Below are 51,188 nucleotides of genomic sequence, written 5' to 3'. Positions count from 1 at the left end.
CGCGCCGTGGGCCGCGCCCGCGCCCGCGCCCGCGCCCGCGCACGCGCCTCGCGCTGAGCGCCCTGCGCGCCGTGGGCCGCGCCCGCGCCCGCGCCTCGCGCTGAGCGCCCTGCGCCCTGCGCCCCGCGCCGAGCACGCCGTGGGCCGCAGCCGCGCCCCGCGCTGAGTGCGTCGCGGTCGGCGGCCGCGCTGAGTGCGCCGCGTTCATCAGCCGTGCCGAGTGCGTCGCGGGCAGGAGCCGCGCGCCGGGTGCGTCGTGGGCAGGAGTCGCGTCGAGTGCGTCGCGGCGGGGGGCGGCTTCGCCCCCAGCGGATCCGCTGGGGGCGAAACGGCCTGGCGAACCGGCGCCGAGCCGCGAATCATCGGCCGATGAGAATCCTCGTACTCGGCGGCACCGTCTTCCTCGGCCGCGCCCTCGCCCGCCAGGCGCTCCAGGCCGGCCACGACGTCGTCTGCGCCGCCCGCGGCGAGTCCGGCGAGCCCGTCGAGGGCGCCGCCTTCGTCCGCGTCGACCGCGACCGCGCCGACGGGCTGGACGCCATCGAGGGCGCCTTCGACGCCGTCGTGGACGTCGCCCGCCACCCGCACCACGTCCGGCACGCCGTGGGGGCGCTCAGCGGGCGCGTGGCGCACTACACGCTGGTGTCGAGCTGCTCCGCGTACGCCGACAGCGTGACCCCGGGACAGACCGCCGCGACGGCACCGCTGCTGCCGCCGGACTTCGACGGGGACCCGGGGGCCGGCGCGGAGGAGTACGGGCGGTGCAAGGTGGCGTGCGAGCGCCTCGCGGCCGACGGGTTCGGCGCGGATCGCACGTTCCTCGTGCGCGCCGGGATGATCGTCGGGCCGGAGGATCCGACGTACCGGTTCGAGTACTGGGTCCGCCGGGCGCTGCGCGGAGGCGAGGTGCTCGCACCGGGCGGGCCGGACGAGGCGGTGCAGCTCGTGGACGTGCGCGACCTGGCCGACTGGATCATCGCCGCGGGCGGGAGCGGGCTGGCGGGGGCGCTCGACGGCATCGGGGCACCGATGCGCCGGGAGGAGTTCCACGCCGGCTTTGCCGAAGCGGCGGGCGTACCGCAGCAGCTCACCTGGGTCGCCCAGGACTTCCTGCTCGATCGCGAGGTGGCGCCCTGGAGCGGGCCGCGGTCGCTGCCGTTCTGGCTGCCCCTGCCGGAGTACGCGGGGTTCCTGAGCCGGGACGTGACCGCCTCGCTCGCGGCCGGCCTGCGCACCCGGCCGCTCGCCGAGACCGTCCGCGACACCATCGAGGCCATTCGTGACGCATCCCACATCGATGCGAAGAACGGATTGGGTATCGATGAAGAGGCACAGCTGTTGCGTGAATGGCACGAGCGGTGAGCCGGCGACCGGCCAGTGTTCATCGCGTCACGCTCGCCAAGGCCGGAAAAGGCTGTCGTGTCCCTGACCGTTGCCGATGAACAACCGTGCCCACGAGCGTCAAGCGCCCCCCGCGCTGGCGTTCCCAGGGAACTCACAGCGAATTCAGGCGTCTGACGGGCAGGTAGAGCACGTATCACTTGTTGCAACCGAAGCGAACCGGAGCAGTCTCCCGAGCGTCTAGGTAAGTGGTGCAACTCTCAGGGGTCGTCACCGAATCGCCCCTCGGGGCGGAATTCGGAAGGCGCTTTGACTGTTGTGTAGGGGGCATACCCGGGGGGGCACCCGTTTTAGCAGGGTGAAACGGGGAAGGCGAAGGATGGAGCGGGGAGGGGCCCGAAGGTGGAGAACGTGAAAGTGGAGATGCGACCCGATACAGGTGCCGAGGAGCGTGACCTGGTCGGCGTTTACCTGCATGAGATCTCCCGCACGCCGCTGCTCGACGCCGCTTCTGAGGTCGAGCTGTCCAAGGCGGTCGAGGCTGGGCTCTACGCCGAGCACCTGCTCGACAGCGACGAGATTCCCGACGGCGTGACCGCGGAGGAGCTGCACCGCCTCGTGGCCGACGGCGAGCGGGCGAAGGACCGGTTCATCCGAGCCAACCTACGCCTGGTGGTGTCGATCGCGCGGCGTTACGTGCGGTCCGGCATGCCGATGCTCGACCTGATCCAGGAGGGCAACACCGGCCTGGTCCGCGCCGTCGAGAAGTTCGACTACGTGCGTGGATACAAGTTCTCGACATATGCGACGTGGTGGATCCGCCAGGCGATCAGCCGGGCGATCGCGCAGCAGGAGCGCACGGTCCGGCTCCCGGTGCACCTCGTCGAGGACGTCAACCGCATGCGCAACGTCGCGCGGCAGCTCACCCGTGAGCTCGGCAACGACCCGGAGCCGGAGCAACTGGCGACCGCGCTCGGCGTGCCGGTCGAGCGGGTGCACGAGCTCATGCGCTGGTCGCAGGACACCGTGTCGCTCGACACCCCCGTGGGTGACGACGGCGACACCAACCTCGGCGACCTGGTCGCGGACTCCGACGCCCCGTCGCCGGAGGACGTGGTCCTGGCCGCGCTGGAGCGCCAGCGGATCGAGGGCCTGCTCAACCACCTGGACGACCGTTCGGCCGGCATCATGCGGGCCCGCTACGGCCTCGAGGACGGGCGCGAGCACTCGTTGACCGAGGTGGCGACGCGGTTCTCGCTCTCCCGCGAGCGCATTCGCCAGCTGGAGATTCAGGCGCTCGGCCGGCTGCGTGAGCTGGCCCGGGCGGAGGGCCTGCAGGCCGCCTAGCAAGCAGCTACATCCCCCAAGACGAGCAAGGCCCCGGGTCGGAGCGGACCCGGGGCTTTTTCGCGCCGTGAGACCGAGTCAGTGGCGCGGGAAGGCGCGGGAATCGGTCCGCGGCGAACGGTAACGGCTGCGCGAACGGCGGTGGCGGCGCGGACCAGGCAGCGGAGCAGTCCGGCGGGCCGTCGAATTTGGCGGCGGCGGCGCCAAGCGGTGAGCGGTCAGCTGCGGCGGCGGCGCGAACGGGTCAGCGGTGAGCGGCGGCGGCGGACCGAGCAGGTGAGTAGTCGCGGCGGCGGACATGGCTCAGGGCCGCGGAGCCGGGCAGGTCCGCGGCCCGTATGACAGCCATGAGGCGAGTGGCCCTAGAAGGGGTTGCCGCAGACCTTCCAGGAGCCACTCTCCTTGATCAGGTCGAAGCTGTGGCTGGACTTGCCGGCGTTCTGGTAGGTCAGGCTGGCGTCGATCTGGGCCGTCTCGTGGCCGTTGTTGTTGCTGTAGGAGCCGCCCCAGCTGATGTCGTGGGCGGTGATGGGGTCCTTCTTGACGTACGCCTCGAAGGTCTCCGGTCCGTAGTTCTGCTGCGCCGAGGAGCACAGCAGGTCGTAGGCGGCCTGGGTCTTGCCGGTCTCGAGCGCGGTCAGGAAGTCCCCGGTCGCGGCCTTGGGTGCTTTGGTGGAGCCGTTGACGACAAAGAAGAGCCCGGCGACGCCGCCTCCGCAGCAGAGCACGAAGAGGCCGATCCCGCCGAAAATAATGATCTTCCAGGTTTTACTCACGCGCCTCAGCGTATGAATCGAGATCAAGTCCTGATGTAAACCATTTGACGCAGGTCATGCCCGATGCGCGACGATTCGCGCGAACGGGAACGGCGTTATGGCGCGGTCGGCACGTACGCGCGGCCGTGGCAGGGGCCGGGGCCATGTCCGATGCGCGACAAGCCACGAGCCGCGAAACGAGGACCGCGGGCCGGGAGACGGGGCCGCGGGCCGGGAGACGGGGCCGCGGGCCGGGAGACGGGGCCGGGAAAACGGGAGCCGCGAGCCGGGAGCCGGGAGCCGGGAGCCGCGAAGGTTTCAGGCCCGCTGTGCGACGACGAAGAGGCGAGGGAACGGCAGGATCGTGCCGAAGGGCTCGCGCGGGTACAACTGCCGCATCTGCTCCTTGACCTCCGCCGTGAACTCCTCGAGGTCGTCCCCGGAGAGGGCGTCGAGGTAGGGCCGCAGGCCGGTGCCCTTGAACCACTCGAAGACCGGGTCGTCGCCGGGCAGCACGTGGTAGTAGGTCGTCTCCCACGCGTCCACGGTGAGGCCGGCCGCGGAAAGGAGCCGCACGTAGTCGGCCGCGCTCAGCACCGGCGACGCCGAGCGCGGACCCGTGGTGCCCGATGCGCCCGCCAGCAGCGGTGCCCAGCGCTCCCGTGCCGCCACCGCGGCCATGCCCGGGTCGAAGGAGAGCGGCACCTGGAAGGCGAGCGTGCCGCCGTCGTCGAGCGCCGCCGCCCACAGCGGCAGCAGCGTCCCGTGGTCGCCGACCCACTGCAGCGAGGCGTTGGCCACGATGACGTCGAGGGAGCCGCGCTGGGGCCGCCACTCGCCCGCGTCGGCGAGCTGGAAGGTCAGCTGGGCGGTCTGGTGCTCCGCGGCCGCCGCGATCATCGCCGGCGAGGAGTCGAGGCCCAGGATCGCCGCGTCCGGCCAGCGGGACGCGAGGGTGGCGGTCATCGTGCCGGGGCCGCAGCCGAGGTCGACGACGGCGACCGCGGACGTGGTGGGGATGCGCGCCACGAGCTCGCGGAAGGGGCGGGCGCGCTCGTCGGCGAAGCGCTCGTACTGCTGCGGGTCCCAGGTCGCCATGCCCCAATGATGAAGGGCCGCCCTTCGGTGAGAAGAGCGGCCCTTCGAACAAGCGACGAACTAGACCTTCGGCCGCCCGTACCCGTAGATGCTGTCGACGCCGATCGGCGCCTCCTTCACCACGTCGCCGGTGTGCGGGGCGTGCACGATGGTGCCGGGCTTGACGTAGATGCCGACGTGGCCGAGCCCGTTGTAGAAGACGAGGTCGCCGGGCAGCAGCTGGGAGCTGCTGATGTGGGCCACCTTGCTCCACTGGCTGGCCGCGTTGTGCGGCAGGCTCACGCCCGCGGCGCCCCACGCGCCCATGGTCAGGCCGGAGCAGTCCCAGCTGTTCGGACCGGCGGCGCCCCACTTGTAGGGCTCGCCGAGCTGGGCGTAGGCGAAGTTGACGACCTTCTGCCGGGTCGCGTCGTCGACGACGGGCGCCTTGGCGTTGGTCGTGCCGGGCGAGCTCACCTTGGTGCTGCCGGCGTTCTTGGCCTTCTTCTGCAGGTCCTCGAGCTTCTTGACGTCGCCCTCGATCTGCTTGCGCTGGTTTTCGAGATCGGCCTTCTGCGTGTTCTGCGCCGCGATCGTCTCGTCCAGCTTGGCCTTGTCGTTCTTGTAGTCCTCGATGCTCTTCTGCTGCTGGTGCGTGATCTGCTGCAGCATCGAGAGCTGGTCCATCAGCGAGCCCGACGTCGTCGCGTTGAGCACGATGTTGAGGTTGCGCATGTTGCCGTTGGTCTTGAACGCGGCGATCGCGATCTCCTGGACGGCGCCGTTGGTCGCCGCCACGCTGTCCTCGAGCGTCTTCGCCTTGCTCTGGGAGTCGGCCAGGTCGATGTTGATTTTGTTCCAGGCCTCGACCGTGGCCTCGAGGTCCTTGTTCGACTTGTCGAGCTGAGCCTCGATGTCGGCGAGCGACGGATCCGCGTGCGCGACCGTCGCGGGTGCGAGCACGGTGAGTGAGACGAACCCGATCAGCAGAGTCCGCAGCACCGACCGGCGGGCACGATGTCCAGTGGACAAGGAAAGACCCTTCTGCACCGACACCGCCTACCGGGTTAGCTGACGGGTTCGGGCGGGAAGAGATAGCGCCCTACCGCAGCATTGCGGATTCACCCCGAAGAACACGGGTCCCCGGTTCGCCGCGCGCGCCCGGGGGCGGGTGCGCGCGATGTCGATTCGGCGGCGCTTGCCCGGCGCCGTCCGGGTTGGACGGCGGACTGCCGAGCAGGCCAGAGCCTAACTTAACGTGATCATCTCGCAGGCGAAAGGCGTGCGTCCCGCTCGATATCTATTACCCCAAAAGTCCGTATTACCGCCGGTTGGCCGCCCGTGCCAGACCGTGACATTGGTGCCGGACGGTTACAGATTCGGGGCTTGATTCCTACGCGGAAGCGGGTTAAATACTCCTAACTTCTTACACCGCCGGTGCAAATAGTTCGGGGGTCCGCACGTGCTACGGGTCCAGAACCTCGAGGTCGTCTACGACGATGTGATGCTGGTGTTGCGGGGCGTGAGCCTCGCCGTCCCGGAGGGCCGGATCGTCGCCCTCCTCGGCGCGAACGGCGCCGGCAAGACCACGCTGCTGCGGGCGCTCTCCGGCCTGCTGGGCGTGCACGACGGGGCCGTGACGCGCGGCTCCGTCACCCTGGGCGACGCTCCCGTCCACCGTCTGCGCCCCGCCGCGGTCGTGCGGCGCGGGATCAGTCAGGTGATGGAGGGCCGGCGCACCTTCGCCGAGCTCACCGTGGAGGAGAACCTGCGGCTGGGCGCCCACACCCGCCGCCGCGGCGCGGCCGAGGCGATGGAGCGCATGTACGGGCTCTTCCCGGTGCTCAAGCAGCGGCGCGCGGCGGTGGCCGGCTACCTCTCCGGCGGTGAGCAGCAGATGCTCGCGATGGGCCGGGCGCTCATGTCCGACCCGAAGTACCTGCTGCTGGACGAGCCGAGCCTGGGCCTGGCCCCGCGCATGGTCGAGCAGGTGCGGGACCTGATCGTGGAGATCAACCGGGCCGGCACCGCCGTGCTGCTGGTCGAGCAGAACGCGACCATGGCGCTCTCCGTCGCCGAGCACGGATACGTGCTGGAGAACGGCAAGGTCGTGCTCGACAAGCCCGCCGCCGAGCTGCTCGCCGACGACGACATCCGCGAGTTCTACCTGGGATCGCACGCCGCCCACTCGTTCCGCGAGGTCAAGCACTACAAGCGCCGGAAGCGGTGGCTGTCGTGAGCGGTCCGGAGCGGAGCGGAGGGGCCGCTCACCATGGGCGCAGCGTTCTCGCGGCGGCACCGGAGCTTGCGGAGGTGACGTCGTGAGTGATGTGCTGACCTTCCAGGACGTGCAGCTGAGCTTCGCGGGCGTCAAGGCGATCAACGGGGTCGACTTCAGCGTCGGCGCCGACGAGCTCTTCGCGGTGATCGGCCCCAACGGCGCCGGCAAGACGTCCATCTTCAACGTGATCTCCGGGGTGTACCGCCCGCAACACGGCCGGGTCCTGCTGGGCGACACCGACATCACCGGCGCGCGCCCCGACCGCGTCGCCCGGCTCGGCGTCGCCCGCACGTTCCAGAACGTCGAGCTGTTCCGCCAGCTCACGGTCGTGGAGAACCTGATGCTCGGCCGGCACCACCACATGCGCTACGGCACCCTCGCCGCCGTCGCCTGGCTCGGCCGCGCCCGCCGCGAGGAGCTGGCCAACCGGGCCCGGGTCGAGGAGATCGTCGACTTCCTCGAGCTCGCGCCGTGGCGCCGGATGCCGGTGGGGCTGCTGCCGTACGGCGTGCAGAAGCGGGTGGAGCTGGGCCGCGCGCTCGCCATGGAGCCGCGGCTGCTGCTGCTCGACGAGCCGGTCGCCGGCATGAATCTCGAGGAGACCGAGGACATGGCGCGGTACATCCTCGACATCCGCGACGAGCTGGGCATCCCGATGATCCTCGTCGAGCACGACATGGGCCTGGTCATGGACCTCGCCGACCGGGTGCTGGTGGTCGACTTCGGCGTCCCGGTCGCGTGCGGCACGCCGAAAGAGGTCCAGCAGCACCCCGACGTCATCCGCGCCTACCTGGGGGAGGCGGCATGACCGGTCCGCAGCGTTGCGGAGGGGCCGGGCATCGGCTAGCGCAGATGGAAGGTCAGGCACCCGGCGAGCGAAGCGAGGAGGGGGCATGACCATCGCCGACCTGGTGCGGGATCGGGCGCGGCGGACGCCGGACGCGGTCGCGCTGCGGGAGAAGCACCGCGGCATCTGGCGCGAGATCACCTGGGGGCAGTACTGGGACACGGCCCAGTCGGTCGCCCACGCGCTGCGCGGGCTGGGCGTGGAGCCGGGCGACCGGGTCGCGATCCTGTCCGAGAACCGGCCCGAGTGGCTCTTCGCCGACGTCGCCACGGTGGCGCTGCGCGCGGCGACCGTCGGGCTCTACCCGACCAGCCCGGCCGGCGACGTCGGCTGGCTGCTGGCCCACTGCGGCGCGAAGGTGCTCATCGCCGAGGACCAGGAGCAGGTGGACAAGGCCCTGGCGGTGCTGGAGGACTGCCCCGGGCTGCTCAAGATCGTGTACCTCGATCCGAAGGGCATCCGCAACCGGTACACCAACGATCGCCTGCTCTTCTGGGGCGACCTGCTCGCCGGCGTCTCCCAGGAAGACCTGGAGCTCGCGGCCGAGCCCGGCGACCTGGCGACGCTCGTCTACACCTCCGGCACGACCGGGCGGCCCAAGGGCGCGATGCTCACCGTGTCCAATGTGGACTTCGCCGTCGGTGTGCTGCGCGGCGAGGGCGGGCTCACCGATCCGCCGCCCGGCCCCCGTGACCTGCTGCTGTCGTATCTGCCGCTGTGTCACGTGGCCGAGCGCGTCTTCACCGTGTGGCTCGGCGCGGCCACGGGCGTGGTCGTGCACTTCGGCGAGTCGATCGCGACCGTGCAGGCGGATCTGCGCGAGGTACAGCCGACGATCCTCTTCGGGGTCCCGCGCATCTGGGAGAAGATGCTCGCCGGCGTCACCACGCGCATCGCCGGAGCGTCGCGGCTCAAGCGCGCCAACGCCCGGCTGTGGCTGCGGGTCGCCGACGGCATCGGGGCCACCCTCGCCGCCAACGGCGGGCGGCACACCCCCGGCAGCCGGCTGCGCTACGCGCTGGGCTGGCTGTGCTGCTACCGCGCGCTGCGGGAGCGGATCGGGCTGCGGCACGTGCGGTACGCGGCCAGCGGCGCCGCCCCGGTCGCGCCCGAGGTGCTGCGGTTCTTCATGGGCATCGGGGTGCCGATGCACGAGGTGTACGGCATGACGGAGAACGCCGCCATCGCCACCGCCAACCGGCCCGGCCGCGTCCGCCTCGGCACCGTCGGCGAGCCCCAGCCCGGGGTCGAGGTCCGCATCGGCGACGGCGGCGAGATCCTGACCCGGCACGCGGGGACCTTCGCCGGCTACTACGCCGACCCGGACGCCACCGCCGCGGCGCTCACCCCCGACGGCTGGCTGCGCACCGGGGACATCGGGGCGCTCGACGGCACGCACCTGCGCATCACCGACCGCGCCAAGGACATCATCATCACCGCGGGCGGCAAGAACATCGCGCCCAGCGAGCTCGAGAATGCGCTCAAGGCCTCCCCGTACGTCAAGGAGGCCGTCGTCGTCGGGGACCGCCGGGCCTTCCTCACCGCGCTGGTCGGCATCGAGCTGGAGACCGTCGGCGAGTGGGCCCAGCGGCGGGGCCTGGCCTACACCACCTACCGCGACCTGTCCGGCAAGCCGGAGGTGCTGGCCCTCGTGCGCGGCATCGTCGACGAGGTCAACGCCGGCCGCGCACCGGTCGAGCAGCTCAAGACGTTCCGGCTGCTGCCCAAGGAGCTCGACCACGAAACCGGAGAGCTGACCGCCACGCAGAAGGTGCGCCGCGCCGCGGTCGCCGAGGCCTTCCGTGCCGAGGTCGACGAGATGTACCGGAGTCCGGCGTGAAGGATCTGCTCGAAAGCGTGCTGCGGGGCATCGGCACCGGCAGCGTGTACGCGCTGCTGGGCCTCGGCTTCGTGATCATCTACAAGGCGACGCGGGTGATCTCGTTCGCCCAGCCGTCGTTCATGCTCGCCGGGGCGGTGCTGGTGACGTACCTCGCCGGCCCGCTCGGCTTCTTCGCGGCCCTGGTCGCCGCGGCCGCGCTCACCGGCGGCCTGGCCCTGGGCGTCGAGCGGCTCGCGGTGCGCCCGATGATCGGCCGCCCCGTGTTCACCGTCGCCATCATCACGCTCGGCATCGACATCGCCGTGCGGGTCGTCGACAACGCCTTCATCGGCCTCGACGTGCGCCACGTCGGCGACCCGTGGGGGCTGAAGGTGTTCAAGCTGCCCGGCGGGATCGTCGTGGAGCAGCGGCACGTGGCGATGGTGCTCACGACCGCGGTGCTCATCGCGGCGCTGTTCGCCTTCTTCCGGTACACCCGCACCGGTCTGGCCATGCGGGCCGCCGCCTACGACCAGGAGGCCGCGCTCGCGCAGGGGGTCAGCGTCGGGTCGGTCTTCGCGATGTCGTGGGCGCTGGCCGGGGCCCTCGCGGCCGTGGCCGGCACCTTCGCCGCGGTCGGCGGCAGCGTCAGCGAGTCGCTGTGGCTGGTCGCGCTGACCGCGCTCCCCGTGATCATCCTCGGCGGGCTGGACTCGCTGCCCGGGGCGGTCATCGGCGGGGTCGTGGTCGGGGTGGTGCAGGAGGTCACTGCGGCCTACCAGGGCCACCTGCCGTGGCTCGGCGGCAACTTCTCCGTCGTCACGCCCTACGTCGTCATGCTGCTCGTCCTGCTGGTCCGCCCGTACGGGCTGTTCGGCACCCGGGAGGTCACGCGCGTATGAGAAAGCGTCCGCTGCTGCACACCGCGTACTCCCAGGACTTCGCGCTGTTCGGCACCGCCGTCCAACGCACGTTCGTGCTCGTGGGGCTGCTCGTCGCGCTGGCGATGCCGTTCCTGGTGCAGGACGACGTGCTGCAGCTGCTCGGCCTCGCGTGCGTCACGGCCCTCGGCGCGCTCGGCCTCAACATCGTCACCGGTCTCGCCGGGCAGGTGTCCCTCGGCCACGCGTTCTTCCTGGCCATCGGCGCCTACACGGCGGCCGCGCTGGCGGGTGATCCGGACGGGCGCACGATCGGCTTCGGGGTCACCGAGATCCTGGTCTGGCTGCCCGCTGCCGGCCTGGTCGCGGCGCTGGCCGGGATGCTGGTCGCGCCGCTGGCCACCCGGCTGCGCGGGCTCTACCTGGCCGTGGTCACGCTCGGGCTGGTCTTCATCGGCGGGCACGTCATCAACGGGTGGTCCGAGCTGACCGGCGGGCCCGGCGTGGGCCGCCAGCCGCCGGCCCCGTCGCTGCTGGGCCTCGACCTCAACACGTCGGACGCGTTCCTGACCAGGGACCAGAAGTTGTACCTGCTGATGCTGGTCCTGCTCCTGATCGGCGCCCTGGCCGCGCGCAACCTGGCCCGCTCGCGGGTGGGCCGGGCGCTGACCGCCATCCGGGACCGTGACATCGCGGCCGGTGTGATCGGGGTCAACCTGGCCCGCTACAAGACGGTCGCCTTCGGGGTGTCGTCGTTCTACGCCGGCTGCGCCGGTGCGCTGCTCTACGTCGGGGCGGGCTACTTCGACCCGACCTCGTTCGACCTGCTGCTCTCGGTGCAGTACATCGCCATGATCCTCATCGGCGGGGCCGGCACCGTGAGCGGCGCGATCCTGGGCGCCTTCCTGATCACGCTGCTGCCGCGGCTGACCCGGGAGATCCCGTCGCTCCTGCCGTTCATCAGCTCGTCCCCGGCCGAGTCGCCGAACGCCTACCAGCTCGAGACCGTCCTCTACGGCGTGCTGATCGTCGTGTTCCTGATCTTCGAGCCGCGGGGGCTGTTCGGCATCTGGATACGGCTTCGCAACTACTGGAAAGCCTGGCCCTTCTCGTACTAAGGAGCCCATGCATGAAGCGGTCGATCGCCCTCACCCTGGCCGCGGTGCTCGCCGCGGCCGGGCTCTCGGCCTGTCGCGGCGCGGACAACACCGACGCCCAGAACGCCGGCGGCACCAAGACCGACGTCGGCATCACCAAGGAGCCGTGCCCGAAGTCCGAGCACAAGGACCGCGGGTGCATCTACCTCGGCATCATCTCCGACCTCACCGTCGGGCCGTTCCACGCCCTCGCCGTGCCGATCACCGAGGCCCAGAAGAAGTTCTGGCAGCGCGTCAACGCGCAGGGCGGGATCGGCGGCTACGACATCGACGCCGAGACCTACGTGCGCGACAACAAGTACAACCCGCAGACCCACAACGAGGTGTACCAGGAGATCAAGGGCAAGGTCCTGGCGCTCGCGCAGTCGCTGGGCTCGCCGACCACGGCCGCGATCCTGCCCGACATGAAGCAGAACAACGTGCTGGCCACCCCGGCCGCGTGGACGTCGGCGTACGCGTTCGAGGACAACATCCTCGAGTCCGGCGCCAACTACTGCTTCGAGTCGATGAACGCCGTCGACTACGCCAAGGACGCCTTCAAGCCCAAGTCCGTCATGGCGGTCCACCTGGCCGGCGACTACGGCGACGACGCCGCCGCCGGCACCAAGATCGCCGCGGAGAAGAACGGCATCACGTTCATCGACGTGAAGACCGACTCGGGCACCGACAAGCAGGCCGGCGCGATCAGCGCGATCGTCAGCCAGAAGCCGGACCTGGTCATCATCACCACCGGGCCGGCCGACACCGCCGCGGTCGTCGGCGGGGCCGCCCAGCGCGGCTACACCGGCAAGTTCATCGGCACCAGCCCGTCGTGGAACCCGGGCCTGCTGCAGAGCCCGGCGGCCCCGGCGCTCAAGGCGCTCTACCTGCAGACCGCGCCGTGGAAGACGTTCTCGACCGACTCGCCCGGCCACAAGGCCATGCGCGAGGCGCTGGGCTCCTCGGTCACCCCGAACGACGGCTACACGTCCGGCTGGGTCTGGTCGTACCCGCTGCTCGCGGCGCTCAAGAAGGCCCAGGCCGACGGCGACCTGACCCGGGCCGGGCTCGTGAAGGCCGCGAAGTCGCTGACCAAGGTCGACTACGAGGGCATGCTGCCCGACGGCGCCGGCAACTTCGCCGGCGGCCCCGACGGGCAGTTCCGCCAGTCGCTGCTCTACAGCCCCGCCACCGGCAACGGCACGACGGACGTGCCGCTGGTCAAGGACTACTTCGTCGGCCCCACGGCCAAGGACTACAAGCTCGACAAGCCCTGTTACGAAAAGCTCTGAGCATGCTTACTTGAGCTCGCTCGCCACCTGTCGCAGGAGGTCCAGCGTGGCCTCCTGCGACAGTGCGAGGTTCGCCAGCCGTTCCAGGATCATCCGGTACGCCGCGATGAGCTCCGGCTCCTCCCACAACAGGTGCTGGCGCCAGAGCACGCCGTCGTCGGCGCCGAACTCCAGCAGCGTGAAGTCGCCGTCCCAGCCGGGGTGGTAGCCGGCCCCGAGGGGCACCACCCGGATGTCGGCGTACGGGCGCTGCGCCACGTCGATCGTGTGCTCGAGCTGGTCGACCAGCAGCGACTCGTCGCCGGAGACGGGGCCGCGGCGCAGCACCGACTCGTCCAGCAGGATCTGCACACTGGGTGGCTCGCTGCGGGCGAACAGCTCCTCCTGGCGGCGCAGGTGGAACTCGACCCGCCGCTCGGCCGCCGGGGACTCGGCGTCCGTGGTGGCGTGCGCGTACCGCCGCGTCTGCAGCAGCGTCGGGAACATGATCGGCGCCCACTCCCCGACGCGGGCCGCCTCCGCCTCGAAGCCCACGTAGGTGACCAGCTGCGCGGACAGGGTCGGACGGTACTCGTCCCACCACATCCGCCGCTTGGCCGCCCGGGCCAGCTCCAGCAGCTCGTCGACCGTCCGCGGGTCGTGGACCCGGTAGTAGGCCAGCAGACTGCGCAGGTCGCTCACGGAGATGGCGACCGTGCCGTTCTCGATGCGGATGAGCTTGGACAGCGACCACTCCATCTCGGCCGCCACCAGGTCCTGGGTCAGCTCCCGCTCGCGCCGCAGCCGTCGCAGCTCGGCTCGGAGGCGGCGCTTGCCCACGATAGGCCCGCTCATGGCCATCACCCCAATCGCGTACACACATGGCATCGCCCCGGTCGAGGGCTCCGCCTGTCTACCCGGATTGCGGCAGATGCACCTATCTGGGCGCGTGGGCTGCGAGAAAGATTTTGGCCATGGCGCTCGCCAGGTCGCCGGGGTCGTTCGAGGCGACCGCCTGCCCTCCGGTCAGCTGCGACATCTCCCGCAGCACGGTCATGTCGGCGTCGCCGCCGTAGCCGATCGCGAAGACCATCACCGGCCGCCCGGGGTCGCGCAGCCCGGTGAGCCGGCTCAGGAACTGCTCCTTGGGCATGGAGAACCTCGAGTCCTGGTCGCGGCCGTCGGTGAGCACCACGACGAGGTTGACGGCGTCGGAGGCGAACCGGTCCTTCAGGTCACCCACCCCGCGCAGCACCGTCTCGAACAGCGGGGTCCCCGCCTTCGGCAACGCCGCGTACTGCTCCGCCACCTTGCGCATCGCCTCGCGCCGGGGCACGTCGCCGACCGCGTCGGCCATCGGGCCGAACGGTAGCGCCACGGTGAACGGCGGCGCCTCGGCCCCGGGCGAGGCGAACATCCACACGCCGAGGCTGGTCTCGTCGCCGAAGAGCTGGGCCGCCTGGACTCCGGCCGAGCGCAGCAGCCCCGCCTTGGTGGTCACGTTGCCGGCCCGGTCGTGCACCTCGTCGTTCATCGAGGCGGACGCGTCCACGAGCAGCAGCGTGTGGTAGGCGAGCCGCTTGTACTGCGCCCAGGTCGCGGCCCACTCGGCGACGTTGTCCGGCAGCCCGATCGCCGCCTGGTACTTCGCCGTGAGCCCGTCGCCGCCCGGCGCCGCGTCGCCGGCCGGCCGCAGCCCGCGGCTGGTGAGCCGGTCGGCGAACTCCTTGGCGTGCATCCGCTCGGCCAGCCGGGCCGCGAGCGCCTTGAGCTCCCCGTCGCCGGCCGCCTTCGGGGTCATCAGCAGCGGGAAGTCGGCCTCGGCGATGGCGTCGGCCGGGTACAGCGCGGCCATCGCCACCGGGTGCCGGGTCTGCTGGTAGCGCCAGAAGTCCTGCTCGGTGAGCGTGAACAGGCCCACGTCGCGCAGGGCCCGGGCCGAGTCGGTCTGCTGCGCCAGCTTCTCCAGCAGCTTGGCCGGCTCGGCCTCGGCGTCGGCGAGCCGCGCCCGCACCGACAGCGCCCGCATCTGGGCGATGCCGGGGTCGGTCGTGGTGCGGGCCATCGCGCTCTGGATCTCCATCGCGGCGAGCAGCCCCGCGGTGTCGCGCAGCGGGCTGCCCATGCTGAGCTTCGGGCTCTGGCCGTTGTTGAGTGCGGCGCCCAGCGCGGCCCACGTCGGCTGCTTGTCCGGCCAGCCCAGCCCCTCGGCGTAGGCCCTGGGGGCGGCGATGACGACCGGGGTGCGGGCCAGCGAGACGGGCTCGGGGGCGTAGTCGAACTTGGCCAGCCGGGCCCAGCCCGCGGTCGCCGGGATCCAGGCCTCGCCGCCGGCGTAGGTGTCGGTGGCGGTGATGGCGACCAGCTTGCAGCCGCCCTGCTGGTTGGCGCCGATGTCGGCCGCGGCCTGCTCGACGACGGGAGCGAGCTCGGGGGTGACGGTGGTGCGCAGCACCCCCCGGCCGCCGCAGGTCGCACCCGCCGCTCCGGCCGCGCCGCCGGAGTGCTCGGCGCGGTTGCGCGAGGCGAGGTTGAGCCCGACCGCGACCCCGGCGGCCACGGCCAGCGCGACGATCACCACGCCGGCGGCCACCCACAGCTTGGTGCCCGGGGGCTGGTCGGACGGTGTCGGCTGCTGCTGCGGCGGCGGGGGCGGGACGGGCCTCTGGGGTCCCCGGTGTTCCCGGTGCTCATGGTGGTCGGGGGCGGGCGGCCACTCCTGGGGGTAGAGCGGCGGTAGCCAGGCGTCGCGGCGGGGTCGGGCCGTATGCGCCGGTGGAAGCGGGGGGTCGTCCTCCGCCGGCGCATACGGCCCTTCCTCCTCGTACTCCGCGGGGTGGTCGTCGGAGTACGTGTCGCCGTCGTCGGCCGGCGCCCAGGGGGAGGGGCGCGCGGCCCGCGCCGGCGATTGTGCGTCGCTAGGGGGCGGGGGTGGCGGGGGCTCGGTCGATGCCGTGGGGGCCCACGGTGAGGGGGCTGGGGCGGGCGTCTCGCGCGGGGGCGGGACGTAGATCCCGTCGGCCGTGAGGTCGTCGTCGCCGCGACGCCTGTGGTGCCGGCCCTCCGTCATGGCCTCCCTTTCTCTCCTTGCGAGCCCGCTACGGTGCGCGAAGGTGCGGACGCGCGATGCGGTCAACCTAGCACCGGTGGGCGTCGATGTGTGACCGCCTGACTACGTACTGATCATGAACTTGCCTTGCGGTATCTGGAGATCCGGTCATTTGGGATCGAAGCGATAAAACGTGGTGAACGCCTCATCCAGGGCGCTCATCTGGTGCCCGTCCCGGCCGATTATTTGCACGGTGGCATCTATTCGGCCGCGCGCTCGTGCGGCCGGTGGGGGAGGTACGGGCGGGGATGGCGCTGGATCGGCGGCTGCTGCGCTGGACTACGGGGTTCGCCGTGCTCAGCGTCGCCTGGCTGATCGCCCAGTGGCCCCAGCCGCTGCTGCACCCCGCGCTCGGCTGGCTGCCGGCGCCCGTCTGCACCGTGCTCACGGCCGTCGTGTGCCTGCGCACGGCCCGCGCCGCGCCCGACCGCCGCGCCGGGCGCTTCTGGCGTCACATGACCCTCGTCATGGCCGTGATCATGGCCGCGATCTGGAGCAGCGCCTACGATTCGCTGCTCGGGCCGGGCGCGCCCACCCAGCGCTCCAACCCGCTGACGCTGGTGCTGTTCCTCGGGGCCGTCGTCGTGGTCGTCTGGGCACTCCTGCGCCTGCCGATGGGCCGGCGCAGCCGCCGCGACCTGCTCACCTTCAGCCTCGACATGGCCGTGATCCTGGCCGCCACGATGCTCGTGGCCTGGTTCTTCGCCGCGCGGGCCGAGGTGAGCCTGACCGGCGTCACCGGCACCTCGTGGACCATGTTCGGCGTCCTGCTCATGCTCTTCGCGGCCATGTTCGCCCTGGCCAAGGTCGCTCTGGCCGGCGCCGGCGCGCTCGACCGGCGGTCGCTGTGGATCATGGGCGGCACCCTGCTGGCCGGGGGGCTCGCGGGCTCGGCGGCGCCGTTGCTGGAGTCGCGGCCGTACGTCAACGACTGCCACATCTCGATCCCGGCCTGCTGCGTCGGGCTGGCCCTGGCCGCGATCCGCCAGCGCCGGGCCTTCGGCGAGCCGGCGGCGACCGTGACCCGGCGCCAGCGTCGGCCGTTCAGCCTGGTGCCCTACGCCGCGATCCTGGCCGCCGACGCGTTCGTGCTGGCCGGGATCGGCACGAGCCCGCGCGAGACCCGCATCCTGGTCGGCGGCTCGGTGCTGCTCACGCTGCTGGTCGTGGCCCGGCAGCTGGTCTCGCTGTACGACAACTCGCACCTGCTCGCCCGCGTCGACGCGAGCATGCTGGAGCTGCGCCGCCACGAGCGCCGGTTCCGCTCGCTGGTCCAGCACTCCTCGGACATGTCGGCCATCTGCGACGCCGGCTTCCACGTCACGTACGCGAGCCCGAGCCTGCTCCGCTTCACCGGCGAGCGCTCGGCCGCGGCCATCTCGCTGCCGGACATGGTCCACCCCGGCGATCGGGAGGCCCTGAACCGCGCGACCGCGAGCCTCGCCACGCCGGGCAGCACGACGACCCTGCAGCTGCGCCTGCGCCACCCGGACGGCACCTGGCGCTGGTTCGAGGTCGTCACCACCAACCTCCTGCACGACCCGAGCGTCCGGGGCGTGGTCGCCAATGCGCGGGACATCACCGAGTCGCGGCGCTACCAGGACCAGCTCAGCTACCAGGCCTCGCACGACGGGCTGACGGGGCTGGCCAACCGCGCGCTGTTCGCGGCCCGGACCGCCGAGGCGGTGGCCGAGTCGCGCTGGGGCTCGGGCGGTGCTGTGGTCGGCGGCGTCGCGGCTGGCGGTGCTGGGGCCGGCGTCACGGCGGGCGGTGCTGCAGCGGGCGGTGCGGCGGCGGGCGGCGCTGGGGCGGACGGTGTTAGGGCTGGCGGCGTTGCGGCGGGCGGTGTTGCGGCCGGTGGGGGAGCCGGCGGTGCTGGGGCCGGTGGTCCGGTGGCGGGCGGGTCCGGCGAGGGTGGTGCCGGGGTGGCGGTCGCGCTGATCGATCTCGACGACTTCAAGGCGATCAACGACCGGCTCGGGCACGCGGTCGGGGATGCGCTGCTCGTCGAGGTGGCCGAGCGGCTGCGCGCGACCGTCGGGGCCGGCGACGTCGTGGCGCGGCTCGGCGGGGACGAGTTCGCGGTGCTGCTGATCGGGGCCGACCGCGACCGCAGCGCGGCCATCGCCGAGGCGTTCATCGACGCGCTCGCCGCGCCGGTTCGGGCCGCCGGGTACGAGCTGCTGGTGCAGGCGAGCATCGGCGTCGCCCGGCACACCGCGGACTGCGCGGCGAGCGACCTGCTGCGCCGGGCCGACATGGCGATGTACGCGGCGAAGGAGCTCGGCAAGAGCCGCTGGGTCGAATACGGCCCGGAGCTCGACGCGCACGCCGTCGAGCACGCGCAGCTGGCCGCGGAGCTGAGCCAGGCGCTCGACCGCGACGAGCTGACCGTCGTCTACCAGCCGATCGTGGGCCTGCCCGGCGGCGAGGTCCGCGGCGTCGAGGCCCTGGTCCGCTGGCACCATCCGGCGCGCGGCATGGTCTCCCCGGCGAAGTTCATCCCGGTCGCGGAGCGCACGGGCCTCATCGTGCCGATCGGGGCCTGGGTGCTGCGCCAGGCCTGCCGCCAGGCCGCCGACTGGACCGCGCAGCTCGGCGACGCCGCCCCGGCCAAGATCAGCGTGAACGCCTCGGCCCGCCAGCTGCTCGAGCCGGCGTTCGTCGCCACGGTCGAGTCCACCCTGCGCGAGACCGGTCTGGACCCGTCCCGCCTGAACATCGAGATCACCGAGACCGCGGTCTTCGGCGGCGGCCGAGCCCTGGACACCGTGCGGGCGCTGCACGCGCTCGGCGTGAAGATCGCCCTGGACGACTTCGGCACCGGCCACTCGTCGCTGGGCCTGCTGCGCACCTGCCCGGTCGACGTGCTGAAGGTCGACAAGTCCTTCGTCGACGGCGTCACGGGCACGGTGGAGCAGGAGGCGATCGCGACGTCGATCAGCGAGATCGCCCAGGCCCTGCGCCTGGAGGCGGTGGCCGAGGGCGTGGAGACGCCCGAGCAGGCGGCGAGACTGCTGGAGCTCGGCTACCGGCTGGCCCAGGGCTTTCACTTCTCCCGGCCGCGGCCCCCGTCGGAGATCCCGGCCCTCTGCGCGCCGCCGCCGGCTCGTGCGGAAGCGAGCGCGACCACCGGGGGGATGGCAGATCGCGCCCGCTTCCGCACTTTTGGGGGCGAGTAAAGCCTTCAGGGTGCCAAGACCTTGGCTGCGGTCTTGCCACGACGGACGCCGGGATTCCTGGCGGGAGCGACGGTCAGCAGGTGACGCGGACCCGAGCAGGGACGCCCTTGAGCTCTTGCAATGACTACGGCCAACCGCAACGGCCCGACGGACCGCGCATACTTCTCTGCCGCGTGGCCAGGAGACACACTGCCCCCGGCCCCCCGGAGTCCCTAGAACGTCACGCCACCGCACCCCACATCGCCGAGAACGCCGCCGCCTCCCCGGCCAGCCACCGCTCCACCTCGTCGACCTTCACCGCCGTGCCGGGCCGCAGCACATCCCCGCGCCGCAGGTCCACCAGCACCGGCGCCGCGTTCGGCAGCACCAGGTCCATGTGCCGCCCCATCAGGTGCAGCGTCGCCACGGCCGCCTCGTCCTGCGGCGGGTCCTCGTCGAAGTGCAGCCGCACCGCCTCGCCCCGCCCGTCGGGATACCGCAGGCCGAAGTGCGGGTTGATCTTCACCGGGAGCGTCCCGATCATGCAGAGCGCGTCCCGCGTCGGCGTCACCTCGACCGGCGTCGGGATGGACTCCAGGTAGCGCAGGGCGCCGGGGACCACCGACTCGTAGAGCGGCTTCCACCGGGCGTTGACCTGGTCGACGACGGCGTTGAGGTAGGTGCCGCCGGTCCGGAACTGGATGTCCGCCTTCAGGGCCTTCACGAGCTGGCCGTGGGGGTTGAAGCCGTGCCCCGACTCACGCTGCCGGCGCAGGCCGCCGACGAAGGTCGCCTTGCGCGGGCCGGTCCGCCCGACGTAGCGGGTGAAGCTGAGCAGGGTGGCGTAGGGGACGGATCCGGTCGAGGTTACGGGCGCGGTCACTGGCGCTCTCCTCCCAGGTCAAGAGCGTCTTTCGTACATACATTCTAATGGATCCGCGCAAGGATGCCCACCCCGTTTGGACGGTGGGACAGTGATCAGTGACGCTATGTGAGATCGAGAACCGTCAGCCCATGAGGTTCTCGACGGGGCCCAGCATGAGCCGCACGCCGAAGGCCAGGCAGGCGAGCACGACGATCACGAAGAAGCTCACGTAGACGATCGCGGGCACCCGGGTGAGCCGCGCGATCTGGTCGGCGTCGGAGTTCGGCGCCTGCCGGCGGAAGCGCGACTGCTGCAGCTCGAAGACCGCCCGCACGCCGCCGAGCAGCATGAACCAGGCGAACGCGTAGGCGAAGGCGCCCTGGATCTTCGCGTCGGCGAACCACGACACCCCGAAGATGATCGCGCCGGCGGCGACCACCGAGATCACGCCGTAGAAGTTGCGGATCATGATCAGCATGAGCACGAGCAGGACCAGCAGCAGCCAGAGCAGGATCGTGATCCGGCCGGCGCCGAGGATCGCGGCGGCGGCCAGGCCCAGCAGCGACGGCGTGATGTAGCCGGCCAGGCCGGTGATGACCATGCCGGGGCCGTTGGGGCGGCCGCGGGACAGGGTCAGGCCCGAGGTGTCCGAATGCAGGCGGATGCCCGACAGGCGGCGGCCGCTGAGCACCGCGGCGAGCGCGTGGCCGCCCTCGTGCGCGATGGTCACGAAGTTGCGCATGACCTTCCACACCGGCCGCAGCAGCACCGCCAGCAGAGCGGCCACGGCGGTCGCGATGACCACCTCGCGCGGCGGGGACGGTTGGCGGCCGAGGGCGTCGTGCAACACGTCGAAGGCAGCATCCACCACGAGTGCAGAGCCTGCCATCTCACGTGTTGAATGAACAGCGTGGAGATCAGGCGCTTTGCGGAAACCGACTGGCCGGGTGTGTGGGACGTGTGGCACGAGGTGGTCGCGGCCGGTGAGAGCTACGACAACGACCCGGCCTCGACCGAGACCGACGCGCGCGGGCACTGGCTGCTCGCGCCGCCGTGGGAGCAGTGGGTCGCGGTCGAGGACGGCGAGGTGCTCGGGACCTACAAGGTGGGGCCGAACAAGGGCCGCCTCGGCGCGCACGTGTCCAACGCGAGCTTCATGGTCTCCTCCCGGGCCCGCGGCCGCGGCCTCGGGCGCACCCTCGGCGAGCACTGCCTCGACCGGGCCCGCGCGCTCGGCTACGCCGCGATGCAGTTCAACGCGGTCGTCTCGACGAACACGGTCGCCGTGCGGCTGTGGCGCTCACTCGGGTTCATCATCGTCGGCACGATCCCCGACGGTTTCCAGAGCACGAAGCACGGCCTGGTCGACTTTCATATCATGTATCGGCAGCTGTGATGGTGTGCAACCGCCGTCGGGTCCCCCTTGGGGGGCGTACTTGCTGGTACGGCTTGTGACCTTCATCCGGCATTCTGTACGAATACCCCGATGCGTACTCCGCCCGAAGCGCGCTACGACACGGACGATCACCACAGCGGTGACCTGACCGGTTATCGGATCGGCGACGCGTACGAGCTGGTCGAGCCCATCGGCGGCGGCGGGACCGGCACCGTGTGGCGGGCCCGCGCCCTGGCCGGCGAGGAGCAGGTCGCCGTCAAGCTGCTGCGCGAGGACCTCATGTCCGAGCCGAAGGCCGTCAACCGGTTCGTGCAGGAGCGCGCGATCCTGCTCATGCTGCGTCACCCGCACATCGTCCGGGTCCGCGACCTGGTCACCGTGGGCACCTCGCTCGGCCTGGTCATGGACCTCGTCGAGGGCGGCAGCCTGCGCGACTACCTGCACGAGCGGGGCACCGTGGCCCCGGCCGAGGCCGCGACGCTGCTGGCCCAGGTCGCCGAGGCGCTCTCGGCCGCGCACCGCCGCGGCGTCGTGCACCGCGACCTCAAGCCGGACAACATCCTGCTCGACCGCGTCGACGGCGAGCTGCACTGCCGGCTCACCGACTTCGGCATCGCCCGGGTCCTCGACACCCCGAGCATGACGACGCCGGGCGCGCTCGTCGGCACCGCCAACTACGTCGCGCCGGAGGCGGTCTACGGCGGGCGTCCGGCCCCGGCCGCCGACATCTACGCGCTCGGCGTCGTGCTCTTCGAGCTCACGACGGGCCGCCCGGCCTACGCCGGCGGCCCCGCGTGGGCCATCCTGCGCCGCCACGTCGACGAGTCCCCGAGGCGCGTGCCCGGCATGCCCGACGCCGTGTGGCAGGTCGTGCAGGAGTGCATGGACAAGCGCCCCAGCCGGCGCCCGACCGCCCGTGAGCTCGCCACCACCCTGCGTTCCGTGGCCCGCCGCACCGCCGACGTGCCCCCGCTCCCGCCGCAGTCGGTGGAGGAGCGCCTCACCACGATCCAGCCACCCCTGCCCGCGCAGCGCCCGGCGCCGACCCGTTCCCGGGCCGCATTTCTGGCGTTGGTACTGCTCGTGCTCGCGCTGATCGCCGTACCCGCCTGGCAGTACCTCCATCGCGACCACTCCACCGACACCGCCGACGGCGTGCGCGCGACTCCGGCCCCCGCGGCGCCCCCGTCCGCCGCGACGCGCAGCGCCGGGGCCGCGGCGGCCGCTCCCAGCCGCGGCGCGGGCTCGTCACGGGCCGGCGACAAGAGCGCCGCGGCGTCCCTCCAGCCGGGCGCGCAGGTCGAGGGCTCCGATGCCTTCGGGCCGTACGTGTGCGGCGAGCAGTACACGTGGGACATCGGCCACCCGGCCCTCGGCAAGCCCTGCCACGCCCTGGCCGCCGACCGCGTCCGGATCATCGGGCACATGCAGAGCATCCCCGGCGTCCAGGCCGACATCAGCATGTCGATCCTCGACGTCGGCTCGGGCCGGACCGCCGACGGCACGCACGAGTGCAACGGCCTGCTGTTCACCGACTTCGCGCCCAACCACGACTGCGGCCCGTTCGAGGCGCACCTGCCGCGGGGGCACCGGTACGTGGTGGTCCAGCGCTGGGTCTACACGAACCGTGCCCTGCTGCCGGACGGTGAGGTCCGCGGCGTGGAGTTCGACTGGTAGGCCGGTCGTCCCGGCAGGCAGGAAATCGGGCCGAAAAATGTCGTACCCCTGTGGTGAAGTTTGGGGTATGACGGGGGATGGTCCGGAGGGACTCGAAGAACTGCTCGACGAGCACTGCGCCAGCATCGGCGCGCTGACCCGGCACCTGCGCGAGGTCATCCTGAGCGCCCGCCCTGAGCTGACCGAGCGCGTGTATCGCGGCTGGAACGGGCTGGGCTTCCACCATCCGTCGCGGGGGTACATCGCGGCGGTCTTTCCCCGGGCCGACTCCGTTGCCGTCGGCTTCGAGCACGGCGCGGATCTGCCCGATCCGCACGGGCTGCTGGAGGGGACCGGCAAGCGGGTGCGATATCTCCGGTTCAAGCCGGACGACAGCGCCCCGACGCACGAGCACCTGATCGAATACCTGGACCTGGCCGTCGCCTGACTCCGCCGCGCGGGTCCTGTCGCTGATCGTAGTGCGGCGCCCCGGGCTTCTTTCGGCCGCGATCTTGGGCGCGGCTCGTCAGGGGGCGGCGAGCCTCGGCGGGACCACCTGGAGGCCGTCGGAGCGCAGGGCCCGGCCGTCCTCGGTGACCACGGCGCTCTCGTGACCGGGGAGGGCCGCCAGCCAGTCGATGCCGGGCAGGCCCATGGCCAGGGCGGCGGTCGCGTACGCGTCGGCGGTGCCCAGCTCCGGCCCCACCACGGTGACCGAGCGCAGCTCGCTCGCCGGGGCGCCGGTGAACGGGTTGAGGACGTGGAGCCCCCGCTCGTACGTGCCTGAGGTCGCCACCGCGGTGTCGGTCACCTCCAGCACCCAGGCGACGGCCAGCGGCTCCCACGGGTGGCGCACTCCCACCCGCCACCGCTCCCGCCCGCGGGGCGCCCCGCGCACGAAGATGTCCCCGCCGGCGTTGAGGCAGTGGTTGGCCGAGCCCTCATCGAGCAGCCGGTCGCAGGCGCGCTGGACGGCCCAGCCCTTGACGTACCCGGACGGGTCGAGCACCCCGCCCGCACTCACGTCGAAGTAGCCGTCGGTCTCGTCCCAGAGCTCCGCACACCGGTCGAGCACCTCGCTCACGAGCGGCGAGCACTGCTCCCGGCGGATCTCGCCGCGCGCGAGGCGGCTGATCTCGCTCTCCGCCTGGTACGTGCTGAAGACCTCGTCCACCTGCCGCAGCCAGCCGAACACGCCGTCGGCGAGGCGTTCCAGCTCGTGTACCGGCAGATCATCGTCCAGGTCGAGGCTGATCGCCATGCCCATGACGTGCTCGACCCGCACCAGGCTGTGCGTCATGGTCGCGCACTACCCGTCATACCGTTCGTCATACCCAGCCTCGCCGCATTCTGCCCGCCCGGCTTGATTCTGCCCGTCCCTCAAGCATCCGCCACACGCCGCATCGCCGTCCGCCACGCCGCGGCATCGCCGTCCTCCACGCGGTGGCGCCGTCCGTCATGCGCCGCGTCGTCGCGTCGTCGTCCTCGACGCGGTGGCGCCGTCCGTCATGCGCCGCGTCGTCGTCCGTCTGCGCCGTGTCGCTGTCGTTCTCGCCGTGTCGCCGTGTCGCCGCGGGCCGTGCCGCCGTCCGTCATGCGCCGCATCCTCCTCCCGCCGTGCCGCGGCGTTGTCCGCTGCCCGGCGGCGGTCGGCCGGCCTTCGGAGTCGCCGAAGTTGCGGCCTGCCGCCCGCGAAAAGGGGCATCCGCGGCGTATCCGGCGACGGGGTATAAGTCCGAAAAGTCGTGGCGCGGAGCGCCCGACTTTTCGTGGACCGCGCGGGCATCGGAGTGGGTCAGGCCTGGAAGGCGCGGTCGATGGCGGACTGGAGGGAGAGCTTGTAGCCGCTGCTCGTGTACGTGGCGCCGGAGACGGTGTCGATGTCGGCGCTCTGGGCGGCCAGGGCCTCGGCGCGCAGCTTGGGCAGGGCCGAGTTGTTGATCTGGACCGAGCGGGAGTGTTCGCTCGGGGAGTCGAGGACCTTGACGTCGGTGATCTTGCCGCCGGAGACCACGATGCTCAGCTCGACGTTGCCGTAGTCGACGTAGATCGGGTTGCCGTTGAAGGTCCCGTCCTTCATCGTCGTGCGCGGGGGCTTGGCGGCCGTGGTCGTCGGCTTCGTGGCCGGGGCGGTCGTCTTCGTGCCCGCGGGCTGGGTCGTCGCGGTCTTCGTGCCGGGCGTCGGGGTCGCGCCCGGGGCCGGGTTGCCCTGCGGGTCCGCGCCCGTGGACGGTGCGCCGGCCGCGGAGGAGGCGCCGGGGATCGGGCTCTTGGCCGCCTGGGGCTGCATCGCCTGGTCGCTCGCCGGGCTGCTGAATCCCGCCTTGGCGCCGACGAGCAGGATGGTGCCCGCCGCGGTGCCCATCAGGGCCATCAAGGCGCGTCGCATGTGCGGTCCAACTCCTCAGAACTCGAAGGGGTCCAGGTGGACCTGGCGGCGGGGGACCCGCAGGCGGCGCAGGACCTGCAGGGACTGCTGGATCAGGCCGTCGGGGCCGCACAGGTACACGTCGCGCTCGGAAATGTCCGGGACCAGGTCTCGCATGCCCGTCGGGGTGAAGAGGCGCCGGGGGCCGGGATCGCGGCGGTCGCCGACCACGAACCACAGCTGGGCGTGGCGCAGCTCCGCCAGGTGCTCGAGCTCGTGGCGCAGGTGCAGGTCGTGCACGGCGCTCGCGCGGTAGACGACGATCGCGCCGGGCGGGAGCTCCTCCAGCAGGGCACGGATCGGGCCGATGCCGCTGCCGGCCGCGATCAGCAGGGCGCGCTGCTTCACGCGGCGGCTGGCGGTGAAGTCGCCCCACGGGCCCTCGACGAAGATCCGGGTGCCCGGCGACATCTCCCGCATCCGGGACGTGTGGTCGCCGACGGTCTTCACGGTGAGCCGCAGCCAGCGACCGTTGGGCGCGGCCGAGAGCGAGAACGGGTGCGCCTGCCACCACAGCCCGCGGCCGAGGAACCGCCAGCGGAAGAACTGGCCCGCCTGGGCGTCGAGGTCGTGCAGCCGGGCGCCGGTGATGTAGACCGACACCATGTCCGGGCCCTCGGTGACCACGTCGGCGACGCGCAGCCGGTGGCGCAGGTTGAGCCAGAGCGGCCCGACGACGCGGCCGAGGACCACGGCGGCGATGGTGACGACGTAGAACCCGATCCACGCCGTGCGCCCGAGGCCCGGCCGGAACAGCTCCTGGCCGTTGGAGAACTGGTGCGCGAAGCCGAGCAGCAGCGCCAGATAGGCGCTGAGGTGCAGGAAGTACCACAGCTCGTAGGGCAGGGCGCGCCGCAGCCCCCGGATGCTCAGCAGCCCGACGCACACGAGCATGCCGGCCGCGATGAACGCGGTGATCATGTCCGAGTACTCACGCAGGAGCGTGCCCAGCTCGCTGGTGAACCCGACGTCGTCGGCGTAGGAGTAGCCGACCGTGATCAGGGCCGCGTGCGCCAGGATCATGACCAGGACCGAGCCGCCGAGCTCGCGATGCCACAGCCCCAGGTGCCGGGCACCGATCCAGCGCTCCAGGAACGCGAGGCGGCTCATGAGGATCACCTGCATGAGCAGCAGATAGCCCGCGATCAGGCCGGTCACCCGCCCGGCGGCCTGGAAGACCTCGGCGCTCGTGTCGACCGAGCCCGTCTTCGTGCCGAGCCACCAGGGCAGCACCGCGAGCGCGAGACCGCCCCAGAAGAGGGTGCGCAGAAGGAACCGTCCGGCGTTGTTGTGCTCGACGGGCCGCGCCGCGGGGGCGGCGAGCGAGCTGGCCGGGCGCTGTCTCGGGACGGTCATCGTTGTCTCTGCGTACGGTGCATGCGGTTCCACTGCCATCGTGATACCAGGGCCCTGGGCCGCTCGGCCACGGGCTTAATCGGGACTTCAGGTTGCGCACAGGGGGTGCCTGCGCGGGACATGTTCGCACGCGGGTACGACAGTTTCGGATCCGTAGACTGCGACGATGCGCAGGCTCTGGCGAATTGTCCTGGTGTCGGCGGCTGTGCTCGCGGCGGTGGCCGCGACCGGGCTCGGGATGGCGTACTCGCTGGGCCTCTTCGCCGAGGCCGGCCGCTTCAGCTCGGTGCCCGGTTGCGGGGTGCTCGACCCGTCGGCCTTCGCGCCCGTGGTCACCGTGGCCAAGGTCGAGACCGACGGCGACAACTGCACCGCGTCGGACGGGAGCGTGCAGGTCAACGTCGGGTACACCCTCGTCACCAAGCGGGGCACCGTCGGCGGTCCCGAGCTGGCGTCGCGCTATCTCACCGCGGTCGCGGGCGGGGACACCGAGAAGCTCGACGGGGTGGGAGATCAAGCGATCCGGCAGCGCACGCAGGCGATCGGGGCGCCCCAGGTGATCAGCATGCGGGTGAGCAACCTGATCGTCGTGCTGTCGGTGGTGAACCTCGGCGGGGGCGACCTGCCGGCCGGGGCCGAGGACGGTCTCGTGAAGGTCGCGGCGGCGCTCGGCGCCCGTTTGGCGGGCTGAGCGGGCGATCGTCTTTCGCTTCGCCTGCACGAACTTACATATCGGACTTTATTGGTCGAGACCGGACGGACCTCGTGACCCGCTAGATCCGGAAATATCCACGTATTTCCGGGTATGACGGTGGTGGGGGAATGGCCACCGGTGTGGCCGCGGCGGGAAGGGCTCCGGCCGGGGCGGCGGGTCACCGGAAGGAGTGCGGCCGGGTCGCCTCGAGGCGGCAATCGGTGCGGCGCCGGCGCTGGAAGGTGCATTGATGGAAGACGATATTGAACCGACGGGGCGAGCACCAGGCGAGGGGGCGGCGAGCACTCCGTGATGGGCGCGCGGCCGGACCGGCCCAGGGGTCAGGGCAGGCGGCGCTGGAAGCGCCCGGCGGCGTCGGTGCGGTCCTGGTACCCCAGCGCCCGGTAGAACGCGTGCGCGCCCTCCCGCGTGCGCAGGCTCGTCGCCTCCACGCTCGAGCAGCCCCGCATCAGGCCGAAGGTCTCCGCCGCCGCGACCAGGCTGGTGCCGATCCCGCGGCCGCGCGCCGACTCGGCCACGGCCAGGGCGACGATGCGCAGCCAGGCGCCGTCGACCTCGAAGGACGGGATGACGTGCGCGGCGATGACCCCCAGCAGGCGACCCCGCTCGTCCCACACGAACGCGGCCCCGTCGGGGTGCTCGCACCAGCGCTGGAGCCGCTCGGCGAGGTTGGTGTCGGCCTGCGGATGACCGTCACTTTCCAGCAGCCGGGCGACCTGGTCGGTGTCGTCCGGCGCGAGCCGGCGCACGCCGCGGGCGACCTGCTGGCGGTAGCTGTGCAGTACATCAGCGGTCATGATTGCAGCGTAGAACCGGACGGCCGGAGTGTGCTTGCCGGAAAGTAGTCACTCACGTTCACGGCGCTGCGGCCACCGCTTGACTGTGGGGCCGGACGGTCTAGACTTTGCGCCCCTCAGATCGCGCAGGAGTCGTCCGTGCACTCGCCCGAGGCCGAAGCCGAGGACGAGGACGAAGAGGAGTCGGACGGGGCGCGCAGGACGGTCAGCGAGGACTGGGCCAGGGCCTGCTCGAAGACCTCGAGCGGCTGGGCTCCCGAGACACCCAGGCGCTGGTTGAAGACGAAGAACGGAACCCCGCTGATCCCGTACTCCCGGGCCTGCGCGATGTCCGCCTCCACGTCCTCGGCGTAGGAGCCGTCCGCGAGGGCCTGCTTCGCGGCGACCTCGTCGAGGCCGGTCTCGGCCGCGAGGGACGCCAGGACCGTGTGGTCGCCGACGTCGGCGCCTTCGGTGAAGTACGCCCGCAGCAGACGCTCCTTCAGTTCGCCCTGGCGGCCGCCGGCCTTGGCGAAGTGCAGCAGGCGGTGCGCGTCGAGGGTGTTGGCGGTTCGGGCGCGGTCGAAGTCGTACGCGAGGCCCTCCTCCGCCGCGATCCCCGTCACGTGCGCGAACATGCCCTTGACCTGGCTCGGGGACAGGCCCTTGCGCGCGGCCAGGGACTCGCCGACCGTGCGCGGGTCGCCGGTCGGGGTCGACGGGTCGAGCTGGAAGCTGCGCCACTCGACGGAGACCTCGCCGGGGTGGTTCGCGAGCGCGCGCTCCAGCCGCCGCTTGCCGATGTAGCACCACGGGCAGACGATGTCCGACCAGACCTCAATCTGGATCATGCGCGCACTCCTCAAAAGCTCGTTGACGCTTCAACAATACTCGCGCCGGAGCCGAAGTCGAGTCGCGCAATTTCATGAAATGTCCGAAAAGTCGGGCTAGCGAAGCGCCCGACTTTTCGTCAAACCGCCCGTCCACATAGGAGGCCTGGACCTGCTCACCAGTCCGAGTTGACGCCCCCAGACCCGAGGATCACCTGGTCGTAGCCGTTGCCGTCGTTGTCGTCCGTGTACGCCACGCTGAACTCGCCCCAGTTGTCGACGGCCACCCCGAGCTGCTCCTGCCGCCCGGTCGTGGTCTGGGTGAGCACCTGCGCGGGGAGGCGGCCGGCCGTCGTGCCGTCGGGGTTGAAGCCCCGCCCGTACTGCTCGGTCGCCGACCAGCCGACGACGGTGTTCGCCTGCCCGTCGATGCCGATCACCGGGTTCGTCCCGCCGTCGGCGACGAGCACCTCGGCGCCGCGCGCGACCGCGCCGGGGCCGAACGAGCGCGTCCACACGCCCGCGGTGCCGGTGTGGTCGGACTCCCACGCGACCGCGAAGTCCCCGGTGAAGTCCTCCGCGATCGCGGCGTGGCGCTGCTGGCCGTCGCCGAGGCTGTTCGCGGTACGCCGGGAAAGGTTGACGGCCCCGTTGGCCTTGGCCAGGCCGACCAGCCCGATGTTGTAGTAGCCGTTCGCGTCGGCGTCCTCGTCCCACACGACCAGCGCGTCGCCGGACGCGGAGACCCCCACGTCGGGCCGGTGGTGCTGGCCGGTCTGCTGGGACGCGAAGACCTCGTACGCCTTCGTCGTCGGTCCGGTGTACCCCGCCGCCTTCACCGTGTAGGTGCTGCCCTGGACGTCCTCCCAGACCACGGTGAACGCCACCGCGCCGCTGGTCGGGGCGCCGTCCGGGTCCACTGCGACCTTCGGCAGGATCTGGTCGCCCGCGGTGTCGGCGTTGGCCCGCCCGGACGCGGTGACCGAGCCGGTCGGGGAGATCACGCGGTACTGGATGTTGTACACCCCGTTGCCGTCGCCGACCTCGGCCCACACCACGACCGCGTTGCCCTTGTCGTCGATCCCGACGTCGGGCGACAGGTGGGTCCAGTTGCCGGTGCCGCCCGCGGAGAGCTTGAGCTCGTACTTGGCGACCCCGTTGGCGAACATGCGCACCCACACGTCCGAGTGGCTGTTGTTCTCCGGCGCCGAGGTGTCCCGGTCGTCCTCCCACACCACGGCGACCTGGCCGTTGCGGTTGGTCGCGATGGCGGAGGTGTCCTGGTCTCCGGTGGCGACGGAATTGGCCGTCGTCCACGTCAGCGAGGCGAGCGTCAACGCTACAAGAGCCTGCATGTGTACTCCTAAATGCTCTGCAGGCCCGGACGGCCGTCGAGGATCGCGAACGACTTGAGCGTGGTGGCGGCCGCGCCGTGCTCGGTGACCGAGGCGACGCCGCGGAAGTCGGCGGTGACCTGCGCCGGCGTGATCGTCGTGCGGACGTAGCCGCGCCGGTTCGAGTAGAACTTCAGGTGCGGGTTGGTCGCGGCGTTGGGGATCGCCGTGTCCGCGGTACCGTTGCCGCCCGACGTGATCGACGTGCACACGAGCTCGGTGCCGATGACCGCGGAGCTCGCGTTGGCGTAGTCGGCCTTGAGGTTGTTGGCCCACGAGGCGTGCACGTCGCCGGTGAGCACCAGCGGGTTGCGCACGCCGCGGTCCACCCAGCCCTGCTGGATGCGCGCCCGCGAGGCCCGGTAGCCGTCCCAGGCGTCCATGTTGCTCGCGCCGGACGCGTCGAACTGCCGGGCGAAGAACACCTGCTGGCCGATGACGTCCCACTTCGCCAGGTGCTGCCCGAGGCCGTCGAGCAGCCAGGACTCCTGCGCGGTGCCCGGCAGGCTGCGGGTGGCCAGATCGGCGTCGGCGCACACCTTCCACCCGTCGCCGCAGGCCTGGTCGTTGCGGAACTGCCGCGTGTCGAGCATGTGGAAGACGGCCAGCTGGCCCCACTGGACGCGCCGGAAGAGCGGGATGCTGTTGCCGTTGTTGGCGTTGGCCGGGCGCAGCGGCATGTTCTCGTAGTACGCCTGGTACGCGGCGGTGCGCCGGGCCGTCCACTGCGCCGTGGTGAGGGCCGGGCTGCTGTCGGCCCGCGTCATGTTCGCGTAGTTGTTCTCGACCTCGTGGTCGTCCGGCACGACCAGCCACGGGGCGATGGCGTGCGCGGCCTGCAGGTCGGGGTCGGACTTGTACTGCGCGTACCGGCGCCGGTAGTCCGCCAGCGAGACGATCTCGGCCCCGAGGTGCTGGCGCAGCGAGCCGGCGGTCGCGGCGTCCTCGTAGATGTAGTCCCCGAGGTGCAGGATCAGGTCCGGGCGGTCGTCGGCCATGCGCTGGTAGGCGGTGTAGTACCCGGACTCGTAGTGCGCGCAGGACGCGAACGCCATCACGAAGTCCCGGCCGAGCGTGCCGGCCGCGGGCGCGGTGCGGGTGCGCCCGACCGGGGAGATGTGGCCCTGCGCGCGGAAGCGGTAGTAGTACTCGGCGTCCGGCTGCAGGCCCCCGGCGACCACGTGTACCGAGTGGGCGGCGGCGTAGCGGGCCGTCACCGTGCCCGACGCGACGAGCGAGGCGAACGTGCTGGTGGTCGAGACCTGCCAGTCGACGGCGACGTCGGCGTTGGCCATCCCGCCCTGCCCGTCGGCGTTGAGCGGGGTCGGTGCGAGGCGGGTCCACAGCACGACGCTGCTCGCGTCCGGCTCGCCGGAGGCGACACCGAGCTGGAACGGGTAGGGGACGGCGGCGCTGGCGCTCTGCAGGGGCGCGACTGCGGCCCCGGCGGCGGCGACCCCACCGAGGACGAACGTGCGGCGGCTGAGCCTATTCATGGGCACACCTTCGAGTCCGCTCATGAACACAGCATTGACGGTCATTGTATAGATGTCTACGGATGTGTACGCACCTGGTGCGGGGTGCGGCCGAACGCCTTGCGGAAGGCGCGATGGAAGCTCGCGACGTTGACGAACCCGGCCTCCGTGGCGATGTCGATGACGCGCAGGTGTCCCCGGGACGGGTCGCGCAGGTCCCGGGACGCCTTCTCCAGCCGCAGCCGGCGCACGGTCGCCGCATAGGACTCCGGTTCCGCGCTGAAGAGCCCGTGGATGTACCGCACCGAGACGCCCAGCCGCCGGGCCGTCGTGGCGGGGGAGAGGTCGTCGTCGCTCAGGTGCTCCTCGATGTCCGCGAGCGCCGCGGCGTGGGTGCGCGGCGACCGTACCGGGGCCAGAACCGTGGGATCGAGCGCGATGGCGAGCATCCCGGCCGCGTGGACCGCCAGCCGCTCCGGGCGCCGCACCGCGGGCACCGACTCCAGCGCGAGCCGCACCGCCGCGCCCACCCCGGCGCGCGTCGGCACCGCGGCCGCGGTCGGCACGGGGCCTTCCAGCAGGGTTCTCGGGACGAAGAACGAGAGCTGCTCGAAGTCCGACCCGAACTCGAACCGGAACGGCCGCCCCGTGTCGACGAGCCCCAGCTCCCCGGGGCGCAGCAGCGTGCTCCGCCCGCCCTGCGCCATGAGGCTGGTCCCGCGCACCTGCAGGTTGGCGTAGTACCCGTGCACGGGCGAGCGCGCGATGTCGTCCTCGGTCCGCCGTACCGTCTGCCGCTGCGACGCGATCCGGGCGAGCGCGAGCCCGCCCAGCCGCCACTGCTCCACGTCGCCCGCGAACCCGCCGCGCAGGTCCGACTCCGGCGTCAGGGCGAGGAAGGCGGCGCAGATGAGCTCGCGCCAGGCCGCGAACTGCTCGCCCGGCGCGTGGTCCCCCGTCGACCAGTGCATGCTCCCCTCCTGTCGGCTAGCCGTCTCTGCACCCCATGCAACGTCCGGCTGCGCTATCGGCAACATGGTTGCGACGGGGTTCCGACACGGTGAGTGCATGAGGACTCGCTTCACCGACGCGTTCGGCCTGAGCACGCCGATCGCCCAGGCCGGCATGGCATTCGTGGGCATGACGCCCGACCTGGCCGTCGCCGTCAGCAACGCGGGCGCGCTCGGCGCGCTCGGCGTGGGGCTCATGCCCGCCCCCGCGCTCACCCAGACGATCGCCGCGATCCGCGCCGGCACCCCCGGCCCGTTCAACGTCAACTGCATCACCGCGTTCACCGGCGACGAGCAGATCGACGCGATCTGCGCCGCCGGCGTGGCGGTCGCCTCGTTCCACTGGGGCCACCCGCAGCAGGCCTGGATCGACCGCCTGCACGCGGCCGGCGTCCAGGTCTTCGAGCAGGTCGGCTCGGTCGACGCGGCCCGCGCCGCGGTCGACGGCGGCGTCGACGCGGTCGTCGCCCAGGGTCAGGAGGCCGGCGGCCACAACGCCTCGACGCTGCCGCTCTTCGCCCTGCTGCCCCTGGTCGCCGACGCCGTGGGCGCGGACGCGCTCGTCCTGGCCGCGGGCGGCATCGCCGACGGCCGCGGCCTGGCCGCCGCGCTCATGCTCGGCGCGGACGGCGTCTGGGTGGGCACCCGCCTCGTGGCCTCCACCGAGTCGGCGGCGCACGACGGCTACAAGGAGCGCCTGGTCGCCGCGGCCGCCGAGGACACCGTGAGCACCTCGCTGTTCGGCCCGGACACCCCGCGGTTCAACCCGATGCGCGTGCTGCGCAACCGCGTCGTGCGCGAGTGGGCCGACCGCACCGGCGACATCCCCGACTCCCCGCTGCCCGTGATCGGCGAGACGATCCTGGGCGGCCGGAAGATCCCGATGCACCGCTTCTCCAACCTGGTCCCGATGCGCGACGCGACGACGGGCGACCTGGAGGAGATGGCGCTGCTGTCCGGGCAGGGCGTGGGACTGGTGCACGAGATCCGCCCCGCGGCCGAGCTGATCGCCGAGATGACCGCCCAGGCGGAGAAGCTGCTCGGCGGCGCCTGGGCCTGACCTGACCTGACCTGACCTGACCTAGGCTGCCGTGATGGACTTCTCGGGGCAGCGCCTGGTCGACGCCGATTTCTCCGGTACGACGTTCGACGGCCCGGTCAGCTTCCAGCGCGCCGAGTTCGTCGGCGACGTCTCCTTCGCCGGGGCCCGCTTCACCGCCCCGGTCGCGTTCGGCCGGGCGCGGTTCCGCGGCCGGGCCGACTTCACCGGCGCCGAGTTCGCCGCCGAGGCGTGGTTCGGCCGCGGTACCGAGACGTGGTGGGAGGACGACGAGCGCTGGGAGACCGACCTGGTCCCGCCGCCGTGGGACGAGGCCCTGGACGGCCCCGACCCGAACTGGCCGATCGCCGTGCTGGTCGAGGACTACCAGGACTGGGAGGAGGGCGGCGACGGCGCCGTGTTCGCGGGCGACGTGACGTTCGCGGGCGCGCGCTTCGCCGGCCCCGCCTGGTTCTACAACGCCCGCTTCGCCGGCGCGGTCTCCTTCGCCGGGGCCGCGCTCGGCGACCGCTTCCACCTCGATCACCCGGCGGCCGACCTGACCGGCGCGCACTGGGCCGGCGACGGCACCGCGGTCTTCCCGCTGGGCTGGACGGCCCCCGACGCCGGTGGCGAGGTGGTGCGGGATCCCTCGGCGGACCTGAACGCCGACCGCCCCGAGCTGCGCCAGCCGATCGTCACGGCCCTGTGCGCCCTGCTGCGGTCGCCGTCCCTGACCGACGAGGCCCGCCGGGACACCCAGCGCCTCCTGACCGACCGCCTGCGCCGCTGGCCGGGCCTGATCGTGAACCTGTGCGCGGCGACGCTGGTGGACCTGGACCTGAGCGGCTGCTCGGCCGAGTACGCGGACTTCAGCGGCGCCCAGTTCCACGGCACGACGAGGTTCGCGGGCAGCGCCTTCAAGCGCGCGTCCTTCTCGCTGGACGGCCCGTGGGGCCATGCGACGTTCCTGGGTGAGGCGGTGTTCGACGCCGAGCCGCCGCAGTACGCCGTCTTCCGGCGTTGACCACAACGGCTACATGAGTAGAGTTAAGGATCGTGCAGCGTAATCGTCCCCCGTCGCCGCAGACGGTCAACGTCCTGCGGGCACTGGCCGCCGACCCGGCCCGGTGGCGTTACGGCTACGACCTCGCCTCCGAGGTGCATCTCAAGTCGGGCTCGCTCTACCCGATCCTGGTCCGGCTGGCCGACCGCGGGCTGCTGGAGACGTCCTGGGAGCCGGGCGTCGGCAGCCGTCCGCCCCGGCACCTCTACCGCCTGACCGGCGCCGGTCGCGAGTTCGTGGCCGTCCTCACCGCCGAGCAGCGCGACCGCAGCGCCGCCCGTTCCCGTCGCCGCCTGAGTGAGGCGTAGATGCCGTACTTCATCGTGTTCCTGGTGACCCCGATCGCCGTGGCCATCGCGCTGTACCGCCGCAACCCGGCCCGGTTCCTGGACGGCCCGGCCGAGGACGCGCCGCTGCGGCTGCTGCGCTGGGCGGTCGGTCTGCTCTCGGCGCAGCGGGCGGAGTGGGGCCGGGCCATGCTCGGCGAGCTCGGCGCGCTGGACGGCCGCTGGTCGCGGCTGCGGTTCGCGCTCGGCTGCACCGGTGCCGCCCTGGTCATGCCGCCCTGGGGCCGGGCCGCCGCCGCACTCTGGGCCACGATCGGCATCGCCGCGGCGAGCCTCGCCCTCTTCGCCGTCCTGACCGTCGACTACGGGCTCGGCGTCGGCGGCTGGATCGCCCTGGCCGTCGTCGCCCTCATCTGCGCCGGCTACCTGCTAGGCGCCAGCGCCCTGCTCCGCCGCCCCGGCATCGCGCTACCCGGCGTGCTGGGCGGCGTCTTCGCGACCCTGGCGGCGCTGAGCCTGTCCGGTTTCACCGCGGTCGACCAGGTCACCTTCATCCCGAACCCCTGGCAGCAGTGGGTGCGCGTGATCGCGGTACCGGCCGTCATCGGCATCGCCGGCACCCTGTGGCGCCGCGACCCGGCCGCCGGGCGCCGCGTCGCCAGGCTGGCCGCCCTGAGCGCCGGGCTGCTGCAGCTGCTCTACGCCACCGTCGCCGTCACGATCCTCGGCGGCGGCGGACCACCGGACGAGGACGGCGGCTTCACGATCCGCGGCACGGTCAGCGACCGCCTCGGCAACAACGTCGTCGATCTCGTGGTCTCGACGCTCATCATCGCGATGGTCGGCTGGGCGGCCGCCGCGCTCGCCGGCTACGTGATGCGCCGCGTGTCCCCACCGGCCGTCCCGGCCCAGGAGGTGTGAATCCCGTGGCACCACAACGCCGCCGAGCCGTACGACTCACCCTGCTGATCCTCGCCGTCGCGGTCCTGACCGCCCTCGCCGCGAGCCTCCAGCTCAGCGGCCGCTGAGCCGGGCCCTCGCCGGCCTGCACCCCGACGGTCACGTGCGCGAGGCCGCGGTGTCCGGGATGGCCGAACGGCCGCGGCCCGAGTACGTGCCGTTCCTGGCCGAGCGGGCCGTCGAGTGGGTCGAGCCGGTGCGTCTTCGGGCCCTGGCCGGACTGCGCGAGATGCTCACCGAACAGCCCGCCCGGTACCGGCCGCTGGTGGCGCGGGAACTGCCCCGGCTCGCCGCCCGGCGGCACGCCGCTGCCCTCGCGGCTCTCCTGGAGCCGACCAACGACGACGATCGATAGGCGGGTGGCCGGCCTCGGCCGATCGACGTCATTGCCCCAGGCGCAGGCTTGTCCGTGTTGTTCGCGAGGTGGGCCCACAGCTCGTAATCCCCGAACGCCTCGTCGTGCGGATCGACGACCGGAAGGATCTCCCTTCCCCGAGGGAAACCGAGCGCGCCGAACAGCGCCAGCACGGCGTCCTCCGTGAACGGGCTTTCGTCCCAGGTGTCGTGGACGATGGCCGCGATGGTCTCTGTCGCCGGCGTCCGCCCGGTCTCATGGGCCCAGGCCGCGAACGCTTCGGCTGCGCGTCCGGGCTCCACGCGTTCCGGCTGGCCGTCCAGGTGCGCGCATACACAGCATTCGCCGGTGTTCGGCAGGTGCATGGACACGGCCGCACCTGCGGGGGAGTGGGCTTCCAGATGGGCACACACACTCTCCGAGACCCACCCGGCCAGCACTGGGGCCGCGGTCGCGGCGGCCAGTTCCCGGACGCCCGCCGCCAGCCGCAGCCGCTCCCGGCCGAACGGCAGGACCCCGACCCGCTGCCAGCCGTCCCCCAGGTCGTACAGCCCCACGCGGTTGCCGAATGAGGGCCACAGGCTTGGGACACAGAACTGCGATCCGAATGACTGCCGAACCCCCGGATACGCCGGAAGGTTGCCGTTGCCGTTGCCGGGCCTCGCAAGCAGGAGCGTTCCGTACCAACCCATGAGGCGGCACCTTACGAGGCCTCACCCAGGCCATCAAGCCTTTGGCGATACGGAGGCGGCGGGGCAGATGGATCAGGCTCACGGTGGGCCCCTGTTGCTGTCACGCCGCCCGGTCTGGCATTTCGACGGGCGGCGTACGCAGCGAAAATGCTGGTGAAGCCTGGTGCGCCCGGTAGGACTCGAACCTACGACCTTGGGATTAGAAGTCCCTTTGTGGCTAGCGCCGTGCTCCGCCGCGTTCGCTGAGCTGCGGGAACGAGTACCGTGCAACCACTCTTTTGCTGTATTTTTGATCTCTGCCGGAAGCCGGAATGCGATGGTTGCGACCATAGCTGAACGCCTGGAGGGACATGTCCGGCGGGATCACGGAGCGGGCTGCTACTCCATCACGTGGGTCCCGCCGGGCTGCCCTCAGACCAATCCCAGGGGGAGGGGTCCGAGCTTGATTTGACCGTCGGACCGGAGTCGAGGTGTGAGCTGATTTCGGATCCACCGGGCCGATCAGCCCGATTGTGTACCTGCTTCAACAACTCCGCTGTCCCGCTGCATCGGATGGCTGAACATCGCCGGAACTTCCATCCGTTCGGCTGACCCATTCCGGCTCATACGCGGGATTTCGCTACCCATTGTCGACCGTCCGGTCACGCTGCAGTGCCGGGCGGGCGCCGGGATCAGGCGCGGCTATGGCAGGTCGCCGGCGGCCTCGGCGCGCAGCTGGTCAGCCTCGTCGACGAGGGCGAGCGCCCTGGTCCGCCGCGGCTCGGGCGCCACCCGGGCAATCCCGCCGGCGGGACCGACCACCAAGCCGATCCACCGGAGTTTCTCCATGACCCGACTGATGGTGGACCTGGATACGCCGTACCGTTCGGCAAGAGCCGACTCGGACGGCACTCGCCCGCTTGGTGGGTAGGTGCCGGTGCGGATGCTGTCGAGCACGCCGTCAAGGACGCGCCAATATGGCGCGTCTTTTCCCCTTTGCATGTGTGTGGACTCCCTGCCTCAGCAAGGCCATACGACCATGCCGGATGGCGGGGCGCAAAGAAGGGGTCGGCAGGTCTCAGCATTCCAGCAACCTGTTGCTACTGCACCTGTTGCAACAGGTCGGGTACGGTGATGGGCGCACCCGCCTCTCCCTGCCTCAGCAACAGGACGGCGGGCGGCAGCGGCGGGACGTTTCGGCGTCCCGCCGCCCTGTACGTGGCGGTCGCCTCGATCCCCACCCAGGCCCGGCTCGTGGCGGCCGTCACCTCAGCGGGAGGTGCGCATGGATGAGCGTGTGACGCCGCGTGTGCCAGGCCCGGCCGAGCTCGAGCACCCGCCGTGGTGTCAGCGGGAGTTGTGCCCGCTGGAGTTGTTGCCGAGTGGCGGATACCACCAGCGCGAGTTCCCGGTCATTGACGATGCCGGCAGGCGGATCGCCGCGGTGCTGCTGCGGGAGTACGCGTCGGGCCGGGTGACGATCGGGGCCGGGTCGTGGCTGCAGCGTGCGTGGTCGCCGCGGGATGCGGAGCTGGTGGCGTTGCAGATTCTGGCGGCGAAGCGGCTCCTGGACGCGGCCGAGCGGGTGGCGTAGCTACTCGGCGGCCTTCTTCGGCACCGGTCCGCCACGCGATTCCCGGATCGGCGGTATCCCGGCTCCCCGTGCGAGCTTGCGAACGTAGGCGTCGGTGAAGCCGCTGAGGCGTGCGGCTTCGGACGGGCCGACACCGGCGCGCAGTGCCTCGACGACGGCTTCCTGCAGCTCGTCGCGGGCTTTCTTGTGCGCGTCCTCGGTGCGGCGGTATTTGGTCTTCGCCGTGCCAAGGATCTGGCGCGCCTCGTCTTTCGTCACCCGAACACAGTAACGGAACAGGGTTGCGTAACTCAAGATCTGGCGATAACGTGTTTCGTAACAGAGATTCGTAACGGAGGACGGCATGGTCGACACGAGCTGGGCCGCTGAGGGCTCCATCGCCGCCGAGTTTGACCGGCGCTACACCGACAGCCGCGTGTCGTTCACGACCGTCGAGCGGCTGACGGCGACGCAGGTCATCTGCGCCAGCGGCAACCGCTACTACCGCCAGGACGGCCGCATCGTCGGCGGGCAGCGCATCGAGATCCTGCCTGTCGAGAACCAGGCCGTCCGCGACACCATCGCCCGTGAGCAGGTGGAGCAGTTGCGCTTCCGCCTGTACGAGACCTGCAAGGACGTCCGAGGCGGCGAGGCCGTCATGCTCGCGGTCCTCGACCAGCTCGAGCAGCAGATCGCCGCGGCCCGCGCCGCCATCAACAACCCGACCTCTGCCTGAGGATCGCCGTGAACCTGACCTTCACCCCGGACGACCGTCACTACTCGTGGCGCGGTCAGACCGACTCCGGCCTGACGCTGTTCACGATCTCCCCGTCGACGGCCCGTGGCGACGCCGCGGTCACGCTGCGCGTCGCCCTGCCGGGCATCAAGGACACCATCCGCGTCGAAGCCCCCGAGGGCGCCGCGAAGTACAGCCGCGAGGCCCGAACCGCCGCCATCGAGAAGGCAGCCCGGCTCCTGCGAGGTTGGGCGGCGAAGCACCTCGGCGTCGACCTGGACGTCAACGTCATCGACAACACCTGAGGAGCCCCCATGCCTGACCTGACCTACGCCGAGCGCCTCGACGCCGAGGCCGAGCTGGGCTTCGCCCGCTGGATCGCCGGAAACGCCGGCTGGTTCTTCAACACCCCGCACGCGCTCGGCGACGAGGACCGGCAGATCGCCAACGCCTGGATCGCCGCCAAGCTGCTCCGCCACACCATGAAGGATGGCCGCCCGGTCCTTGAGCTCACCGACGCCGGCCGGGCGTGGTGCCGCGAGCACGGTGCCGCCTGATGTCCGGCGACGAGTTCTACGAGTTCAGCGGCGACGCCGAGTTCGGGAAGCCGCCGTACTGGGTGCGCCGCGTCGGCCTGCAGGTGTATTCGCAGATCGACGGCAAGGACCCCAAGGTCTTCGACTGCGACACGCTCGAGCACGCCCGCGCCCGGTTCGCCCAGGAGACGCGCGACCCCGAGGTGGGCGCCCCGATGCCCGGCGACGTGATCCAGGTCGTGTACGGCGACGCGGAGGGCGAGGAGTTCACGGTCGAGTCGACGGTGGCACGCGGCGGCGAGTACGGGGTGACCGGCAACCGGTCCGGGCGTCCGCTGCGGCTCAGGTTCGGCCAGTACCGGATCGTGTCGCGGCCGGCGGCGTGATGGTCTACAACGCCTACGTCACTGTCGACGCCGACCACCGTCTCACCGCGGGCAGCACCGTCGTCGTCTGCGGCCCGGATGGCCAGCTGGTCGCGTCCGCCCCGGTCCCGGCCAGGGCCGAGGTCGGCGGGGTCATGTTCTGGCCGCGGACCGGAACGGCGCTCGCCACCATCGGGTGGCGTGTCGTCCACATCCGGCCCGGCCGGCCCGACCCTGGGTTCAGCGAGGACGAGCCCGGTGTGGTCCGTTTCGCCGCCGAACCGAAGGAGTCCTGATGCCGGACCGCAAGTTCACGGCCGCCGAGCTGCGGTTCCTGCGCGCGGTCGCCGCCGGCAAGGTCGAGCGCGCACCGGGCCCGCGCGGGGTCCGGTACTGGCGCTACGACGGCGGCGGCATGCCCCGTGACGCTGCGACCTACTTCAGGCGGCTGTCCCCGACCTACGTCGAGTCGCCCGGCAACCAGCGCGGATCGGGTGCCGTCCGCATCACCGCCGGCGGCGAGGCTGTCCTGGCCGCACACCCCGAGGAGTCCTGATGTCCACCAACTACGAGGTCATCGTCGACGGCGAGCCGATCCATCTCGGCAAGGCGTCGGGCGGCTGGCCGTTCAACTTCCAGGGCCACCCGGAGCGGGGCGTCGTCGACTACGAGTCGTGGCTGGCCCTGGCCGCGTCGGGCCGGATCGTGGACGAGTACGGCGCGGAGGTGACGCTCGCCGAGCTGGAGGACGTCGTGGCCCGGCACCGCTCCTACCGCGCCGAGCGTCGCTACCACTTCAGCCAGGTGCACGACGGCCAGCATGACGACGCCCGCGGCAACCGATTCTCCAATTACGAGTTCTGCTGAGGAGGTTCGATGGACAGCTTCACTGCGATGATCGTCGAGCGGGTCACGATCGCGATCCGCGCCGGTGGCCCGAATGCAGACGGCTTGGCCGAGGCGATCGCCAACGACTTGACCGACCTGATCAACGAGGTCGACGACGAGCAGGGCCCGGCGAACTACGCCGAGGACAACTACCAGGCGGGCTGGCACGGAGCTATGCACGCGCTCCGCGAGCGGCTGGGGCTGGCCTGATGGACACCATCCGTACCGCCGACCTGCCGGACGGCTCAATCGTCGTCGGCCGCGAACTGCCCGGCCACCGTGAGGTCGTCTGCATCAAGGACCACCCGACCCGGTTCTCGGCGTGGCGGTGCACGAACGGCAGCCACGTCGGCGACTGGTTCGTCGACCGGCTGATCGGGGGCGGCGACTACCAGGTGCTGCGCGTCGGGAGCGGGTCATGACCGCCCCGAAGCCGGAGACGGACTGCTGCTACTGCCACCGCCCGGTCGTCAAGGTCGACCGCCGGTGGGAGCACTTCTTCCTCGATGACATCGTCGACCCGGACGGCTACTACACGATCGTCATCTGCGACCCGCTGCTGTTCAACGACCGGCTGCGCCGCGTGGCCACGCCGTCGGTGGTGACGTCGTGACCCGGGACGAGGCGATTCTCGCAGCCGCCGCGATCATTCGCCCGCACATCGACGGCATCTTCCGCGCGGACGACCGCGCGATCGGTCGCGCTCAAGAACTGGCCGACGCCGGACTCCTCGCCGGAGGGAAGCCGCGTATCGCCCTGCCGCCCCATGAGGCGGTCGCGAACACGCTCCAGGCGACGATGTCGTGGGGGCCTGCCGAGCGAATCGCCGCCGAGCTGGATGCGGCCGGGCTGCTGGCGGAGCGCGCGTCGTGACCCGCGTCCTCGGCTCCGCGCTGCACGTCGGTGACCGCATCGTCGACCCGGTCGACGGCTGCACCGTCCACGAGATCCTGGCCCTGGACGAATACCCGGGCTTGTGGCGTGGCGGTCATCTGCGCCGCGCCCACGGCGACCACTGGGGCGCCACCATCGCCGACAGCCACACCTATCAGTTGGACGACGTGCGGGCCGAGATGCCCGTCGCCGCCTGAAGGGGATCCATGACCACGAAGACGTTCCACATCGGCGACATCCTCTCCGTGACCTCGGGCATCTTCTGCACCCCGAACGGCATGGGCGGGCTGTACGACATCCTCAACTGGATGACCGGCGACGACCTGATGACCCACCAGCTGCCCCGGGCCAGCCGCGAGTGCGCGCCGGACCTGCGGCGCCAGCACCCGGACTTGGCTGGCGTGTCCGTGCCCGGGTTCTCGGGCGAGGCCGAGGGGCTGGCCTGGATCGCCTGGCAGGTCCAGATCTTCGGCGAGACCCGCGAGGTCGCACCCCTGACCGCCGGCGACCGGATGGGCCGCTGATGCGCACCGCCACCGTGTCCGCCGAGACGACCGTCATCCATCACACCGGCCGCGGCTGCAAGCTGCCCGCCGGGACGTACGAGGTCGTCGACATCGACGGCGCCGCCGATCGGGGCGTCGCCTACCTGGCCGGGCCGGAGGACGGGGCTCTCGTGTGCGTGTCTCTTACCGACCACCTGATCGACTTCAAGGAGGCGCGATGACCCAGACCGCCGAGTGGCCATTCGAGACCGACGCCGACCGCAACGACCCGCTGACCGCGCACCGTATCGCCGTCACCAGCTCCCACCCGCGCTGGTACTACCTCGTCGCGTTCGACAGTGAGTCCGAGGCGCGGCCGACCGACGCCGAGACCGCGATGCTCGCCTCATTCCTCAACGAGTACAAGGATCACTGGTACGGCAACAGCGGCTTCCGGCAGAAGATGGAGCAGCGCGCCCTCGACGTGGACGGCGGCGCGAACGGCGTCATCTTCCACAAGTGGGGGGAGGACGACTGGGGCTTCCGCCGGCACTCCTACGAGTACGGCTACCTGTTCTCGATCGTGTGGCCGTCGCAGCGCGCCGACAAGGAGCCGGGCAAGTATGTCGGCCCGTACTCGCTGGTCGGACTGATGGACTTGATCCACACGATTGGCGACGAACGGCCGATGCAGCGCTGGCTGGACTGGAAGGCCACGCACCCGGAGGTGTTCGCGTGATCGACGACCGTGACCCGCTGCTGGTTCTCGCCGACCGGACGACCAGCCCCGAACGTGCCACCCAGGCGGTTGAGGAGCTGCGGCGTGCGGGCTTCGCCGACCCGGAGGGCATCGCCCACGACTTTGGGTGGCGTCGCGGCGACAACGGCCGCGCCGACGCGGAACGCATCGCCCGCGGCTTCGGCTGGAGCCTCGGCGAGGAGCGACAGTGAGGCCCGAGGACACGACGACGAGCCCGTGGGGCCGCGGTACCTGCCGGATCTGCGACCGCGAGTTCAACCTGCTGAAGACCGGCAAGGTACGCCACCACTCCGACCGCGGCGATTACCGCTGCACTGGCGCCGGGGACTGGCCGAAGGAGACGGCATGACGCAGGAGGTCGACTGCCCGGACTGCCACGGCGAAGGCGTCGTGTTTTGTCACCAGGGGTGCCACAAGCAGGATTGCGACGCCTGCGACGGGACCGGGGCCGTGGAAGTCGAGGTGTCGAGGTGACGCCCGCGAACCGGCACCGCGTCACCACCGACCACCTGCACTTCCTCACCGCCCGAACCGGTCCGGTCGATCATGGCGCGACAGCGCTGGTCGACACCAACGCCGGCATCCGCATCGTCGCCCCCGGCCTGGTCCTGGAGCCCGGATCAGGTGTGCGTCGACTCCTGACGACCCGCACCGACCTGGTTGAGGATGCCCGGGTCGCCGGGCTGACGGTCTCCGAGTTCATGCGGGCCAATGCCGGCAGGATCGCCGCCGATCTGAACGCCATCCTCGAGACCGATGAGCGCACCCTGAGGGAACCGCTCCGGTGAGGACCGCCGACCTCGAGCTTCTCCGCGACGTCGCCGCATGCGCTGGGGACACGCACGCCGGGGTCTACACCTACGCCTATCTGCCCATGTGGAAGCAGTACGCCGGCGCCACGTGGGATGGGGCCCGCGTGTACGTGACCGCCGAGGTGCGGCACACGCCGGGACTTTGCTCGGAGGTGACCGGGGCGGCACGGCGTTTGCTCGCGGCCGGGCTGATCGAGCTCGGCCCTTCGGGATGGCGGCGGGCAGAGCGACCTCTCGTGCTCACCGATGCGGGCCGCGCGTTTCTTGATGGCACGATTCGCCGATGACCGTCTGCCGTTCCTGCCGCCGCCCGTTCGCGACCCCAGCGGATTGGGCGGCGTTCTCGTCCTCGACCTGCAACGCGGACGGTTGCGCGTGGGGTGCCGACCGGTGCTGGTCGTCCGGCGACTGCGGCATCCCGGCCGTCGAGGTGGCCGGGCTCGTCGCCGCTGCCCGAGACCTGCGGGCTGGCCGCTCGTGGGCGCGAGTGCCGCATAGGGTTGGGCCGTGACTACCTGGACGTGCGGCTGCGTGTTGCCCCGTGGCCCGTTCTGTGACGATCACCGCCGCGAGTTCTTCGGCGTTGAGCCGGTCTCGGAGGTCGACCGGTTCCTGATGCTGCTCCGCGACAACCCGACGCTGTTGGATCCTGCGCCCGGCGAGGCGGCGGCTGCGGCGATGCAGCATCGCGCCCAGGACGAGATCCACACGTGCCTGCGCTGTGGCGAGCGGTCGAAGGCGGCGGTCATCGCCGCCACGAAGATCGGCCCGCGCTGGCTTGACGTGTGCTGGGGCTGCTACAACTGGATTCAGTTGGGTGCGACGCCCGCACGTCTCTGGCCTCGACCATGACCTTCCCGGCGGTCAGCGTCACCGGGCATCGCGACCTGTCCGACGTCCAGCTGGCGTGGCTGCGGACCGAGCTCGACCGTGTGAACCTGCGCCTCGTGCACGAGTTCGGCACCGCCGACGCGGCGACCGGGATGGCACGGGGTACGGACCTCGACTTCGGATGGTCGGCGCTGTTCGCCGGCATGGCCGTCCACGCGCACATCCCGTACCCGCAGCAGCCAAACGGCCGGGACTGGACGGACGCCGACCGGGACTCGTACCGGCGGCTTCTCGAGCGGTGCACGTCGAAGCGCGAGTACGGGCGGGCGCCGGACGTGGGGCTGCTGTTCGCTCGCAACGACGGGCTGCTGGATTTCGCCGCCGAGCGGTCCGGCGTGATCGTGGCCGTCTGGGACGGCCGGCGCAAGGGCGGCACCTACGACACCGTCAAGAAGGCGGCCAAGCGCGGGCTGCCCGTCATCCACTTCGATATCGCCCGGCTGCAGGTGCATGGGCCAGGATGCTCGTGCGTCAAGCGCTTGCGCAAGGCTGACCAGAAGCCCTTGGAGTTGTTCTAGGGCAAGGAGAAGCCCCGCACCTCCAAGGAGATGCGGGGCTTGGCGTTGCGGATGCTACTTGCGCTTGCCGAAGGTTTTCGCCGCGTAGATGGCGGCAAGGACCGCGGCGCCGGTGCCGATCGCGAACCCGAGCTTCTCGTTGAAGTAGGCGATCACGGTCGACGCGGCGACCGCCAGTGCGGTGTACAGCGTGAAGTACTTGATGCGGATGACGAGCTCGCGTGTGGAATTTGGCTCATCGGGAGGTTGAGGGTTTGACGTACCCCCGTCGGGCGTTACAGTGGCCACGTTCGTCTTCCTCGTGAAGCGTCACGTTGGACGCGGACAGCGTTGTGACAGACGCATCCGAGCGGCGCGGGCGGGAACCCGTGCCGCTCTTGCTGTCCGGGGTCTCCGGTGGCAGGCCCGCACGAGGGTGAGCGGGCACGAGGGCGGCTTCGCTCTCGGGTGCGTCGAGGACATTACACCGAATTCTGGTGGGCGGAATCGCATCGACTTCGATCTTGCCAAGGTGGTTGGAAAGTGGCCAAAGATTGCGGCGAGCGCCGCGGGCAATCAGCTGCAGATATCGCTTAGGCCACAGGCGGGATTACGCAGAGTGAGCGAATGTCTGTGACCAACGTCTCGCCCCGCGAGCCTTTCACAACCGACTGGTTGTCGATACCACGCCTGTGTGACCTGCCCATACATGTCAAGCCACGCCATACAGGCCGCCTGCGCAGTGCGCCTCACACGGATATCAACGCGGATATTATCCGGACATCAATAAAGTTCGGTCTTCCGTGTCGCAACGTTGAGGTACTGCAGTATCGCAACGTTGCTTGAGATTCCGCGACCTTGTAGCAGATGAATTTACGTTCTACAGAAAACCTCATTCGGAAACCAATTAACTTCCTACAAGGTTCGCCGCTTGCTACCGCAAGTCCGCGATGTCGAACCCGACCGCGTTCCCCGCGTCCACCAACGCCGCCAGACTCGGGAACGTCCGCTCGTAGCCGTCGCCGGCGAGTCGATACCAACGGAGCTTGCTGCGCGCGTCGAACGAGCCGACATCTACCCGCCACCGTCCGTCGCCAGTCCGCATCGCCCCCGTCCACGCCCCCAGGTCCCGAACGTAGAACGCCCGCCAGACCTGGTGAAGGCCGGCGGGCGAAGTACACCGCTGTAGTTCGTGCACAGGTTGATCCACAGGCTGTGGAATCAGCGAACGCGCCGCATGAACTGCCGCCGCGCCGCGACCTGTACCACGTCGGTCGCCCTCAGTCCAGGTGGCCGAGCGTCGACCGGCATTCGCCATCGGCGGGAAGCAGCAGGTTGCACGTCCCCCAGCCGGCCTTCCGCTTGTATCGGGCAACGCGGGCGTCCCCGAGTGCGCCGAGCTGTGTTGCGAGATTGTTGGCGGCAGCGACGAGCGAATCCCACGCCTCATCGGAGTAGTCGCCGGACGTGGACGTCCTGATCGACGACTGGTGCACCTGCCTGGCCTGCGCGAACGCTGCATGCGCCTCGGCGACCTGAGGCGACATTGAGCCGAACGCCATGGTCGCCTCGTCGAGCATCGACGCGCTGCCAGTACTGTGCCGCGAGCCGGGTTGCTCCAGCGCGCCGAGGTAGTAGGCGAGCTCGGCGGCGGTCATGTCCTTGAGGTCGGTCACGGCGTCATTCTCCCTTGCTGCGGATCTGCCGGGCACGTGCAACCAGGTCGGCGATCCCGTCGAGGTTCTCGTCGGTGAGCGCCGCCTCGTCCTCGGACGTCAGCAGGGTCACCGTCCCGTCCGGGAACAGGCGCAGGGTTGCGCCCCACGGCAGCGGCAGCTCAACCGCGGTGATCGGGTCGTGGCTGGTCACGTCGCCTCCTTGATCATCTCGTAGCATCCACTGGCGATCCGTTCGGCAACGCGGCTCGGGTCGACAGCGATGATGGCGTTGTCGGAGAGCCTGCGCATTCGGACGGGAGCCTGGGCCTCAATCGCGGCCAGGACTGCGGCGCGCTCAGCGTCGGTCATTTCGTTCGGGTCGGTCATGCAGCACCTCCGGTGGGAAAGTCGTAGCCGGCGGAGTTGCGTTCGTCGACGAGGACGCCGACGAGGCCGGCGCCGTACGTGGCCCGCCACGCGGCCTGGTCGTCGGGGTAGGCGACGCCGTCGAGCTCGTGGCACATCCCGCCGCAGCGGGCCTCGATACGGCCGTGCACGACGTTGACGGTCCAGCCGCCGACGGGCGTGAACGCGGGGGCACCGATGCCGGGCTCGAACTTCGGCAGCCGGTGCAGGGGGAGCAGGCCGACGGTCCAGATCCGGTAGTCCCGGCCGAAGGCGTGCCGCAACTGGGGCAGGGTCATGGCGGGTCCCTTCAGGCGGCGTCGGTGTCGCGGGGGATGGCGTTGCCGTACTGGTCCTTCGGCACGGCCGGGTCGATGAGGTCGGCCGCCCACAGCACGCCCTCGCGGCGGTAGCGCGACGGGACGGTGCGCTCGTTGCAGCGGTCGCGGATCAGCTTCGCCAGGTCGGCGGCGGCTTCCCGGTAGACGCGGGCCACCTCGGCGCGCATCTCCCGGACCTGCTCCTCGGCGCGTTCGCGGGCGGCGTTGGCGAAGTAGACGGCGCCCTCCTGCTCGTGCCGGGACTCGGCACGGGTCATGAGCCCCTGGCCGGCGTTGAGGTGCTCGTACGGCAGGGTCCGCTCGCGGTCGCGCTGCTCGCCGGCGGCCCGGTAGCCGAAGGTGCGGCGCAGGGCCTCGGCGTAAAAGTCGGGGCCCCTCCAATTCTCCTCGTGGATCATCTTGCGCTGCTCGTCCTGGAGGCGGCTGGCGATGAGATCCCAGTTCATGCCGTCGGTCATGGCGTTCTCCTTCAGGCGGCGACGATGGCGAGGATGCGGTTGATGTGGTCGGCGCGCTGCTGCTCGGCCTCGGCGGCGGCGACCGCCTCCTTGTAGAGGCGCTTGCCGAAGTCGGTGACCTCGCCGCCGGTGGGGCGGAAGCGCGGGCCGTCGAGGGTGATGAAGCCGCGCTTGGCCATGGCGAGCAGCATGCTGAGGTCGGCGCCGGCAGCACCCCGGCCGCGGCGGATGTGGCCGGTGGAGTCGAGGGCCTGGCCGATGACGACTACCTCGGCCGGGGTCATGCGGGTCGCGGTGCCCTTCGCGGGCGCGGCGAGCCTGACCGCGGGGGCGGGCTCGACGGGGGCGGTGTGCTCGGCGACGAGGGCGTTGTAGGCGGCGACGGCCTGGTGGTCGTGCTGGTGGAGCTGCGAGATGACGGTGAGGCCGTCGCGTCGGGCCTGGACTTTCCAGCCGGCGCCGTTGACCCAGAACGCCTGGACCGTGGTGCCGTTCACCGTCTCGGTGAGGCCGGTCGCCGGGATGTAGCGGGCCGGGGCGGTGGTCGTCTGCGTCATGCCTACGATCCTAGGCCAGGGATCTTCGGCATGCCTCACCCGTTCGGCCTAACTTCCTAGGCGTCCGTTCGTGGGAGACTCGGCGGATGACCACCCTCGACGACATCGAAGAAGCCTGGAAAGGTATCGAGCGCGCGAAAGAGCACTACCGGGAAACACTCCGCGCCGGCCTGGCCGCCGACATCCCGCAGGTGGAGATCAGTCGACGTCTCGGCCGTACCCGCGAGATGCTCCGCCGCGACGTCATGACCGACGAACAGCTCGCCGAGCTCAAGAAGGCCGATCGCGAAAGGAAGCAGGCGAAGTGAACAACCCAGTGATCGCTGAGATCCAGAAGCAGGACCGCAACGGCGACTGGACCAAGGCCGGCGAACTGGCTATCCATGAACACGCCATCCCGCGCATCGGCGACGGACTGGACTGGTACGACATCCGCTACCGAGTCCGTGACGTGCTCTGGACCTACCCAGTACGAGGCGGAGCAGGAACTGGGGAATTCGGGCTCGAGATTCGGGTCGAGATCGACAACGACACCGTCGAGGCCATCTAGACGTCTGCCTCGATCACCAGCATTCACATCTGGAAGGACGCCCGGGTCGGCATCACTAGCAGGCGCCGGCCCAGACAGCCGCTACGCCTCGTCGGCGAACTCGACCGCAGCCCAGTCGATCGTCAGGCCCCGGATGGCCGCGTGCCGGCCGGTGTCCGTGTAACGGGCCACTTCGATCCAGCCGCCCTCACCACCGCGCAGGATGCGCACGGTCCCGCCTGGCCCGGCGATCGCCGTCCGGGCGATCCGGTGCGCGTCCACGGCGGTCGCGTACAGCGGCCCGATCGACTCGTCGGTGAGGGTGGCGCCGGAAACGAGGTAGGCGGCGTCAGCGGATATGACCTGTTGTGTGTCCATCACCCCACCGTGCGCCTGTGGGCCTGGCGGCCGGTATCGGCCGGGTGTCCGGGCCGGTCGGCGCGGACGTATGACCTGGTCGGCCCGCTGTAGCGCCGCTACGTAAGCCGGTCGGGTGCCCGGAGGCGCCGATCAGTTGGCCTCGGTTCGGCCGAGATGTCCCGGCCACACCTTCTCGACCTTCGCACGCGCCATCCCCGCAAGCTCCTCCGCGACGGCGGCGAGGTGGATCAGCTCCGAGCGGAGCAGCGAGTCCAACTGCCTGTCCGTCGCTTCCCGACGCCCGACGAGCAGCTCCTGCAACGCCTCCGGGCCGCGGTTCGCCAGCGGGGCTGCGTACGGGGTTCCGTCGCGGCGCGCGTAGTAGTTGTGGTGCACCGGGTGCTTCACAGCGCCTCCTCGTCGACCTGCCCTGGCCGGTATCGCCCCACGTACACCACGAACGGCCCGATGCTGAACAACCGCCGGAAGGTGCTCATGTGCCGTCCGGCGGCGTTGACCCACCGGAACAGCTCCCGCGCGTCGCGTGCACGGCGCTGCGGGCCGCGCAGCGACCAGTGCGCCGGCATGACACGGCCGACAAGCGCCACGGCTCCGAGCGCAAGGACCACGCCCGCGGCGAGGACGAGAATCGCGGCCGGGACCGCGGCGACACCAAGCCAGAAGTCGCTCACGGACGCCACCGCTCGTCGTAGTCCGGGTGTGTGTCCCATTCGAGCGCCAGCAGCGGCAGCACGTCGGCGTGGATGCGCCCGGTTGCCGCGACGTGCAGCTCGCACTCCACCCACGGGTTGTCCTCGTTGGTGCACGGCCGGCCGGGGTGCGGGTCGAGCCAGCGGCGGACACCGGCGAGGATGCGCCGCTTCGACTCGACACCGCGCAACGCCCGGTCGGGCCCGTACGCGGCGATGTACGCCAGCTCCGCCGGACGTGACCCCCACGGGTACGACGGGAAGTCGTCGCGGTCGGCGAACCCGGAACCGTCCGGGTACATCTCGCCGGCCCGGGTGGCACCGACCTCGGCCTGGCAGGCGAGCGCCAGCTGCTCATCGTCAGCCAGGCGTGCCTCGATGAAGGCCACCAGGTCGCTCATGTCGCCTCCTTGATCGGCCCGCGGT

Annotated in this window: 72 protein-coding genes and 1 riboswitch (1 of these 73 only partly in view); of the genes, 43 read left to right on the top strand and 29 right to left on the bottom strand. The window is 71.2% G+C overall.

The window, feature by feature from the left end; all coding sequences use genetic code 11:
* Positions 1-369: 369 nt before the first annotated feature.
* A complete protein-coding gene (locus ABT369_RS39830; RefSeq protein ID WP_350620445.1) occupies positions 370-1,362 on the top strand; it encodes an NAD-dependent epimerase/dehydratase family protein in 993 nt (330 codons plus the stop codon).
* Positions 1,363-1,764: 402 nt separating this feature from the next.
* The gene (locus tag ABT369_RS39825; protein ID WP_350620449.1) at positions 1,765-2,688 is read left to right on the top strand and encodes a sigma-70 family RNA polymerase sigma factor; all 924 of its coding nucleotides are present in this window, start codon (positions 1,765-1,767) and stop codon (positions 2,686-2,688) included.
* A gap of 362 nt (positions 2,689-3,050) precedes the next feature.
* Here the strand turns inward: ABT369_RS39825 and ABT369_RS39820 are convergent, their stop codons facing one another.
* The 3 genes from ABT369_RS39820 to ABT369_RS39810 form a co-directional block, all read right to left on the bottom strand.
* Positions 3,051-3,464 (bottom strand): Rv0361 family membrane protein, encoded by a 414-nt coding sequence (locus ABT369_RS39820; RefSeq protein WP_350620443.1) that lies wholly within the window; start codon positions 3,462-3,464, stop codon positions 3,051-3,053.
* A 297-nt stretch (positions 3,465-3,761) separates the two neighbouring features.
* The gene (locus ABT369_RS39815; protein ID WP_350620441.1) at positions 3,762-4,541 is read right to left on the bottom strand and encodes a methyltransferase domain-containing protein; all 780 of its coding nucleotides are present in this window, start codon (positions 4,539-4,541) and stop codon (positions 3,762-3,764) included.
* A 60-nt stretch (positions 4,542-4,601) separates the two neighbouring features.
* Positions 4,602-5,522: an NlpC/P60 family protein gene (locus tag ABT369_RS39810; protein ID WP_350620439.1), complete on the bottom strand. Its 921-nt coding sequence runs from the start codon at positions 5,520-5,522 to the stop codon at positions 4,602-4,604.
* A 40-nt stretch (positions 5,523-5,562) separates the two neighbouring features.
* A riboswitch (cyclic di-AMP (ydaO/yuaA leader) is annotated at positions 5,563-5,724 on the bottom strand.
* A 300-nt stretch (positions 5,725-6,024) separates the two neighbouring features.
* On the opposite strand from ABT369_RS39810, the gene ABT369_RS39805 reads away from it, so the two are divergent.
* The 6 genes from ABT369_RS39805 (at position 6,025) to ABT369_RS39780 (ending at position 12,779) form a co-directional block, all read left to right on the top strand.
* Positions 6,025-6,759 (top strand): ABC transporter ATP-binding protein, encoded by a 735-nt coding sequence (locus ABT369_RS39805; protein ID WP_350620447.1) that lies wholly within the window; start codon positions 6,025-6,027, stop codon positions 6,757-6,759.
* An 82-nt stretch (positions 6,760-6,841) separates the two neighbouring features.
* Positions 6,842-7,609, top strand: coding sequence for an ABC transporter ATP-binding protein (locus ABT369_RS39800; protein WP_350620437.1), 768 nt, complete (start codon positions 6,842-6,844; stop codon positions 7,607-7,609).
* An 85-nt stretch (positions 7,610-7,694) separates the two neighbouring features.
* Positions 7,695-9,488 (top strand): AMP-dependent synthetase/ligase, encoded by a 1,794-nt coding sequence (locus ABT369_RS39795; RefSeq protein WP_350620435.1) that lies wholly within the window; start codon positions 7,695-7,697, stop codon positions 9,486-9,488.
* On the top strand, positions 9,485-10,372 hold the full coding sequence (locus ABT369_RS39790; protein WP_350620433.1) for a branched-chain amino acid ABC transporter permease: 888 nt from the start codon (positions 9,485-9,487) through the stop codon (positions 10,370-10,372). Before ABT369_RS39795 ends, ABT369_RS39790 begins: the two co-directional genes overlap by 4 nt.
* On the top strand, positions 10,369-11,469 hold the full coding sequence (locus ABT369_RS39785) for a branched-chain amino acid ABC transporter permease (RefSeq protein ID WP_350620431.1): 1,101 nt from the start codon (positions 10,369-10,371) through the stop codon (positions 11,467-11,469). Before ABT369_RS39790 ends, ABT369_RS39785 begins: the two co-directional genes overlap by 4 nt.
* Positions 11,470-11,480: 11 nt before the next feature.
* Positions 11,481-12,779: an ABC transporter substrate-binding protein gene (locus ABT369_RS39780; protein ID WP_350620429.1), complete on the top strand. Its 1,299-nt coding sequence runs from the start codon at positions 11,481-11,483 to the stop codon at positions 12,777-12,779.
* Between the two features lie 6 nt (positions 12,780-12,785).
* Here the strand turns inward: ABT369_RS39780 and ABT369_RS39775 are convergent, their stop codons facing one another.
* Both ABT369_RS39775 and ABT369_RS39770 read right to left on the bottom strand, forming a co-directional pair.
* The gene (locus tag ABT369_RS39775; protein ID WP_350620427.1) at positions 12,786-13,613 is read right to left on the bottom strand and encodes a DUF5753 domain-containing protein; all 828 of its coding nucleotides are present in this window, start codon (positions 13,611-13,613) and stop codon (positions 12,786-12,788) included.
* Positions 13,614-13,695: 82 nt separating this feature from the next.
* Positions 13,696-15,828, bottom strand: a complete 2,133-nt coding sequence (locus ABT369_RS39770) for a hypothetical protein (protein ID WP_350620425.1) — start codon at positions 15,826-15,828, stop codon at positions 13,696-13,698.
* Between the two features lie 287 nt (positions 15,829-16,115).
* Here ABT369_RS39770 and ABT369_RS39765 point away from each other — a divergent pair, with 287 nt between their 5' ends.
* The gene (locus ABT369_RS39765; protein WP_350620423.1) at positions 16,116-19,049 is read left to right on the top strand and encodes a putative bifunctional diguanylate cyclase/phosphodiesterase; all 2,934 of its coding nucleotides are present in this window, start codon (positions 16,116-16,118) and stop codon (positions 19,047-19,049) included.
* Between the two features lie 220 nt (positions 19,050-19,269).
* Here the strand turns inward: ABT369_RS39765 and ABT369_RS39760 are convergent, their stop codons facing one another.
* On the bottom strand, positions 19,270-19,911 hold the full coding sequence (locus tag ABT369_RS39760) for a hypothetical protein (RefSeq protein WP_350620421.1): 642 nt from the start codon (positions 19,909-19,911) through the stop codon (positions 19,270-19,272).
* A gap of 124 nt (positions 19,912-20,035) precedes the next feature.
* Positions 20,036-20,782, bottom strand: coding sequence for a M50 family metallopeptidase (locus ABT369_RS39755; protein ID WP_502891875.1), 747 nt, complete (start codon positions 20,780-20,782; stop codon positions 20,036-20,038).
* A 12-nt stretch (positions 20,783-20,794) separates the two neighbouring features.
* Between ABT369_RS39755 and ABT369_RS39750 the strand changes: the two genes are divergently transcribed.
* The 3 genes from ABT369_RS39750 (at position 20,795) to ABT369_RS39740 (ending at position 23,393) form a co-directional block, all read left to right on the top strand.
* Positions 20,795-21,289 (top strand): GNAT family N-acetyltransferase, encoded by a 495-nt coding sequence (locus ABT369_RS39750; RefSeq protein WP_350620417.1) that lies wholly within the window; start codon positions 20,795-20,797, stop codon positions 21,287-21,289.
* Between the two features lie 90 nt (positions 21,290-21,379).
* A complete protein-coding gene (locus tag ABT369_RS39745; protein WP_350620415.1) occupies positions 21,380-22,966 on the top strand; it encodes a serine/threonine-protein kinase in 1,587 nt (528 codons plus the stop codon).
* 67 nt (positions 22,967-23,033) lie between these two features.
* Entirely contained in the window at positions 23,034-23,393 is a 360-nt protein-coding gene (locus ABT369_RS39740; protein WP_350620413.1) for a DUF1801 domain-containing protein, read from the top strand.
* A 78-nt stretch (positions 23,394-23,471) separates the two neighbouring features.
* On the opposite strand, the gene ABT369_RS39735 is transcribed toward ABT369_RS39740, so the two are convergent.
* The 3 genes from ABT369_RS39735 to ABT369_RS39725 form a co-directional block, all read right to left on the bottom strand.
* Positions 23,472-24,245 carry an FAD:protein FMN transferase gene (locus ABT369_RS39735; protein ID WP_350620411.1) on the bottom strand — a complete coding sequence of 258 codons (774 nt, stop codon included), beginning with the start codon at positions 24,243-24,245 and terminating at the stop codon, positions 23,472-23,474.
* A gap of 495 nt (positions 24,246-24,740) precedes the next feature.
* A complete protein-coding gene (locus tag ABT369_RS39730) occupies positions 24,741-25,334 on the bottom strand; it encodes an FMN-binding protein (protein WP_350620409.1) in 594 nt (197 codons plus the stop codon).
* Positions 25,335-25,349: 15 nt separating this feature from the next.
* Positions 25,350-26,729 carry a ferredoxin reductase family protein gene (locus ABT369_RS39725; protein ID WP_350620407.1) on the bottom strand — a complete coding sequence of 460 codons (1,380 nt, stop codon included), beginning with the start codon at positions 26,727-26,729 and terminating at the stop codon, positions 25,350-25,352.
* Between the two features lie 166 nt (positions 26,730-26,895).
* Here ABT369_RS39725 and ABT369_RS39720 point away from each other — a divergent pair, with 166 nt between their 5' ends.
* Positions 26,896-27,420: a hypothetical protein gene (locus tag ABT369_RS39720; protein ID WP_350620405.1), complete on the top strand. Its 525-nt coding sequence runs from the start codon at positions 26,896-26,898 to the stop codon at positions 27,418-27,420.
* A gap of 344 nt (positions 27,421-27,764) precedes the next feature.
* Here the strand turns inward: ABT369_RS39720 and ABT369_RS39715 are convergent, their stop codons facing one another.
* The 5 genes from ABT369_RS39715 to ABT369_RS39695 all read right to left on the bottom strand — a co-directional run bounded on the left by ABT369_RS39715 (position 27,765) and on the right by ABT369_RS39695 (position 32,890).
* Positions 27,765-28,241: a GNAT family N-acetyltransferase gene (locus tag ABT369_RS39715; RefSeq protein ID WP_350620403.1), complete on the bottom strand. Its 477-nt coding sequence runs from the start codon at positions 28,239-28,241 to the stop codon at positions 27,765-27,767.
* A 116-nt stretch (positions 28,242-28,357) separates the two neighbouring features.
* Positions 28,358-29,071 (bottom strand): DsbA family oxidoreductase, encoded by a 714-nt coding sequence (locus ABT369_RS39710; protein ID WP_350620401.1) that lies wholly within the window; start codon positions 29,069-29,071, stop codon positions 28,358-28,360.
* Positions 29,072-29,226: 155 nt separating this feature from the next.
* Positions 29,227-30,405 (bottom strand): hypothetical protein, encoded by a 1,179-nt coding sequence (locus tag ABT369_RS39705; protein WP_350620399.1) that lies wholly within the window; start codon positions 30,403-30,405, stop codon positions 29,227-29,229.
* Positions 30,406-30,413: 8 nt separating this feature from the next.
* Positions 30,414-31,940 carry an alkaline phosphatase D family protein gene (locus tag ABT369_RS39700; RefSeq protein ID WP_350620398.1) on the bottom strand — a complete coding sequence of 509 codons (1,527 nt, stop codon included), beginning with the start codon at positions 31,938-31,940 and terminating at the stop codon, positions 30,414-30,416.
* A 56-nt stretch (positions 31,941-31,996) separates the two neighbouring features.
* Positions 31,997-32,890 carry an AraC-like ligand-binding domain-containing protein gene (locus ABT369_RS39695; protein ID WP_350620396.1) on the bottom strand — a complete coding sequence of 298 codons (894 nt, stop codon included), beginning with the start codon at positions 32,888-32,890 and terminating at the stop codon, positions 31,997-31,999.
* Positions 32,891-32,987: 97 nt separating this feature from the next.
* Between ABT369_RS39695 and ABT369_RS39690 the strand changes: the two genes are divergently transcribed.
* The 5 genes from ABT369_RS39690 to ABT369_RS39670 all read left to right on the top strand — a co-directional run bounded on the left by ABT369_RS39690 (position 32,988) and on the right by ABT369_RS39670 (position 36,636).
* Positions 32,988-33,989 carry an NAD(P)H-dependent flavin oxidoreductase gene (locus tag ABT369_RS39690; RefSeq protein WP_350620394.1) on the top strand — a complete coding sequence of 334 codons (1,002 nt, stop codon included), beginning with the start codon at positions 32,988-32,990 and terminating at the stop codon, positions 33,987-33,989.
* A 34-nt stretch (positions 33,990-34,023) separates the two neighbouring features.
* Complete coding sequence (locus ABT369_RS39685) at positions 34,024-34,995, top strand: pentapeptide repeat-containing protein (protein ID WP_350620392.1); 972 nt, start codon at positions 34,024-34,026, stop codon at positions 34,993-34,995.
* 32 nt (positions 34,996-35,027) lie between these two features.
* Positions 35,028-35,342 carry a PadR family transcriptional regulator gene (locus ABT369_RS39680; protein WP_350620390.1) on the top strand — a complete coding sequence of 105 codons (315 nt, stop codon included), beginning with the start codon at positions 35,028-35,030 and terminating at the stop codon, positions 35,340-35,342.
* Positions 35,343-36,242: a hypothetical protein gene (locus ABT369_RS39675; protein WP_350620388.1), complete on the top strand. Its 900-nt coding sequence runs from the start codon at positions 35,343-35,345 to the stop codon at positions 36,240-36,242. It abuts the gene before it with no gap.
* A gap of 166 nt (positions 36,243-36,408) precedes the next feature.
* Positions 36,409-36,636, top strand: a complete 228-nt coding sequence (locus tag ABT369_RS39670; RefSeq protein WP_350620386.1) for a hypothetical protein — start codon at positions 36,409-36,411, stop codon at positions 36,634-36,636.
* A gap of 1,373 nt (positions 36,637-38,009) precedes the next feature.
* Here the strand turns inward: ABT369_RS39670 and ABT369_RS39665 are convergent.
* Complete coding sequence (locus tag ABT369_RS39665; RefSeq protein WP_350620384.1) at positions 38,010-38,309, bottom strand: GntR family transcriptional regulator; 300 nt, start codon at positions 38,307-38,309, stop codon at positions 38,010-38,012.
* Between the two features lie 283 nt (positions 38,310-38,592).
* Here ABT369_RS39665 and ABT369_RS39660 point away from each other — a divergent pair, with 283 nt between their 5' ends.
* Complete coding sequence (locus ABT369_RS39660) at positions 38,593-38,901, top strand: hypothetical protein (RefSeq protein WP_350620382.1); 309 nt, start codon at positions 38,593-38,595, stop codon at positions 38,899-38,901.
* Here the strand turns inward: ABT369_RS39660 and ABT369_RS39655 are convergent, their stop codons facing one another.
* Positions 38,902-39,159 (bottom strand): hypothetical protein, encoded by a 258-nt coding sequence (locus ABT369_RS39655; RefSeq protein WP_350620380.1) that lies wholly within the window; start codon positions 39,157-39,159, stop codon positions 38,902-38,904. It abuts the gene before it with no gap.
* Between the two features lie 85 nt (positions 39,160-39,244).
* On the opposite strand from ABT369_RS39655, the gene ABT369_RS39650 reads away from it, so the two are divergent.
* From ABT369_RS39650 to ABT369_RS39545, 22 genes are all read left to right on the top strand, one after another.
* Positions 39,245-39,616: a hypothetical protein gene (locus ABT369_RS39650; RefSeq protein WP_350620378.1), complete on the top strand. Its 372-nt coding sequence runs from the start codon at positions 39,245-39,247 to the stop codon at positions 39,614-39,616.
* A gap of 8 nt (positions 39,617-39,624) precedes the next feature.
* Entirely contained in the window at positions 39,625-39,921 is a 297-nt protein-coding gene (locus tag ABT369_RS39645) for a hypothetical protein (RefSeq protein WP_350620376.1), read from the top strand.
* A gap of 9 nt (positions 39,922-39,930) precedes the next feature.
* Positions 39,931-40,173 (top strand): hypothetical protein, encoded by a 243-nt coding sequence (locus ABT369_RS39640; RefSeq protein ID WP_350620374.1) that lies wholly within the window; start codon positions 39,931-39,933, stop codon positions 40,171-40,173.
* Entirely contained in the window at positions 40,173-40,538 is a 366-nt protein-coding gene (locus ABT369_RS39635) for a hypothetical protein (protein WP_350620372.1), read from the top strand. Before ABT369_RS39640 ends, ABT369_RS39635 begins: the two co-directional genes overlap by 1 nt.
* Positions 40,535-40,813: a hypothetical protein gene (locus ABT369_RS39630; protein WP_350620370.1), complete on the top strand. Its 279-nt coding sequence runs from the start codon at positions 40,535-40,537 to the stop codon at positions 40,811-40,813. The genes ABT369_RS39635 and ABT369_RS39630 overlap by 4 nt, the downstream gene beginning before the upstream one ends.
* Positions 40,813-41,073: a hypothetical protein gene (locus ABT369_RS39625; RefSeq protein ID WP_350620368.1), complete on the top strand. Its 261-nt coding sequence runs from the start codon at positions 40,813-40,815 to the stop codon at positions 41,071-41,073. Before ABT369_RS39630 ends, ABT369_RS39625 begins: the two co-directional genes overlap by 1 nt.
* Positions 41,073-41,384: a hypothetical protein gene (locus tag ABT369_RS39620; protein ID WP_350620366.1), complete on the top strand. Its 312-nt coding sequence runs from the start codon at positions 41,073-41,075 to the stop codon at positions 41,382-41,384. Before ABT369_RS39625 ends, ABT369_RS39620 begins: the two co-directional genes overlap by 1 nt.
* Before the next feature lie 9 nt (positions 41,385-41,393).
* Positions 41,394-41,615, top strand: coding sequence for a hypothetical protein (locus ABT369_RS39615; protein ID WP_350620364.1), 222 nt, complete (start codon positions 41,394-41,396; stop codon positions 41,613-41,615).
* Positions 41,615-41,827, top strand: coding sequence for a hypothetical protein (locus tag ABT369_RS39610; protein WP_350620362.1), 213 nt, complete (start codon positions 41,615-41,617; stop codon positions 41,825-41,827). The genes ABT369_RS39615 and ABT369_RS39610 overlap by 1 nt, the downstream gene beginning before the upstream one ends.
* On the top strand, positions 41,824-42,018 hold the full coding sequence (locus ABT369_RS39605) for a hypothetical protein (protein ID WP_350620360.1): 195 nt from the start codon (positions 41,824-41,826) through the stop codon (positions 42,016-42,018). Before ABT369_RS39610 ends, ABT369_RS39605 begins: the two co-directional genes overlap by 4 nt.
* Entirely contained in the window at positions 42,015-42,278 is a 264-nt protein-coding gene (locus ABT369_RS39600) for a hypothetical protein (RefSeq protein ID WP_350620358.1), read from the top strand. The genes ABT369_RS39605 and ABT369_RS39600 overlap by 4 nt, the downstream gene beginning before the upstream one ends.
* Positions 42,275-42,496 (top strand): hypothetical protein, encoded by a 222-nt coding sequence (locus tag ABT369_RS39595; RefSeq protein WP_350620356.1) that lies wholly within the window; start codon positions 42,275-42,277, stop codon positions 42,494-42,496. The genes ABT369_RS39600 and ABT369_RS39595 overlap by 4 nt, the downstream gene beginning before the upstream one ends.
* Before the next feature lie 9 nt (positions 42,497-42,505).
* A complete protein-coding gene (locus ABT369_RS39590) occupies positions 42,506-42,823 on the top strand; it encodes a DUF7736 domain-containing protein (RefSeq protein ID WP_350620354.1) in 318 nt (105 codons plus the stop codon).
* A complete protein-coding gene (locus tag ABT369_RS39585) occupies positions 42,823-43,026 on the top strand; it encodes a hypothetical protein (RefSeq protein WP_350620352.1) in 204 nt (67 codons plus the stop codon). Before ABT369_RS39590 ends, ABT369_RS39585 begins: the two co-directional genes overlap by 1 nt.
* Positions 43,023-43,523, top strand: coding sequence for a hypothetical protein (locus ABT369_RS39580; protein ID WP_350620350.1), 501 nt, complete (start codon positions 43,023-43,025; stop codon positions 43,521-43,523). Before ABT369_RS39585 ends, ABT369_RS39580 begins: the two co-directional genes overlap by 4 nt.
* Positions 43,520-43,735 carry a hypothetical protein gene (locus ABT369_RS39575; RefSeq protein ID WP_350620348.1) on the top strand — a complete coding sequence of 72 codons (216 nt, stop codon included), beginning with the start codon at positions 43,520-43,522 and terminating at the stop codon, positions 43,733-43,735. Before ABT369_RS39580 ends, ABT369_RS39575 begins: the two co-directional genes overlap by 4 nt.
* Entirely contained in the window at positions 43,732-43,893 is a 162-nt protein-coding gene (locus tag ABT369_RS39570) for a hypothetical protein (protein ID WP_350620347.1), read from the top strand. The genes ABT369_RS39575 and ABT369_RS39570 overlap by 4 nt, the downstream gene beginning before the upstream one ends.
* Positions 43,890-44,018, top strand: coding sequence for a hypothetical protein (locus tag ABT369_RS39565; protein WP_350620345.1), 129 nt, complete (start codon positions 43,890-43,892; stop codon positions 44,016-44,018). Before ABT369_RS39570 ends, ABT369_RS39565 begins: the two co-directional genes overlap by 4 nt.
* Complete coding sequence (locus ABT369_RS39560; protein ID WP_350620343.1) at positions 44,015-44,332, top strand: hypothetical protein; 318 nt, start codon at positions 44,015-44,017, stop codon at positions 44,330-44,332. The genes ABT369_RS39565 and ABT369_RS39560 overlap by 4 nt, the downstream gene beginning before the upstream one ends.
* Positions 44,329-44,643 (top strand): hypothetical protein, encoded by a 315-nt coding sequence (locus ABT369_RS39555; RefSeq protein ID WP_350620341.1) that lies wholly within the window; start codon positions 44,329-44,331, stop codon positions 44,641-44,643. The genes ABT369_RS39560 and ABT369_RS39555 overlap by 4 nt, the downstream gene beginning before the upstream one ends.
* A 220-nt stretch (positions 44,644-44,863) precedes the next feature.
* On the top strand, positions 44,864-45,208 hold the full coding sequence (locus ABT369_RS39550; RefSeq protein WP_350620339.1) for a hypothetical protein: 345 nt from the start codon (positions 44,864-44,866) through the stop codon (positions 45,206-45,208).
* Complete coding sequence (locus tag ABT369_RS39545; protein WP_350620337.1) at positions 45,205-45,765, top strand: hypothetical protein; 561 nt, start codon at positions 45,205-45,207, stop codon at positions 45,763-45,765. The genes ABT369_RS39550 and ABT369_RS39545 overlap by 4 nt, the downstream gene beginning before the upstream one ends.
* A gap of 54 nt (positions 45,766-45,819) precedes the next feature.
* On the opposite strand, the gene ABT369_RS39540 is transcribed toward ABT369_RS39545, so the two are convergent.
* The 7 genes from ABT369_RS39540 to ABT369_RS39510 all read right to left on the bottom strand — a co-directional run bounded on the left by ABT369_RS39540 (position 45,820) and on the right by ABT369_RS39510 (position 49,163).
* Positions 45,820-46,053, bottom strand: a complete 234-nt coding sequence (locus ABT369_RS39540) for a hypothetical protein (protein ID WP_350620335.1) — start codon at positions 46,051-46,053, stop codon at positions 45,820-45,822.
* A 971-nt stretch (positions 46,054-47,024) separates the two neighbouring features.
* Complete coding sequence (locus ABT369_RS39535) at positions 47,025-47,420, bottom strand: hypothetical protein (RefSeq protein ID WP_350620333.1); 396 nt, start codon at positions 47,418-47,420, stop codon at positions 47,025-47,027.
* A 4-nt stretch (positions 47,421-47,424) separates the two neighbouring features.
* Positions 47,425-47,613 carry a hypothetical protein gene (locus tag ABT369_RS39530; RefSeq protein ID WP_350620331.1) on the bottom strand — a complete coding sequence of 63 codons (189 nt, stop codon included), beginning with the start codon at positions 47,611-47,613 and terminating at the stop codon, positions 47,425-47,427.
* Complete coding sequence (locus ABT369_RS39525) at positions 47,610-47,789, bottom strand: hypothetical protein (RefSeq protein ID WP_350620329.1); 180 nt, start codon at positions 47,787-47,789, stop codon at positions 47,610-47,612. Before ABT369_RS39525 ends, ABT369_RS39530 begins: the two co-directional genes overlap by 4 nt.
* Positions 47,786-48,106 carry a hypothetical protein gene (locus ABT369_RS39520; RefSeq protein WP_350620327.1) on the bottom strand — a complete coding sequence of 107 codons (321 nt, stop codon included), beginning with the start codon at positions 48,104-48,106 and terminating at the stop codon, positions 47,786-47,788. Before ABT369_RS39520 ends, ABT369_RS39525 begins: the two co-directional genes overlap by 4 nt.
* 11 nt (positions 48,107-48,117) lie before the next feature.
* Positions 48,118-48,606: a hypothetical protein gene (locus ABT369_RS39515; protein ID WP_350620325.1), complete on the bottom strand. Its 489-nt coding sequence runs from the start codon at positions 48,604-48,606 to the stop codon at positions 48,118-48,120.
* A gap of 11 nt (positions 48,607-48,617) precedes the next feature.
* The gene (locus ABT369_RS39510; RefSeq protein ID WP_350620323.1) at positions 48,618-49,163 is read right to left on the bottom strand and encodes a hypothetical protein; all 546 of its coding nucleotides are present in this window, start codon (positions 49,161-49,163) and stop codon (positions 48,618-48,620) included.
* An 86-nt stretch (positions 49,164-49,249) separates the two neighbouring features.
* Here ABT369_RS39510 and ABT369_RS39505 point away from each other — a divergent pair, with 86 nt between their 5' ends.
* A complete protein-coding gene (locus ABT369_RS39505) occupies positions 49,250-49,471 on the top strand; it encodes a hypothetical protein (protein WP_350620321.1) in 222 nt (73 codons plus the stop codon).
* Positions 49,468-49,713, top strand: coding sequence for a hypothetical protein (locus ABT369_RS39500; protein WP_350620319.1), 246 nt, complete (start codon positions 49,468-49,470; stop codon positions 49,711-49,713). Before ABT369_RS39505 ends, ABT369_RS39500 begins: the two co-directional genes overlap by 4 nt.
* An 81-nt stretch (positions 49,714-49,794) precedes the next feature.
* On the opposite strand, the gene ABT369_RS39495 is transcribed toward ABT369_RS39500, so the two are convergent.
* The 5 genes from ABT369_RS39495 to ABT369_RS39475 all read right to left on the bottom strand — a co-directional run.
* Positions 49,795-50,070 (bottom strand): hypothetical protein, encoded by a 276-nt coding sequence (locus ABT369_RS39495; RefSeq protein ID WP_350620317.1) that lies wholly within the window; start codon positions 50,068-50,070, stop codon positions 49,795-49,797.
* Between the two features lie 132 nt (positions 50,071-50,202).
* Entirely contained in the window at positions 50,203-50,460 is a 258-nt protein-coding gene (locus ABT369_RS39490; protein ID WP_350620315.1) for a hypothetical protein, read from the bottom strand.
* A complete protein-coding gene (locus ABT369_RS39485; RefSeq protein ID WP_350620313.1) occupies positions 50,457-50,744 on the bottom strand; it encodes a hypothetical protein in 288 nt (95 codons plus the stop codon). Before ABT369_RS39485 ends, ABT369_RS39490 begins: the two co-directional genes overlap by 4 nt.
* Complete coding sequence (locus ABT369_RS39480) at positions 50,741-51,163, bottom strand: DUF6221 family protein (RefSeq protein ID WP_350620312.1); 423 nt, start codon at positions 51,161-51,163, stop codon at positions 50,741-50,743. Before ABT369_RS39480 ends, ABT369_RS39485 begins: the two co-directional genes overlap by 4 nt.
* On the bottom strand, positions 51,160-51,188 hold the end of the coding sequence (locus ABT369_RS39475; RefSeq protein ID WP_350620310.1) for a hypothetical protein. It continues 166 nt past the right edge of the window; only the last 29 of its 195 coding nucleotides appear in the window; the start codon falls outside the window, past its right edge; the stop codon is at positions 51,160-51,162. Before ABT369_RS39475 ends, ABT369_RS39480 begins: the two co-directional genes overlap by 4 nt.

The organism is Dactylosporangium sp. NPDC000244 (genome assembly GCF_040300725.1).
Lineage (GTDB): Bacteria > Actinomycetota > Actinomycetes > Mycobacteriales > Micromonosporaceae > Dactylosporangium.
Note: the sequence above shows the minus strand (reverse complement) of the source record. Positions and strands in the feature narration are given on the sequence as shown.

What these genes read in the sequence shown, in the direction of transcription:
- ABT369_RS39510 (WP_350620323.1), bottom strand. Translation starts at nt 49,163, where the DNA reads ATGACGCAGACGACCACCGCCCCGGCCCGCTACATCCCGGCGACCGGC.
- ABT369_RS39685 (WP_350620392.1), top strand. Translation starts at nt 34,024, where the DNA reads ATGGACTTCTCGGGGCAGCGCCTGGTCGACGCCGATTTCTCCGGTACG.
- ABT369_RS39495 (WP_350620317.1), bottom strand. Translation starts at nt 50,070, where the DNA reads ATGGACACACAACAGGTCATATCCGCTGACGCCGCCTACCTCGTTTCC.
- ABT369_RS39710 (WP_350620401.1), bottom strand. Translation starts at nt 29,071, where the DNA reads ATGATCCAGATTGAGGTCTGGTCGGACATCGTCTGCCCGTGGTGCTAC.
- ABT369_RS39815 (WP_350620441.1), bottom strand. Translation starts at nt 4,541, where the DNA reads ATGGCGACCTGGGACCCGCAGCAGTACGAGCGCTTCGCCGACGAGCGC.
- ABT369_RS39625 (WP_350620368.1), top strand. Translation starts at nt 40,813, where the DNA reads ATGCCGGACCGCAAGTTCACGGCCGCCGAGCTGCGGTTCCTGCGCGCG.
- ABT369_RS39830 (WP_350620445.1), top strand. Translation starts at nt 370, where the DNA reads ATGAGAATCCTCGTACTCGGCGGCACCGTCTTCCTCGGCCGCGCCCTC.
- ABT369_RS39580 (WP_350620350.1), top strand. Translation starts at nt 43,023, where the DNA reads ATGACCCAGACCGCCGAGTGGCCATTCGAGACCGACGCCGACCGCAAC.
- ABT369_RS39605 (WP_350620360.1), top strand. Translation starts at nt 41,824, where the DNA reads ATGACCGCCCCGAAGCCGGAGACGGACTGCTGCTACTGCCACCGCCCG.
- ABT369_RS39665 (WP_350620384.1), bottom strand. Translation starts at nt 38,309, where the DNA reads ATGCAAAGGGGAAAAGACGCGCCATATTGGCGCGTCCTTGACGGCGTG.
- ABT369_RS39660 (WP_350620382.1), top strand. Translation starts at nt 38,593, where the DNA reads ATGGATGAGCGTGTGACGCCGCGTGTGCCAGGCCCGGCCGAGCTCGAG.
- ABT369_RS39515 (WP_350620325.1), bottom strand. Translation starts at nt 48,606, where the DNA reads ATGACCGACGGCATGAACTGGGATCTCATCGCCAGCCGCCTCCAGGAC.
- ABT369_RS39700 (WP_350620398.1), bottom strand. Translation starts at nt 31,940, where the DNA reads ATGAATAGGCTCAGCCGCCGCACGTTCGTCCTCGGTGGGGTCGCCGCC.
- ABT369_RS39610 (WP_350620362.1), top strand. Translation starts at nt 41,615, where the DNA reads ATGGACACCATCCGTACCGCCGACCTGCCGGACGGCTCAATCGTCGTC.
- ABT369_RS39770 (WP_350620425.1), bottom strand. Translation starts at nt 15,828, where the DNA reads ATGACGGAGGGCCGGCACCACAGGCGTCGCGGCGACGACGACCTCACG.
- ABT369_RS39675 (WP_350620388.1), top strand. Translation starts at nt 35,343, where the DNA reads ATGCCGTACTTCATCGTGTTCCTGGTGACCCCGATCGCCGTGGCCATC.
- ABT369_RS39480 (WP_350620312.1), bottom strand. Translation starts at nt 51,163, where the DNA reads ATGAGCGACCTGGTGGCCTTCATCGAGGCACGCCTGGCTGACGATGAG.
- ABT369_RS39520 (WP_350620327.1), bottom strand. Translation starts at nt 48,106, where the DNA reads ATGACCCTGCCCCAGTTGCGGCACGCCTTCGGCCGGGACTACCGGATC.
- ABT369_RS39805 (WP_350620447.1), top strand. Translation starts at nt 6,025, where the DNA reads ATGCTGGTGTTGCGGGGCGTGAGCCTCGCCGTCCCGGAGGGCCGGATC.
- ABT369_RS39775 (WP_350620427.1), bottom strand. Translation starts at nt 13,613, where the DNA reads ATGAGCGGGCCTATCGTGGGCAAGCGCCGCCTCCGAGCCGAGCTGCGA.
- ABT369_RS39615 (WP_350620364.1), top strand. Translation starts at nt 41,394, where the DNA reads ATGGACAGCTTCACTGCGATGATCGTCGAGCGGGTCACGATCGCGATC.
- ABT369_RS39715 (WP_350620403.1), bottom strand. Translation starts at nt 28,241, where the DNA reads ATGACCGCTGATGTACTGCACAGCTACCGCCAGCAGGTCGCCCGCGGC.
- ABT369_RS39690 (WP_350620394.1), top strand. Translation starts at nt 32,988, where the DNA reads ATGAGGACTCGCTTCACCGACGCGTTCGGCCTGAGCACGCCGATCGCC.
- ABT369_RS39585 (WP_350620352.1), top strand. Translation starts at nt 42,823, where the DNA reads ATGCGCACCGCCACCGTGTCCGCCGAGACGACCGTCATCCATCACACC.
- ABT369_RS39725 (WP_350620407.1), bottom strand. Translation starts at nt 26,729, where the DNA reads ATGACCGTCCCGAGACAGCGCCCGGCCAGCTCGCTCGCCGCCCCCGCG.
- ABT369_RS39640 (WP_350620374.1), top strand. Translation starts at nt 39,931, where the DNA reads ATGCCTGACCTGACCTACGCCGAGCGCCTCGACGCCGAGGCCGAGCTG.
- ABT369_RS39590 (WP_350620354.1), top strand. Translation starts at nt 42,506, where the DNA reads ATGACCACGAAGACGTTCCACATCGGCGACATCCTCTCCGTGACCTCG.
- ABT369_RS39635 (WP_350620372.1), top strand. Translation starts at nt 40,173, where the DNA reads ATGTCCGGCGACGAGTTCTACGAGTTCAGCGGCGACGCCGAGTTCGGG.
- ABT369_RS39525 (WP_350620329.1), bottom strand. Translation starts at nt 47,789, where the DNA reads ATGACCGACCCGAACGAAATGACCGACGCTGAGCGCGCCGCAGTCCTG.
- ABT369_RS39755 (WP_502891875.1), bottom strand. Translation starts at nt 20,782, where the DNA reads ATGGCAGGCTCTGCACTCGTGGTGGATGCTGCCTTCGACGTGTTGCAC.
- ABT369_RS39785 (WP_350620431.1), top strand. Translation starts at nt 10,369, where the DNA reads ATGAGAAAGCGTCCGCTGCTGCACACCGCGTACTCCCAGGACTTCGCG.
- ABT369_RS39695 (WP_350620396.1), bottom strand. Translation starts at nt 32,890, where the DNA reads ATGCACTGGTCGACGGGGGACCACGCGCCGGGCGAGCAGTTCGCGGCC.
- ABT369_RS39795 (WP_350620435.1), top strand. Translation starts at nt 7,695, where the DNA reads ATGACCATCGCCGACCTGGTGCGGGATCGGGCGCGGCGGACGCCGGAC.
- ABT369_RS39505 (WP_350620321.1), top strand. Translation starts at nt 49,250, where the DNA reads ATGACCACCCTCGACGACATCGAAGAAGCCTGGAAAGGTATCGAGCGC.
- ABT369_RS39745 (WP_350620415.1), top strand. Translation starts at nt 21,380, where the DNA reads ATGCGTACTCCGCCCGAAGCGCGCTACGACACGGACGATCACCACAGC.
- ABT369_RS39735 (WP_350620411.1), bottom strand. Translation starts at nt 24,245, where the DNA reads ATGACGCACAGCCTGGTGCGGGTCGAGCACGTCATGGGCATGGCGATC.
- ABT369_RS39730 (WP_350620409.1), bottom strand. Translation starts at nt 25,334, where the DNA reads ATGCGACGCGCCTTGATGGCCCTGATGGGCACCGCGGCGGGCACCATC.
- ABT369_RS39620 (WP_350620366.1), top strand. Translation starts at nt 41,073, where the DNA reads ATGTCCACCAACTACGAGGTCATCGTCGACGGCGAGCCGATCCATCTC.
- ABT369_RS39750 (WP_350620417.1), top strand. Translation starts at nt 20,795, where the DNA reads ATGAACAGCGTGGAGATCAGGCGCTTTGCGGAAACCGACTGGCCGGGT.
- ABT369_RS39545 (WP_350620337.1), top strand. Translation starts at nt 45,205, where the DNA reads ATGACCTTCCCGGCGGTCAGCGTCACCGGGCATCGCGACCTGTCCGAC.
- ABT369_RS39780 (WP_350620429.1), top strand. Translation starts at nt 11,481, where the DNA reads ATGAAGCGGTCGATCGCCCTCACCCTGGCCGCGGTGCTCGCCGCGGCC.
- ABT369_RS39765 (WP_350620423.1), top strand. Translation starts at nt 16,116, where the DNA reads ATGGCGCTGGATCGGCGGCTGCTGCGCTGGACTACGGGGTTCGCCGTG.
- ABT369_RS39565 (WP_350620345.1), top strand. Translation starts at nt 43,890, where the DNA reads ATGACGCAGGAGGTCGACTGCCCGGACTGCCACGGCGAAGGCGTCGTG.
- ABT369_RS39650 (WP_350620378.1), top strand. Translation starts at nt 39,245, where the DNA reads ATGGTCGACACGAGCTGGGCCGCTGAGGGCTCCATCGCCGCCGAGTTT.
- ABT369_RS39670 (WP_350620386.1), top strand. Translation starts at nt 36,409, where the DNA reads ATGGCCGAACGGCCGCGGCCCGAGTACGTGCCGTTCCTGGCCGAGCGG.
- ABT369_RS39705 (WP_350620399.1), bottom strand. Translation starts at nt 30,405, where the DNA reads ATGCAGGCTCTTGTAGCGTTGACGCTCGCCTCGCTGACGTGGACGACG.
- ABT369_RS39740 (WP_350620413.1), top strand. Translation starts at nt 23,034, where the DNA reads ATGACGGGGGATGGTCCGGAGGGACTCGAAGAACTGCTCGACGAGCAC.
- ABT369_RS39825 (WP_350620449.1), top strand. Translation starts at nt 1,765, where the DNA reads ATGCGACCCGATACAGGTGCCGAGGAGCGTGACCTGGTCGGCGTTTAC.
- ABT369_RS39720 (WP_350620405.1), top strand. Translation starts at nt 26,896, where the DNA reads ATGCGCAGGCTCTGGCGAATTGTCCTGGTGTCGGCGGCTGTGCTCGCG.